At 62.0% G+C, this 57,671-nt stretch carries 51 protein-coding genes and 2 pseudogenes (1 of these 53 running past the window's edge); 21 read left to right on the forward strand and 32 right to left on the reverse strand.

The genetic code is table 11. The features are described from left to right. The 8 genes from HMPREF3114_RS21550 to HMPREF3114_RS18225 all read right to left on the reverse strand — a co-directional run. On the reverse strand, positions 1-216 hold a 216-nt coding region (locus HMPREF3114_RS21550), incomplete at its 3' end, for a hypothetical protein (RefSeq protein ID WP_256337656.1). Between the two features lie 190 nt (positions 217-406). After that, positions 407-1,132: a CBASS effector endonuclease NucC gene (gene nucC / locus HMPREF3114_RS18195; protein ID WP_070490265.1), complete on the reverse strand. Its 726-nt coding sequence runs from the start codon at positions 1,130-1,132 to the stop codon at positions 407-409. A 36-nt stretch (positions 1,133-1,168) separates the two neighbouring features. Next, on the reverse strand, positions 1,169-2,071 hold the full coding sequence (locus HMPREF3114_RS18200) for a CBASS oligonucleotide cyclase (protein WP_070490267.1): 903 nt from the start codon (positions 2,069-2,071) through the stop codon (positions 1,169-1,171). After that, a complete protein-coding gene (cap7, locus tag HMPREF3114_RS18205) occupies positions 2,071-2,571 on the reverse strand; it encodes a type III CBASS phage resistance system CD-NTase-associated protein Cap7 (RefSeq protein WP_021205714.1) in 501 nt (166 codons plus the stop codon). Before cap7 ends, HMPREF3114_RS18200 begins: the two co-directional genes overlap by 1 nt. After that, positions 2,568-3,038 (reverse strand): hypothetical protein, encoded by a 471-nt coding sequence (locus tag HMPREF3114_RS18210; RefSeq protein WP_070490269.1) that lies wholly within the window; start codon positions 3,036-3,038, stop codon positions 2,568-2,570. Before HMPREF3114_RS18210 ends, cap7 begins: the two co-directional genes overlap by 4 nt. Further along, the gene (locus tag HMPREF3114_RS18215; protein ID WP_070490271.1) at positions 3,035-3,949 is read right to left on the reverse strand and encodes a CBASS system CD-NTase-associated protein Cap6; all 915 of its coding nucleotides are present in this window, start codon (positions 3,947-3,949) and stop codon (positions 3,035-3,037) included. Before HMPREF3114_RS18215 ends, HMPREF3114_RS18210 begins: the two co-directional genes overlap by 4 nt. Before the next feature lie 17 nt (positions 3,950-3,966). Continuing rightward, the gene (locus HMPREF3114_RS18220) at positions 3,967-4,542 is read right to left on the reverse strand and encodes a PIN domain-containing protein (RefSeq protein ID WP_070490273.1); all 576 of its coding nucleotides are present in this window, start codon (positions 4,540-4,542) and stop codon (positions 3,967-3,969) included. Continuing rightward, entirely contained in the window at positions 4,539-5,006 is a 468-nt protein-coding gene (locus HMPREF3114_RS18225) for a helix-turn-helix domain-containing protein (protein WP_043156233.1), read from the reverse strand. Before HMPREF3114_RS18225 ends, HMPREF3114_RS18220 begins: the two co-directional genes overlap by 4 nt. A gap of 213 nt (positions 5,007-5,219) precedes the next feature. Here HMPREF3114_RS18225 and HMPREF3114_RS18230 point away from each other — a divergent pair, with 213 nt between their 5' ends. From HMPREF3114_RS18230 to HMPREF3114_RS18305, 16 genes are all read left to right on the forward strand, one after another. Beyond that, entirely contained in the window at positions 5,220-5,600 is a 381-nt protein-coding gene (locus HMPREF3114_RS18230) for an integrative conjugative element protein, RAQPRD family (RefSeq protein ID WP_070490275.1), read from the forward strand. After that, entirely contained in the window at positions 5,597-5,830 is a 234-nt protein-coding gene (locus HMPREF3114_RS18235) for a TIGR03758 family integrating conjugative element protein (protein WP_003821106.1), read from the forward strand. The genes HMPREF3114_RS18230 and HMPREF3114_RS18235 overlap by 4 nt, the downstream gene beginning before the upstream one ends. A 16-nt stretch (positions 5,831-5,846) precedes the next feature. Then, the gene (locus tag HMPREF3114_RS18240; RefSeq protein WP_070490282.1) at positions 5,847-6,206 is read left to right on the forward strand and encodes a TIGR03745 family integrating conjugative element membrane protein; all 360 of its coding nucleotides are present in this window, start codon (positions 5,847-5,849) and stop codon (positions 6,204-6,206) included. Between the two features lie 12 nt (positions 6,207-6,218). Then, on the forward strand, positions 6,219-6,629 hold the full coding sequence (locus HMPREF3114_RS18245; RefSeq protein ID WP_070490284.1) for a TIGR03750 family conjugal transfer protein: 411 nt from the start codon (positions 6,219-6,221) through the stop codon (positions 6,627-6,629). Further along, on the forward strand, positions 6,626-7,318 hold the full coding sequence (locus HMPREF3114_RS18250; protein WP_070490287.1) for a PFL_4703 family integrating conjugative element protein: 693 nt from the start codon (positions 6,626-6,628) through the stop codon (positions 7,316-7,318). The genes HMPREF3114_RS18245 and HMPREF3114_RS18250 overlap by 4 nt, the downstream gene beginning before the upstream one ends. Further along, positions 7,315-8,232 (forward strand): TIGR03749 family integrating conjugative element protein, encoded by a 918-nt coding sequence (locus HMPREF3114_RS18255; protein WP_070490289.1) that lies wholly within the window; start codon positions 7,315-7,317, stop codon positions 8,230-8,232. Before HMPREF3114_RS18250 ends, HMPREF3114_RS18255 begins: the two co-directional genes overlap by 4 nt. Continuing rightward, positions 8,222-9,640, forward strand: a complete 1,419-nt coding sequence (locus tag HMPREF3114_RS18260) for a TIGR03752 family integrating conjugative element protein (RefSeq protein ID WP_070490290.1) — start codon at positions 8,222-8,224, stop codon at positions 9,638-9,640. The genes HMPREF3114_RS18255 and HMPREF3114_RS18260 overlap by 11 nt, the downstream gene beginning before the upstream one ends. Further along, positions 9,621-10,061, forward strand: a complete 441-nt coding sequence (locus HMPREF3114_RS18265; protein ID WP_070490291.1) for a TIGR03751 family conjugal transfer lipoprotein — start codon at positions 9,621-9,623, stop codon at positions 10,059-10,061. The genes HMPREF3114_RS18260 and HMPREF3114_RS18265 overlap by 20 nt, the downstream gene beginning before the upstream one ends. Next, complete coding sequence (locus HMPREF3114_RS18270; protein ID WP_070490293.1) at positions 10,061-12,940, forward strand: conjugative transfer ATPase; 2,880 nt, start codon at positions 10,061-10,063, stop codon at positions 12,938-12,940. The genes HMPREF3114_RS18265 and HMPREF3114_RS18270 overlap by 1 nt, the downstream gene beginning before the upstream one ends. A gap of 13 nt (positions 12,941-12,953) precedes the next feature. Further along, positions 12,954-13,739 (forward strand): DsbA family protein, encoded by a 786-nt coding sequence (locus tag HMPREF3114_RS18275; RefSeq protein ID WP_070490295.1) that lies wholly within the window; start codon positions 12,954-12,956, stop codon positions 13,737-13,739. A 180-nt stretch (positions 13,740-13,919) separates the two neighbouring features. Then, entirely contained in the window at positions 13,920-14,414 is a 495-nt protein-coding gene (radC, locus tag HMPREF3114_RS18280) for a RadC family protein (protein WP_070490297.1), read from the forward strand. Positions 14,415-14,575: 161 nt separating this feature from the next. Further along, complete coding sequence (locus HMPREF3114_RS18285) at positions 14,576-15,022, forward strand: TIGR03757 family integrating conjugative element protein (protein ID WP_070490299.1); 447 nt, start codon at positions 14,576-14,578, stop codon at positions 15,020-15,022. Next, on the forward strand, positions 15,019-15,966 hold the full coding sequence (locus HMPREF3114_RS18290; RefSeq protein WP_070490301.1) for a TIGR03756 family integrating conjugative element protein: 948 nt from the start codon (positions 15,019-15,021) through the stop codon (positions 15,964-15,966). Before HMPREF3114_RS18285 ends, HMPREF3114_RS18290 begins: the two co-directional genes overlap by 4 nt. Positions 15,967-16,029: 63 nt before the next feature. Beyond that, positions 16,030-17,373 carry an integrating conjugative element protein gene (locus HMPREF3114_RS18295; RefSeq protein WP_083297608.1) on the forward strand — a complete coding sequence of 448 codons (1,344 nt, stop codon included), beginning with the start codon at positions 16,030-16,032 and terminating at the stop codon, positions 17,371-17,373. Then, complete coding sequence (locus HMPREF3114_RS18300) at positions 17,370-17,741, forward strand: hypothetical protein (protein ID WP_070490304.1); 372 nt, start codon at positions 17,370-17,372, stop codon at positions 17,739-17,741. The genes HMPREF3114_RS18295 and HMPREF3114_RS18300 overlap by 4 nt, the downstream gene beginning before the upstream one ends. Before the next feature lie 15 nt (positions 17,742-17,756). Next, on the forward strand, positions 17,757-19,277 hold the full coding sequence (locus HMPREF3114_RS18305; protein WP_070490306.1) for a conjugal transfer protein TraG N-terminal domain-containing protein: 1,521 nt from the start codon (positions 17,757-17,759) through the stop codon (positions 19,275-19,277). Positions 19,278-19,288: 11 nt separating this feature from the next. Here the strand turns inward: HMPREF3114_RS18305 and HMPREF3114_RS18310 are convergent, their stop codons facing one another. Genes HMPREF3114_RS18310 through HMPREF3114_RS18320 form a run of 3 tightly spaced genes read right to left on the reverse strand, consistent with a single transcriptional unit; the run spans position 19,289 to position 21,005 of the window. Continuing rightward, positions 19,289-19,654, reverse strand: a complete 366-nt coding sequence (locus tag HMPREF3114_RS18310) for a DUF3742 family protein (RefSeq protein ID WP_070490308.1) — start codon at positions 19,652-19,654, stop codon at positions 19,289-19,291. Between the two features lie 46 nt (positions 19,655-19,700). Next, positions 19,701-20,366 (reverse strand): RES family NAD+ phosphorylase, encoded by a 666-nt coding sequence (locus tag HMPREF3114_RS18315; RefSeq protein ID WP_141750846.1) that lies wholly within the window; start codon positions 20,364-20,366, stop codon positions 19,701-19,703. A gap of 12 nt (positions 20,367-20,378) precedes the next feature. Further along, entirely contained in the window at positions 20,379-21,005 is a 627-nt protein-coding gene (locus tag HMPREF3114_RS18320; protein ID WP_070490311.1) for an integrase, read from the reverse strand. A 316-nt stretch (positions 21,006-21,321) separates the two neighbouring features. Between HMPREF3114_RS18320 and mobH the strand changes: the two genes are divergently transcribed. Then, positions 21,322-23,130 (forward strand): MobH family relaxase, encoded by a 1,809-nt coding sequence (gene mobH, locus HMPREF3114_RS18325; RefSeq protein WP_070490315.1) that lies wholly within the window; start codon positions 21,322-21,324, stop codon positions 23,128-23,130. A gap of 381 nt (positions 23,131-23,511) precedes the next feature. Here mobH and HMPREF3114_RS18330 read toward each other — a convergent pair whose 3' ends face one another. The 7 genes and pseudogenes from HMPREF3114_RS18330 to HMPREF3114_RS18355 form a co-directional block, all read right to left on the reverse strand. Beyond that, positions 23,512-25,239: an acetyl/propionyl/methylcrotonyl-CoA carboxylase subunit alpha gene (locus tag HMPREF3114_RS18330; RefSeq protein WP_070490317.1), complete on the reverse strand. Its 1,728-nt coding sequence runs from the start codon at positions 25,237-25,239 to the stop codon at positions 23,512-23,514. A gap of 3 nt (positions 25,240-25,242) precedes the next feature. Continuing rightward, complete coding sequence (locus HMPREF3114_RS18335; protein ID WP_315970771.1) at positions 25,243-26,304, reverse strand: 5-oxoprolinase subunit C family protein; 1,062 nt, start codon at positions 26,302-26,304, stop codon at positions 25,243-25,245. Then, positions 26,281-26,856 (reverse strand): annotated as a pseudogene (locus HMPREF3114_RS21555) (allophanate hydrolase subunit 1); the annotation flags it as partial. The gene HMPREF3114_RS18335 and the pseudogene HMPREF3114_RS21555, both read right to left, overlap by 24 nt. Continuing rightward, positions 26,853-27,626 carry a LamB/YcsF family protein gene (locus HMPREF3114_RS18340; RefSeq protein WP_070490319.1) on the reverse strand — a complete coding sequence of 258 codons (774 nt, stop codon included), beginning with the start codon at positions 27,624-27,626 and terminating at the stop codon, positions 26,853-26,855. The pseudogene HMPREF3114_RS21555 and the gene HMPREF3114_RS18340, both read right to left, overlap by 4 nt. A 13-nt stretch (positions 27,627-27,639) precedes the next feature. Next, positions 27,640-28,599: a DUF979 domain-containing protein gene (locus HMPREF3114_RS18345; RefSeq protein WP_218086327.1), complete on the reverse strand. Its 960-nt coding sequence runs from the start codon at positions 28,597-28,599 to the stop codon at positions 27,640-27,642. Further along, positions 28,596-29,339, reverse strand: a complete 744-nt coding sequence (locus tag HMPREF3114_RS18350; protein ID WP_070490321.1) for a DUF969 domain-containing protein — start codon at positions 29,337-29,339, stop codon at positions 28,596-28,598. The genes HMPREF3114_RS18345 and HMPREF3114_RS18350 overlap by 4 nt, the downstream gene beginning before the upstream one ends. A 660-nt stretch (positions 29,340-29,999) precedes the next feature. Continuing rightward, positions 30,000-33,275, reverse strand: coding sequence for an autotransporter family protein (locus HMPREF3114_RS18355; RefSeq protein ID WP_176746390.1), 3,276 nt, complete (start codon positions 33,273-33,275; stop codon positions 30,000-30,002). 964 nt (positions 33,276-34,239) lie between these two features. Here HMPREF3114_RS18355 and HMPREF3114_RS18360 point away from each other — a divergent pair. Together HMPREF3114_RS18360 and HMPREF3114_RS18365 are read left to right on the forward strand one after the other, a co-directional pair. Then, positions 34,240-34,536, forward strand: coding sequence for an LLM class flavin-dependent oxidoreductase (locus HMPREF3114_RS18360; protein ID WP_256337660.1), 297 nt, complete (start codon positions 34,240-34,242; stop codon positions 34,534-34,536). A gap of 97 nt (positions 34,537-34,633) precedes the next feature. After that, positions 34,634-35,974 carry an MFS transporter gene (locus HMPREF3114_RS18365; RefSeq protein ID WP_083297610.1) on the forward strand — a complete coding sequence of 447 codons (1,341 nt, stop codon included), beginning with the start codon at positions 34,634-34,636 and terminating at the stop codon, positions 35,972-35,974. A 72-nt stretch (positions 35,975-36,046) separates the two neighbouring features. Here the strand turns inward: HMPREF3114_RS18365 and HMPREF3114_RS18370 are convergent, their stop codons facing one another. Next, positions 36,047-36,232: a hypothetical protein gene (locus HMPREF3114_RS18370; RefSeq protein WP_070490325.1), complete on the reverse strand. Its 186-nt coding sequence runs from the start codon at positions 36,230-36,232 to the stop codon at positions 36,047-36,049. 1,873 nt (positions 36,233-38,105) lie between these two features. On the opposite strand from HMPREF3114_RS18370, the gene HMPREF3114_RS18380 reads away from it, so the two are divergent. Continuing rightward, positions 38,106-39,377, forward strand: coding sequence for a glutamate carboxypeptidase (locus HMPREF3114_RS18380; RefSeq protein WP_070490329.1), 1,272 nt, complete (start codon positions 38,106-38,108; stop codon positions 39,375-39,377). A 358-nt stretch (positions 39,378-39,735) separates the two neighbouring features. Here the strand turns inward: HMPREF3114_RS18380 and HMPREF3114_RS21115 are convergent, their stop codons facing one another. After that, on the reverse strand, positions 39,736-40,389 hold the full coding sequence (locus HMPREF3114_RS21115; protein ID WP_141750847.1) for a response regulator transcription factor: 654 nt from the start codon (positions 40,387-40,389) through the stop codon (positions 39,736-39,738). Between the two features lie 397 nt (positions 40,390-40,786). Here HMPREF3114_RS21115 and HMPREF3114_RS21120 point away from each other — a divergent pair, with 397 nt between their 5' ends. Continuing rightward, on the forward strand, positions 40,787-41,575 hold the full coding sequence (locus tag HMPREF3114_RS21120; protein WP_141750848.1) for a response regulator transcription factor: 789 nt from the start codon (positions 40,787-40,789) through the stop codon (positions 41,573-41,575). A gap of 560 nt (positions 41,576-42,135) precedes the next feature. On the opposite strand, the gene HMPREF3114_RS21305 is transcribed toward HMPREF3114_RS21120, so the two are convergent. From HMPREF3114_RS21305 to HMPREF3114_RS18435, 12 genes and pseudogenes are all read right to left on the reverse strand, one after another. After that, entirely contained in the window at positions 42,136-42,324 is a 189-nt protein-coding gene (locus HMPREF3114_RS21305) for a transposase domain-containing protein (protein WP_218086328.1), read from the reverse strand. 28 nt (positions 42,325-42,352) lie between these two features. Beyond that, a pseudogene (locus tag HMPREF3114_RS21310) lies at positions 42,353-43,216 on the reverse strand (IS66 family transposase); the annotation flags it as partial. A 12-nt stretch (positions 43,217-43,228) separates the two neighbouring features. Beyond that, entirely contained in the window at positions 43,229-43,588 is a 360-nt protein-coding gene (locus tag HMPREF3114_RS21315; RefSeq protein WP_218086330.1) for an IS66 family transposase, read from the reverse strand. A 64-nt stretch (positions 43,589-43,652) separates the two neighbouring features. Then, positions 43,653-44,495: an IS66 family insertion sequence element accessory protein TnpB gene (tnpB, locus tag HMPREF3114_RS21320; RefSeq protein WP_256337662.1), complete on the reverse strand. Its 843-nt coding sequence runs from the start codon at positions 44,493-44,495 to the stop codon at positions 43,653-43,655. Positions 44,496-44,797: 302 nt separating this feature from the next. Beyond that, positions 44,798-45,220: a hypothetical protein gene (locus HMPREF3114_RS18405; RefSeq protein ID WP_141750849.1), complete on the reverse strand. Its 423-nt coding sequence runs from the start codon at positions 45,218-45,220 to the stop codon at positions 44,798-44,800. A 400-nt stretch (positions 45,221-45,620) separates the two neighbouring features. Beyond that, positions 45,621-46,364, reverse strand: a complete 744-nt coding sequence (locus HMPREF3114_RS18410) for a bestrophin-like domain (protein ID WP_070490337.1) — start codon at positions 46,362-46,364, stop codon at positions 45,621-45,623. Between the two features lie 229 nt (positions 46,365-46,593). Further along, on the reverse strand, positions 46,594-47,238 hold the full coding sequence (locus HMPREF3114_RS18415; RefSeq protein WP_070490339.1) for a response regulator: 645 nt from the start codon (positions 47,236-47,238) through the stop codon (positions 46,594-46,596). Next, positions 47,235-50,468, reverse strand: coding sequence for a hybrid sensor histidine kinase/response regulator (locus HMPREF3114_RS18420; protein ID WP_070490341.1), 3,234 nt, complete (start codon positions 50,466-50,468; stop codon positions 47,235-47,237). The genes HMPREF3114_RS18415 and HMPREF3114_RS18420 overlap by 4 nt, the downstream gene beginning before the upstream one ends. A gap of 312 nt (positions 50,469-50,780) precedes the next feature. After that, positions 50,781-51,995: an EAL domain-containing response regulator gene (locus tag HMPREF3114_RS18425; protein ID WP_070490343.1), complete on the reverse strand. Its 1,215-nt coding sequence runs from the start codon at positions 51,993-51,995 to the stop codon at positions 50,781-50,783. Then, positions 51,992-54,763, reverse strand: coding sequence for a response regulator (locus tag HMPREF3114_RS18430; RefSeq protein WP_070490345.1), 2,772 nt, complete (start codon positions 54,761-54,763; stop codon positions 51,992-51,994). The genes HMPREF3114_RS18425 and HMPREF3114_RS18430 overlap by 4 nt, the downstream gene beginning before the upstream one ends. 349 nt (positions 54,764-55,112) lie before the next feature. Next, positions 55,113-56,189: a fimbrial protein gene (locus HMPREF3114_RS20750; protein ID WP_176746392.1), complete on the reverse strand. Its 1,077-nt coding sequence runs from the start codon at positions 56,187-56,189 to the stop codon at positions 55,113-55,115. A 178-nt stretch (positions 56,190-56,367) separates the two neighbouring features. After that, positions 56,368-57,671: the end of a fimbria/pilus outer membrane usher protein gene (locus tag HMPREF3114_RS18435; protein ID WP_083297616.1), read on the reverse strand. Its footprint extends 1,534 nt past the window's final position; 1,304 of the gene's 2,838 nt are visible here — the last part of the coding sequence; its start codon lies beyond the right edge, outside the window; the stop codon is at positions 56,368-56,370.

Raw genomic sequence — 57,671 nt, forward strand, 5'->3', positions numbered from 1 at the left:
CCCCGCCTCTGCATCGAATGCGGCGGGCGTCTGCGCCAGATGCTCGACGGCCAGCGGTGCGAGGCGCGTGGATCGACCGCGTCGTGCAGCGCCTACCTCGGCAAGGGGGCGCAGGTGGTCGAGTACCAAGCGCGCGAGTCGGCGCACGTCGTCATGCACCTGTCGCTGGGCCAGGTGCGCCAGGAAACGGTGGTACTCCGAATGAATGCTTGCCATGCAGTCCCCTCTACACAGACAGACGCTCTGAGTCGCGTCTTGGTGTTGTTATCTGCCGTCTAAAACTCAGTCGCCTGATGATTGCGGCCTATATCTTCATGGCGTGCTGTCGTACAGCGCGCACGGTGGTCGATGATTAAGCAATCACCCTTCATAAATTACAGTCCGCCAACACCCACTGACCGCGCCGTCACTTCGTCAGCCACTGACCATAGGCTTCCACGTCGATCATGGGAACGGTTCCACTGAACTGGAGCTGGGCGATCAGCTTGAACAGAAACGCCGTGGCGGGCTTGTTTTCGTTGATGTAGCTGTAGTTTCCCGTGGCAGGTTCGTGAAAGAAGTGTCCATGGGCGGCGACGCAACCGACGTCAAGACGCCCCTCGGCCAACTCGGCTTTCAGTGCCTTATCCATCGAGGGTCCCAGGGCGGGACTCCATTCGCTCTCGAAGGTGAGCAGGCCGCCGAGTATCGGAATGAGCGGTTTGGCCGGATAAGTCCCACCGGCATGAGGGATAGGCAGGCTCGTGCGGTGCAACCTGCGCACGCTAGCCACCTTCTCCTGCGCATAAGCGACCAACGCGGCATCAGCGGTTTGCTTGGCCTCGAACACGGCATACACGCTTTCGGCAGGGATGATCGTCTCGTTCTCATAGGTGAAGATGAACGGCGAATACTGCCGATCAAAGACGACGACGTCGATCTGCTGGCTGAAGTTTCCCAAGCTGTCCACCACGTGCGCCTTGGCCGCTTGGTATCGTTTGGGAAGATACGTGTCCAGCATGCTGATCCAGACGTTTTCACTGGCATCGCCTTTCGTGCCCGGATGCGCGAAGCTCTTGCGCACCACGGACAGGCGCTGCTGGATATCTTCATGCAACGACGACAGCAGTTGGGAAAGCGACCATTGAGACATGCTATACCTCGATTGGATGGTGGGAGAACCGGGAACTCAGGACAATGGAAACTTCGGTCCAAAAAGCGTGCGCCAGGCACGAAGCGCTTCAAGGTTACGTCCCCGCCGGCTATGGTCGATGGCAACTGCTGCGTCACGACTTGCTTGGGCCAGCAATTCCTGCGCTCGCTGCTTGCGTGCGGCGTCCATGTCGTTGCTGATCGCCGGACCCAGACCTGCAGGATCGGGCCACTCGTCGTGGACGCGGTCTGCGAGCGTGGCGAAGAACGACTGGATCTCGCGATCGAACGAGCCTCCCCAGCCACCGTAGAGGCATTCCAGTGCCATGACCTCAATGAGGAAAGATGGCTTTACCGGCTTGTCAGTACCGTGCTTGGGATTGTTGTTCCAGTACTTCACCATGCGCACGAGACCCTTCCACTCGTTCCCGTAGGCCTGATGCGCCGCCGTTGCTTTCTCCTTGTGGATTTCAGGATCCGTCTTGATCCATTTTCCGGAAGCCGAGTCGGGGATCTCATATTCGCTTCCCGTGTCGAATGCCGGCACGGCATCCACACTGACCACGCGGTAGTCAGTATTGTCTTCAGCGTCGATGTGCACGCCGAAGTCAACGTTGATCGAACGTGCCTGCTTGCGGACGGCAGCAGCACCGTACTTTTCGACCAACGCCGCATGAAAGTCATCCAGCACGACAGACGCGGCCTTGCCGTGATAGTGCTTCTCCGAATCCGTCAGCACGAAGAAGATGTCGATGTCTTTCAGAGGCTTGGTCTTTGTGTACCGCGCATAGGAGCCAGTCAAGAAGCTGCGGGCAATCCCGAACTTGGTCTGCAGGTAGTCCCGCACTTCATTCTGGCGCTGCGAGGCGTTCTTCTGTTCGCGCTCGTTAAGTTCAAGGCGCGATTTGAACTTCCGGAAAGCTTCATCGATCGATAGCATCAGCGCTGCCTCCAATATCCGGCCTGCCCCGCCAGGCCACTGTGTTCGACGGTCGAGCCGAGGCTCTGCTTGACCATCCCATCGGTTGACCGATAGCTACCCTTGCTCCAGCCGTCCACATCTGGACGTTCTGGCTTCGTGTCGAGCAAGAGCTTGTACTTGGCCTGCGAAGGCAGCAGTCCAGCCTTTTTGATCGCGTATTTCAATTGTTCGGTATCCGTCCAGAAGCTGCCGTCTCCATCCGACCAGCCGTACACGATGTCAATGTCCCATCGAGTGACTAGCTTGTCTGTCGCTGGGTCGTATACCTCCAGGATGACTTTTCGCAGATCGCCAGTTCCGAGCCAGGTCTTGATCGCGCGCGTGTTGCTCTCCCATCGATCGGCGAAGAACTCGGGATCCAGACCACTGAGCCGGATGATGTCCTTGAGGCTCTTGAGGATGTTGTCCGTCACATACGTGACCGAATGCGTGTACGAGTAGGTGGCGACGGTACTCATGACTTGAGGAACCCTCCAAGGTCGAGCGAAAGCGCCTGTGCACTGGCGGACCGTTCGTCGGTGGCGATGCCCTGGGTCATGTCCCTCGCAGTGATGCGTGTGCTGTGCTTTTTCAAAGACGCCTGAACCCAGGTGAGTTCGTCCTTGGGGCACGGCAGAGACACCGCCCAGTCGCCCTTCAGCGGCTCGAAACCCAGCGCGTCTTCGCTGGCATCGCTACCATCGATGGCATCCTCGTCGAAAAGGCAGTAGATGCGGGTTCGTGGCCCGTCACAGGTCGCCACGATGGGCGCACCCTTGGGGGCCTGATCGGTGATCAGGCTGGCCGCTACTCCTGCTACCGCTTTGAGTTCCTTGCGAGCGGCACTCTCTTTACCCTGTGTGAGCAGCTCAACAATAGCGTCCCAGGTCTGCAACGCATCGCGATGCGGGCTGCTTCGGAACGTTCGACTGACGACAGTGGTCATCGTTGCTTTCCTCCTTGAAGACGCGCTTGCTTGGCTTGGCCGATCGCACTGCGCAGATGATCGATCGACAACTTGTTGGGATCGATTGCCACTTGGGGATCTGCGGCAAGCGCGTTTGCTACCACCTTTCGGATGGCGCGGCCGTCCAGCCCCACGCATTCGCCGGCGCAAGCGTCGAACTGGGCCCCCGAGGCAATTTTGCCGATGTGCGAAAAGGTTTTGGCCAGCCCCTTCAAACACTCAATGAGTATCTGCTTGCATGCCTGTTTGCCCGGCAACGGCACCTCCATCACCATGTCGCAACGAGACATGAAGGCGCTGTCGACCGCTTGCGGGAAATTACTAGTGGCCACGAACAACAGATGCGGGTGTTGTTCGGCAAGGATGTCCAACTGAACCAACACCGCGTCTGTCGCACGATGAACGTCGACGGGATTGGCCTCCAGGCTGAGCTTCGATCGGTCCGCTGCAAGAGTCTCAACTTCGTCGAGCAGCACGATGGTAGGTCCCACCGCGGCAGCTTCGGCGATAGATTGCGAGAAGAGTTCGGCCACTGCGCGCTGTGTCTTGCCCATCGCAGAACTGGTCAGCGTATGAGGATCGACTTCAAGCAAACGAAAATTCCCCGAAGGGAACGATTCCGCCACACGGTGCGCCAGGCCGCGCGCCAATGATGTCTTACCCGTTCCCGGTGGTCCCACCAGCAGAATCACACCATGCAGCGGCAACACCGTGCGCTCCACCCTGGGTCGTACCGTGAAGTTGACGATCGCCTGAGAGAGCAGTTGCCTCTTGCGCGCCTCGTCCATCACGATGGAATCCCACAGCGCACCCAGCGGGGCGTCCGGCAGCTTCCAGCTTCGGTGGATGCCTTTCGGCAGGGATACATCCGTCGGGGGATTCTTGGTCATCCGTGTGTCTCAACAGGTCAGAGGATAGTGCGGTAGCCGACAAGCACCTTGGTGGTCTGGACCAGGCCTTGGCGCAGCAAGATATCGAGATAACGATCGACGTCGATCGTCGGGTTCCTCAGTTGGGCGCGCTGGCGCTGTGCGGCCGAGACGACTGCAGCCGCATCCAGATCCAGCAAGTTGTCCACGAACTCATCTGGATGCTGCGATTCGACGCCGTAGGGCGCCAGCAGCTCATTCGGGAAATCTCGCTGGCTGAATGTCACGATCACACTCGCCCCACAGCGAATGGCGGCGGCCAGCACGTGGCGGTCGTCCGGATCTGGCAAGGTCAGACCGGCCGCGAGCGATTCGTACCCTTCTACCAATCCATCGGGAATGGCACGATCCATCAGGTCAGACGTTCGGTCGACTTGGGCCTTGGTGAGATCGGGCCGATTGATAAGCAGGTTGCGTTTCCACTCCTCGTGAATGGTTTGGCTCCAGCGCGCTCGGAACCGACCGGACAGCCCCAGCCACATCAGGAAGTCCCGCAGCGGAGCGGGATAGAGAACGCATGCGTCGTAGACGGCCGTGAAGGGGGAATGCCTCATTCGTACCCCATTCCCAACTCTTGCGACTGCTGTGTGAGTTCAGCCATCGCCTGCTCGCTGGCGCGCTCACGCGCCTCCTTGTACTGCATCAGGTCGGCAAACCTCACCCGGCGGTGCTTGCCGGTCCGATGAAACGCCAACACCCCATCTTCGAGTAGTTTGACGAAATGCGGGCGGGACACGTTGAGCAGGTCCGCGGCCTCCTGTGTTGTCAGCTCGGCATGGACAGGCACCACCTTGACAGCATTGCCGTCGGCCAGTTCGGCCAAGATGTCCACCAACAAACGCAAAGCCGAGGTCGGCAGCTCGACTTGGTGCGCCTGCTTCTGGTCATCGAAAATCTGGATGTGCTGAGTTTCAAACTGCGTCGCGAGGTAGGCAGCCAAGGCGCGTTGCCCCTGCACGGCTGCCTTCACCTCACCCTCGGCGGGCAGAGTCATCTTGGATTGGGCAGTAACGGTCATGGGTATCTCCTGGGCGAAAACGGGTTGCGAGCCGTATCTTAGTCGAAATAAACGAAAAGCGCAATAAACGAAACGGGGCGCTGATCCCGACTATTCGGCCGCCGTCATTCGCCTCCGCTTCAATAGGGGAACGAGCCAGTTCGGATTGTTTGCGGCCTGAAACACCGCTGTTCTCCAAGATCTGGCCATTGCTGATCACACAGGAATGGCGCGATGTTGGCTCCGATCTGGCAGCGCGCCGCGCATCGCGGCGTGCCCATTTTTCTCGTGACGGCCCTGCTGCTGGGTCAGTCCCCGATGGCGTTGGCCGAGTCCCCCGCACAGCGCCAGGAGCTGGTCGCCGCGCTGCGCCAACTCGACGCGCTGGAGCGCACCGTCGCCGACAGCGCCGCGCGTGCCCCCATCCAGCCGGGCGAGCGCTACCACTTCGATTACCCGCGGTTGCTGGCTGACCTGGCGCGCGTGCGCGCCGGCATCCAGGCCCATCTCACACCGTCGCGTGCCCAGCCGCGCGACCCCTCCGAACTGGCCGGCGACTACCGCACCGAGCGGTCCGCTTCGCCTTCGCCGACGACTACGGAAGCCAAGCAATGAACGGCGCCCAGGTCTCGGCATTTCAAGCCAACAGCGGCATCGCGCCTTCGGCGATGGCGACCGTCCTGGTCGGCGCCGTGTTCGCGGTCCTGCTCGTGTGGGGAGTCTGGGCCATCCGAACGGCCTACGTGGGGTGGTCCGAGAGCCGCCTCAACCAGCGCCAGTTCCTCGGCGTCTGCATCCGCTTTGTCGCGATGTACCTCGTCCTGAGCTTCTTTCTTCTCTCCTGAACCGAAAGGCACCACCATGCAAAACCGCATCCTCACTTCCCGTCTTGACCAGCGCGCCGCTGTGGCACTGGGCGCCGCCGCGCTGCCCGCACTATCGTTCGCGCAAGGCTTGCCGCAGTTGGAAAACCCGACCCGCGGCACCGGCAACGGCATCATGGAAACGATCAGGAACTACGGCTACGACATCATCATGCTCGTGGCGCTCCTGGTCGTGGCGTCGATGTTCATCGGCGTCTGCTACCACGCCTACGGCACCTACGCGGAAATCCACACCGGCCGCAAGACCTGGGGCCAGTTCGGCCTCACCGTCGCGATCGGTGCCGTGCTGCTCGTGATCGGCATCTGGCTGCTCACCGAAGCCACCGGCATCCTGTAAGGCGAGGCCGGTATGTCCGAGCAGCAGCACGTCCGTGCGGACGGGACGGTCACGTTTCTTCCGCACCGGCTCAACCGCCATCCCGTTGTCGTGCGGGGCCTGACCGCCGACGAGCTGTGGATCTGCTGCGGCCTGTCCGGCGCCGCCGGCCTGCTGGTCGGCGCGCCGCTGTCCTGGGTGTTCCGCACGATCGCCATCGCGCCGACGTTCGTCGTCCTGGGCGTGGCCCTGGGCGTCTTCATCGGCGGCGGCATCCTGCGCCGCCTCAAGCGCGGGCGCCCCGACACCCGGCTGTACCGGCAACTGCAATGGCGCATCGCCACGCGCCATCCGCTGATGGCGGGCTGGGTGGGCGGCCACGTGCTGATCTCGCGCTCCGGCTTCTGGTCCACCCGAAGGTCTGCCGCAAGGGGGGCACGATGAGCCGCTTCAAGAACGAGATCACCCACCTGCAGGCGCACATCAAGACGCTTCGCCTGGGTGCTGGCGCGCTGGTCATCGTCGCCCTGGTCATGGGCGGCGGCTGGTGGAGCGCGCCGCGCGACCTGACCATCCACGTCCCGCCCGACCTGCGCTCCGGCAGTACCCGAAAGTGGTGGGACGTGCCGCCCGAATCGGTCTATGCGTTCACGTTCTACGTGTTCCAGACCCTGAACCGCTGGCCGACGAACGGCGAAGAGGACTACCCGCGCAACCTCCACACGCTCTCGCCGTACCTCACCCCGTCCTGCCAGGCCTTCCTGCGCGCGGACTACGACTACCGCCGCAGCACGGGCGAGCTGCGCCAGCGCGTGCGCGGCATCTACGAAATCCCCGGCCGCGGCTACGGCGACGACCCCACGGCGCGCGTGCGCGTGGTCTCCGACCGCGACTGGGTGGTGACGCTCGACATCACCGCCGACGAGTACTACGGCGCCGAGCAGGTCAAGCGCGCTCTCGTGCGCTACCCGGTGAAGGTCACGCGGGTGGACGTCGATCCCGCCCGCAACCCGTTCGGTCTGGCGCTGGACTGCTACGACGGTGCGCCCCAGCGCATCAGCGCCCCGGAGGCGACGCGCCCGGCGCCTGGCGGCCTGTCTCCGCAAGCGCCCCAAGGAGGAAACACCCCATGAAGCATCCTGTACTCGTGCTGCTGGGGCTGCTGGCCGGGGCCGCGGCACCCGTCTCCCATGCTGTGGAGATTCTGCGCTGGGAACGCATGCCGCTCGCGGTGCCGCTGAAGGTGGGCCAGGAGCGCATCGTGTTCATCGACCGGAACGTCCGCGTGGGCGTGCCCGCAGGCGTCGGCGAACGCCTACGCGTGCAGAGCGCGGGTGGTGCGGTATACCTGCGCGCCAGCGAGCCGATCGAGCCCACGCGGCTGCAACTGCAGGATGCCGACACGGGTGCGCTGATCCTGCTCGATATCGCGGCCGAACCGGCCAAGGACGGCGAAGCCGAGTTGGAGCCGGTGCGCATTGTCGAGGGCAGCAGCACCCCGGCGCGCTACGGCGATCAGGCAGGCGGTGCCGATGAGGCCCCCGCACGCGCCCAGGGTCAAGCAGGTACGCGGGCAGCGCGGCACGAAACTCCGGTGCCGGTCGTCCTGACGCGCTTCGCCGCGCAGAACCTCTACGCGCCGCTGCGCACCGTGGAGCCGCTGCCGGGCGTCATGCGGGTGAACCTGCGTCGTGACCTCGATCTCAGCACGCTGACGCCGACGCTGCCCGTGCGCGCGGTCGCGCTCGCGTCGTGGCGCCTGGAAGATCAGTGGGTCACTGCCGTGCGCCTGACCAACACCGGCGCGGAATGGATCGCGCTTGACCCGCGTGTGCTGCAAGGCGACTTCCTCACCGCTACCTTCCAGCACGAAGCGCTCGGCCCCCGCGGGACGCCCGAGGACACGACCGTCCTGTACTTGGTGACGCGCGGGCGCGGCCTCGCGCAGTCACTGCTGCCGACGATCCACCGCTTTGGCCCGGCTGCGCATCTGCCACAGCCGGAAGCGGAAGCCGACGATGGCAAGGAGGCCCGCCATGCGCAGTAACGGCTTGCTCAAGTGGCTGATGATTCCGGTCGCCTTGCTGGTGTTGTTCGTTGCCATCCGGCTGTTCTCCGGGGGAAGCACGTCGGCACCGCCCGCCGCGGATGCCGGCTCCAAGCTCACGCCCGAGGAAATGAAGGCGTTGGGCATCGAAGGCGATACCCCGCGCGATACCGTGGCAACGCTCGTCGCCCAGGTGAAGCAGTTGCGCACCGAGCTTCAGACCGCGCTGACCGACAACAAGTCGCAACGCGAGGAAAACCAGCGGCTGCGCCAGCGCGAGAACTCCATCGATCAGCGCATCAATTCGGCCCTCGAATCCGAGCGCTCCAACCTGCGCCGCGACCAAGAACAGGCGGCCAGCGCGCGCCAGCAGACCGAGGGGCTGCTCGCCGACCTGCAGCGGCGCCTGGACAGCATCGGCGGGCGCGGAGGCGGTCACGCTGATCTGCCGGTGGGCCTGGGGCTGCGCGACGGCGACGAGGCCGGCATGGAAGGCGGCATGCGCTGGGTCGAACCGGACGACGCGAAGAAGGCCGAGGGCCGCAATGGCAGTCGTGGCACGGGCAGCGGCATGAGCTTCCCGACGAGCTTCGGCCCCGCGCAAAGCACGCTGGAAACCACCGCGGAAACCGTGGCGACCGCCGGCGCGCGTGCGGCAGGCGTCAAGAGCGCCAAGCCGGTCTATACGGTGCCGACCAACTCGACGCTGATGGGCTCCGTGGCGATGACGGCGCTGATCGGTCGCGTGCCGATCGACGGGACGGTGAATGATCCGTACCCCTTCAAGGTGCTGGTCGGGCCGGACAATCTCACGGCCAACGGGATTGATATTCCCGACGTGGCCGGCGCCGTGTTCAGCGGAACCGCATCGGGTGACTGGACGCTCTCGTGCGTGCGCGGTCAGGTGCGCAGCATCACCTTCGTCTTCAACGACGGCACGATCCGCACCATCCCCGAAGACCGCGAAGGCAACCAGCAGAACAACCAGCAGCGCGACGGCCTGGGCTGGATCAGCGACCCGCACGGCATTCCCTGCGTCAGCGGCGAACGGCGCAGCAACGCCCAGCAGTACCTCGGCTCGCAGGCCCTGATCACGGCGGCCGGTGCCGGCGTGGCCTCGCTCATCGAGAGCGACAGCGGCCGCATGTCCTACGTCGGCTCGGACGGCGCCATCGGCACCGTGGGCATCAGCGGCCAGGAAGCGGTCGGCCAGATTCTCGCGGGCGGCGTCCGGGACATGTCGGCCTGGGTCAACAAGCTCTACGGCCAGGCCTTCGCCGCCGTCTATGTGCAGCCCGGCGCCAAGGTCGCCGTCCACCTCGAAAAACCGCTCGCCATCGATCACGACCCCGAAGGCCGGCGCGTCGATCACCGTGCAGGAGAAAGCCATGCGCTCGAACTCGATTAAAGGCCTCGTGCTGGCAGCGGCCGTCGCCGTGCTCGGCGGCTGCGCCACCAGCAAGGAAGAGCTGCTGACCCATAGCGACCGCACCATGATGGACATCTGGCAGCAGGAAACAGGTGGCGGCGGCGGTGGCACCGGCCAGGTCGCGCGCCGGCAGTTGCTCGACGCACGCCAGAGCCTGCGCCGGCCGCTGACCGACGCCGACGTACAGGCCGCGCCCGCCGAGCAGATGCGCTACACGCGCACCGCACGCAACGAGGTCCATCGCCAGTTCCACCGGCTGCCGAATCCCGACCTGGTGATGTACGTGTACCCGCACCTGGCGGGCACCGACCCCGTTCCCGTGCCGGGCTACACGACGGTCTTCCCGCTGTACCAGCGCGTGCAGTACGCGATGCCCGGTGAACGGCTGGAGGACTACTGATGCGCTGGAAGCTCCCTTGGCCAAAGCTAACTGCACCCGGCGCTGGCGGTGACGAACAGCCAGACGGCTGGCGGCGTCACGTCGAGGCCTTGCGTCAGGCCGGCGTCCCCGAACCCGGCGCGGCGGTCCAGGGCCGCAGGCCGGCGACCGTGGCCGACGAGCAGGCGCTGTACGACGTCGCGCCGTCGTTCGCGGAACTGCTGCCTTGGGTGGAGTTCCTGCCGCAGTCGAAGTCCATGCTGCTGGAGGATGGGCAGTCGGTCGCTGCCTTCTATGAGCTGGTGCCGCTGGGCACCGAGGGCCGGGAACCCGGATGGCTTGCGCATGCCCGCGATGCCTTGGAGAACGCGCTCCAGGACTCGTTCGACGAGTTGGACGAAAACCCGTGGGTGCTCCAGCTCTATGCCCAGGACGAACCCAGCTTCGACCAGTACATGGAGAACCTGCGCGACTACGTGCAGCCGCGCGCCCGCGGCACTGCGTTCACCGAGTTCTACCTCCGCTTCTTCGGCCACCACCTGCGCGCAGTCGCCAAGCCGGGCGGCCTGTTCGAAGACACCGTGGTCACGCGGCTGCGCTGGCGCGGCCAGACGCGGCGGGTGCGCATGGTGATCTATCGCCGTTCCACCGGGCAGGCAAGCCGCCGCAGCCAGACGCCCGAGCAGATGCTGAACATCGTCTGCGACCGCCTGTGCGGCGGGCTGGCGAACGCAGGCATCCAGGCACGGCGCATGGCCGCGGCCGACGTCCACGACTGGCTGCTGCGCTGGTTCAATCCGCGCCCCGCGATGCTCGGGCCTGGCGCCGAGGATCGGGAGCGCTTCTACGCGCTGGCGCGCTACCCCGACGAGACCGAGGACGGCGAGATCGAACTGGCGAGCGGTCAGGATTTCAGCCAGCGGTTGTTCTTCGGCCAGCCACGCTCCGACGTGGAGCGTGGCACCTGGTACTTCGATGGCATGCCGCACCGCGTGCTGATCACCGACCGGCTGCGCATGCCGCCCGGCACCGGACACCTGACCGGCGAGACCCGCAAAGGGGATGCCATCAACACGCTGTTCGACCAGATGCCGGAAGACACCTTGCTTTGTCTCACGATGGTCGCCACGCCGCAGGATGTCCTGGAAGCGGATCTCAACCACCTGGCGAAGAAGGCCGTGGGCGAGACGCTGGCGTCGGAGCAGACGCTCAAGGACGTGCAGGAAGCCCGCTCCCTGATTGGCAGCGCACACAAGCTCTACCGCGGATCGCTGGCGTTCTACCTGCGCGGACGCGACGAAGCTGAACTGGACCGGCGCGGCCTGGACCTGGCGAACGTGATGCTAAACGCCGGCTTGCAGCCGGTGCGCGAGGACGACGAGGTGGCGCCGCTCAACAGCTACTTGCGCTGGCTGCCATGCTGCTACAACCCCGGCCAGGACCGGCGCAAGTGGTACACCCAACTGATGTTCGCGCAGCACATCGCGAACGTGTCGCCGGTGTGGGGCCGCGCCCAGGGTACGGGGCACCCCGGCATCACGATGTTCAACCGTGGTGGCGGCCCGATTACGTTTGACCCCTTGAACAGGTTGGACCGGCAGATGAACGCCCACCTGTTTCTGTTCGGCCCTACGGGCTCGGGGAAGTCCGCGACGCTCAACAACCTCTTGAACCAAATCACGGCGATATACCGCCCGCGGCTGTTCATCGTGGAGGCCGGCAACAGCTTCGGCCTGTTCAGCGATTTCGCCAAACGCCTGGGCCTGAGCGTGAACCGGGTCAAGCTGGCCCCCGGCTCGGGCATCAGCCTCGCGCCGTTCGCCGATGCGCGCCGGCTGATCGAAACGCCGAGCGACGTGCAGACGCTCGATGCCGAAGCGCTGGACGAAGACCTACCGCCGGATGCCTCAGCCATGGAGGCGGGCGAGCAGCGCGACGTGCTCGGCGAATTGGAGATCACGGCGCGGCTGATGATCACGGGCGGCGAGGACAAGGAAGAAGCCCGGATGACGCGGGCCGACCGCTCGTTGATCCGGCAGTGCATCCTCGACGCCGCCGAGCACTGCCACGGCGGAGGTGGTAGCGAGAAGCGCACCGTTCTCACGCGCGACGTGCGCAACGCGCTGCGCACCCGCGGCCAGGACCCGACACTGCCCGAGATGCGGCGCGTGCGGCTGCTGGAGATGGCGGACGCAATGGACATGTTCTGCCAAGGCACGGACGGCGAGATGTTCGACCGGGACGGCACACCGTGGCCCGAGGCGGACATCACCCTGGTGGATCTGGCGACCTACGCACGCGAGGGTTACAACGCGCAGCTCTCCATCGCCTACATCAGCTTGATCAGTACGGTGAACAACATCGCGGAGCGCGACCAATACCTGGGGCGCCCGATCATCAACGTGACCGACGAAGGTCACGTGATCACCAAGAACCCACTGCTCGCTCCCTACGTGGTCAAGATCACAAAAATGTGGCGCAAGCTAGGGGCCTGGTTCTGGCTGGCTACGCAAAATATCGACGACCTGCCGCGCGCGGCCGAGCCCATGCTCAACATGATTGAGTGGTGGGTCTGCCTGTCGATGCCCCCCGATGAGGTGGAGAAGATCGCCAGGTTCCGCGAGCTCTCGCCCGCGCAGAAGGCGCTGATGCTGTCGGCCCGCAAGGAGGCGGGCAAGTTCACCGAGGGCGTCATCCTCTCCAAGAGCATGGAAGTGCTGTTCCGCGCCGTGCCGCCGAGCCTGTACCTCGCTCTTGCGCAGACCGAACCCGAAGAGAAGGCCGAGCGCTACCAACTCATGCAGCAGTACGGCTGCAACGAGCTGGAAGCGGCCTTCAAGGTGGCCGAGAGGATCGACCAGGCGCGCGGCATCGAGTCGCCGGCCCTGGAACTGTCGTAAGCCGGAGAACGCCATGGAGCAGAAACGTCCTTCCATTCCGATGCAAGTCCAGACATTCCGCCGTCGCCGCTGGCGGCCTCGCTGGCCTTGGGCCTTGGCCGCTGCGCTGGTCTCGCTGCTGCTGATTTGGCTGGTATCCCGGTCGCCCGGCGAATCCCCGTCGCAGTCGCCCGCGCCGGTCAACATGACGCAGCCCTCAGGGCCGCCCTGGCAGATGGGCAACCCGGAGGGCCGCTTCACGCTGACGTTCTATGCCGACCTGGAATGCCCGTTCTGCCGGGAGTACTTCCCGCAGCTCAAGCGCTGGGTCGGCAACAACACCGACGTGGCGCTGCAATGGCACCACCAGCCGCTGGCCGCGCACGAGCCAGCCGCGTCGACCGAGGCTCGTCTGGCCGAGTGCGCCGCCGAAGCTGGTGGGCATGCTGCGTTCTGGCAAGCCGTCGAATGGGTCTATGCCCATACGCAAAGCGACGGCCAAGGGTTGCCGGACGGGCTGCAGTACCCCGAATCCACGCCAGCCATCGAACAGTGCATGACAAGCGAACGTCCCGGTGCCGCCATTCGCGCACAGGCGGCGGAAGCCACCAAAAGCGGGGTCACCGCCACGCCGTCGCTGCGGCTGCTCGATCGCCAGACAGGCCAGGCCATCCTGCTGCAGGGGCCGATCGAGGGCGATGCCTTGCTGTCTGCCATGGACATGCTGGCGGCCGAGGACTGGGCCAGCGACGCGGCGGCCACACCCGCCACCACCACATCCGAAATGCCTGCCGACGTTGTCGGCGACATGCCCAGGTAGCCATCGGTCTTGGAGGCTACGGCGCGGCTTGCCGCGCTGACCGCTACCCGTTCGCCTCGCATCCTGGCTGCGAACAATCACCGCTGCGCGGTGGTGGACGCACCTTGATCCGCTGTTTCATCCCCAGGAGGGCTTGCCCTCCCAGGGTGGTGTCCTCCGTTCACATTCTGGAGGTTCGCCATGTCTCTCGTCGTTAACGACTCCTGCGTGGAGCAACGTTTTGCCCCCGCGTCCCAATCCGATGACTGGATCATCCGGCAAGCCATCGCATTGCTGGAGCAGCGAGTTTTTAAGAAGGGGGCGTCCCTGGATCAGCCTGCGGCCGTCAAGGACTACCTGCGCCTGAAACTGACCGCCGAACCCAATGAAATCTTCGCCATTGTGTTCCTCAATAGCAGGCACGAGGTGCTGGCCTACGAGCCGATGTTCAAAGGCACGGTCCATTCGACCACGGTACACGCACGGCCGATCGTGCAGCGTGCCTTGGAGTTGAACGCTGCTGCGGTGATTCTTTCGCACCAGCACCCTTCGGGCTGCACAGAGCCATCGAGCGCGGACCGCGCGATGACCCAAACGCTGAAGGCCGCGTTGGCGCTGATCGACGTGAGGGTACTGGATCACCTCATCGTCGGCCACGGCACGCCGTACTCGTTCGCGGAATCCGGCCTGCTGTAGCGACGGCATCGGCTCCCTGATCCATGCGGAGGCTTCGGCCTCCGCTTTTTTATGGGCGCGAGACAAGCAGGTATGCGGGCAGCGCGCGATGCGCATTGTTTGTTGGTGTCGCATCGGCTTCACGTTTGACTACGGCTCTGATCAACTTCAAGGCATGCGACATGCCAGCATCTCTTTCCAGGTTCTCGGCGGGCTGGCGAACCCTCGGCCTGGCCGTGGCGCTTCCGGCAGCCCTGGCCGTTTTCAGCCCGGCCACCTTCGCCGCCGACGTGGTGGTCGTCACCGACAGCCGCCACCCTGTCAAGACCATGGGCGGCGAGCTGCTGATTGAACTGGACGAAGCCCACAGGATTGAAGCGGAGCTTTCCGCGGGACTGCCCACCGACCCCGAACAGGCGACGGCCATCGTCAAGCGCCGGCTGAATGGCGGCGGTGCCGATCTGCAGCGACGCATCGCTTCCGCATACCAAGGCGTTACCGACGCATGGAGCCTCGGCATCACCAGCCTCCCGGCCGTGGTGGTGGACAGGCGCTATGTGGTCTATGGCGAGCCGGATGTGGCTCGCGCTGTCGCGCGCATCGAGCAGCACCGGAGGACCCAGCCGTGACCCGACCATTCGACATGATGCGCCGCGTGCGCGCTGGCGTGGCTTCGTTGCTGCTGCTCAGCGCCACGGGCAGCTACGCCCTCAATACAGCGACCATCATCGGCTCGGTGGCATCGCCCGATTGCCTCGAATACCGCGTCGTCGGCATCTGCTACTGGCTCTACTGCACATGGACGGGCTGCACCGTGCGCACGTCCACCAAAGTGCGCCACTACATTCCCGACGCGGTGGTGTCGTCGTACTCGAATACCGGCGAAAACCCCTGGGTCGAAGTCCGGGCAATGAGCACGCCCAATCCGTCCGCCCAGGCGGGCGGCGACGGCACGACGAACGAGGACCACGAAAACAACCTCGCCAAATTCAAGAACGCGGACGTCATCGGCCACCCCGGCGCCGAGGTGTTCAACCAGTTCGTCTCGTCGTCGGGCTACTTCTGCGAGGGCGCGGGCACGGCATTCATGCCGTACTTGCTCAGCACCTTGGACACGCTGGCCTGGCGCTACAACGTGCCCGAGATGGCTTACCCGGAAGCGCTGATTCCGGGCCGGCGCGAAGTCGGCGCACGCACCACTATGAACTTCTGGGGCAACGTGTATCCCCGCGGCGGCTTCCTGCACCAGACCGACGACTTCAAGGCAGGCGCCGTGGTAGCACAGCGTGCAGGGGATGTGGTCACTCGCCGGGGGCAAATCCACGTCTATCATCCGTTGCTTGCCGACTCCCGCGACGGTTACTGGCCGGCCGGCGCGCTGATGGAAGGCGATGCCTCGACCGGCAAGTGGCAAGAGCTCACGCCCGCCTTGTCCACGTCCTGCACGGTCTTCCCGCGCAGCGGCTTGCTGACCCAGGCGCAGCAAGGCGACTACGCATGGGCGCTGTGGCGGCCGTATGCCTGCTGCGAACGCCGGGGCCAGGTTTTTCTGGGCAGCGTTGATTTCTTCTGAGGTGGTGCCATGACGTTCCGTCCAGCATTCAATCGGTTCTCCCGCCAGGCACGTCGCACGGAGATGGTTCTGGCGCTGGCCGGCGCGCTCGCGCTGGGCAGCGGCGTCGCCCGGGGGCAAATGGGGTACCAGACCAGCGGCAGCGTCATCGGCGATGACGTCATGTACTCGATCGGCGGCGGCAACGCCGTGTCGATGGGACGTGCGGCTGGCATGCGCTCTATCGGTGTCGGCGTGGGTTGGAACAGCAACTTGATTTGCGGTGACATGAACATCCAGACCACGTTGAAGAATCAACTCAACGGCATCACGAATGGTTTTCAGCAGATCATGAGTACCGTCATTCAGAGCGCCACGAGCGCCGTGGCGTCTCTTCCCGCGCTGATCATCCAGCGGGCCGACCCTGGCCTGTACAACCTGCTCACCAATGGCGTTCTGCAGGCACGGCTGGATTTCGACCGCAGCAAGCTGACGTGTCGTGCCATGGCAGAGAAGATGGCCGAAACCGCGGGCGGCCAGCTCGGCTGGAGCCAGATGGCCGAAGGCCTGGCGCTGCGCGATGCCGTGTCGAGCACGGATGCGGTTTCGGCCATCGAGCAGGCCGAGGCGCGCCGGGGCAATAACGGCGTGCCGTGGGTCGGCGGCGGCAATGCGGGTGGTACCGGTCAGTCCGCGATCAAGATCGTCAGCGACGTGACTCGCGCTGGTTACAACCTGGTCAACGGTCGCGGTGTGGCCGATACCTCGCCGATCGCCCCGTCCAGTTGCAGTAGTCTCTCTTGCCAGACTTGGACCTCGCCGCAAGCTGCCATCGAGTGGGCCACGCGCGTGCTCGGAGAGAGAGAACAGCGCACTTGCGATGCCTGTACCAAGACCGAGACGACGCCTGGCGTCGGGCTCACGCCGCTGATCCAGGAAGAGTACGACGTCAAGCTGCAGGCACTTCAGGATCTCGTCTCCAAGGCGAAGAACACGACGCCCGAAAACCTGCGCCAGGCAGGTAGCGCGTCGCTGCCCATCACGCGCGGCGTGATTGAGGCGCTGCGCGACGAGCCCGACCAGCACCTGCTGTCGCAGCGCCTGGCGTCCGAGGTCGCGCTGGCGTCCGTGCTGGAGAAAGCGCTGCTGCTGCAGCGCACGCTGCTCACGGGTAAGAAGGAGCCCAACGTCGCCGCGAACGAGCTCGCCGTGGAGGCGGTGAACCACGAGAGCGACACGCTCGACCGTGAGATTCGCAACCTCAAGACCGAACTGGAGCTGCGACGCGAGCTGGCGAACAACTCGCCTATGGCGATCATCCAGCGCCACGGCGCGCGCGCGGCCGGCTCGCGCGGCATCTACGAGGGCGATCCTGTGCCGGACCGTCTCGACAAGCTCCAGAAGGGCAATCCGGGGAGTCGGCCATGAGCCCGGCGCGCATGGCCTGGCGGCCCCTGCGTTGGTTGTTCAGCCGGCGCGCGGCGAAGACGCTGCTTTGGCTGGTGCTGATCGTTGCCGCCGCCGTGGGGGCGAACGTCGCGGGCATCTACCTGGTCGGCAGCGTTGCAGGCTGGGAACGGTGGCTGGCGGCCTCCGCAGGGTATTTCTTCATCTGGCGGCTGTGCGTGTACGCGGCAACGGCCTATGGATGGTTCTGGATGCGCCGCCGGGTGCTGGCCCGCGAAGACCAAAGCGGGACAGATGGGCAGGCGCGGCGCCGGCTGATCCGCACCGAGATCGCCGGCGTGGTCGCCATCGTCGCGCTGGAAACCAGCCTGTTGATGCAGGCCGCTTGAGGGGAGATCGGGGCCATGAAGCTCTTCACGACCGACTATCTGGAGTACTACCTCACCCTCGTGTCCTGGATCGTAAACAACGGCATCTGGGCCGTGCTGGTGTCCAGTGGGGTGTTTGCGCTGCCTTTCGTCGCCATCGTCGTGCAGGAGTGGCTGAAGGCGCGTGCGGAAGGCGCCGACGAAGGCAACAAGGGGGTGCTTTCGGCCGCGCGCATCGAGAACCGGGTCTTCGTCGCCATCGTGGTGGTGATGTTCGCCGGCATTCCGTTCATCGACGTGGACCTCAGCACGATCCAGTACGACAGCTCCCGCTCGACGCAGTGCCAGGTCAGCGCTGCGCAGCCCAAGGAAACTGGCTGGTCGCAGTCCTTTAGCACCATTAACAACCAGTCGGCGAAGGTGCCGGTCTGGTGGGCCTTCATGCACGCGCTCGCGCGCGCCGTCACGAGCGCCTCAGTAGCGGCGATCCCGTGCGGTACGGACCTGCGGCAGATGAGGATGGAAATCGACGCGACCCGTATTGACGACCCGGTACTCGCTCAAGAGGTCGCGGACTTTTCTCGGGATTGCTATGGGCCTGCGCGGGCCAAATTGTTCATGCAGCGCCCAGATCTCGATGAGAAGCAGATGCACGATGTGACCTGGATCGGCTCGCGTTTTTTCACGGACACGGGCGGCTACTACGACAGCTACCGCTCCAGCACGGCGCGCGAGGCATGGCCCTATGACGACACCCGCGATGCAGGCCTCGCGCAGGTTGCCAATGGTGGCGGCTATCCGACCTGCAGGCAGTGGTGGTCAGACGGCAGCAACGGACTGCGCGCGCGGCTGCTGGGGCAAGTGGACCCGACCCTGCTGAATCGCCTGGCGGGCTGGGCCGGGTTCCTCAGCCGGGCCGAGGTGGACGATTCGGTGATCCGCGCCATCGCGTCACCGCGGCAGCAGAAACTGAACCAGGGCAGCGTCTATACGGACTACGGCGGCCAGATCGACAAGACCCTGCCGAACATCGTGACGCGCGCCACGGGCGACGTCGGGATGGCAGTCGGCGCGATTGCCGCGTTTCCTGCCATGGATGTCGTGCGCCAATCCCTGCCCATGATCCTCGCCTTACTGAAGATGGCGCTGGTCATCTGCATCCCGCTCGTGCTGGTTGTGGGCACCTACGACCTGAAGACGGTCGTCACCGTCAGCGTCGTGCAGTTCGCGCTGTTCTTCACGGACTTCTGGTTCCAGCTCGCACGCTGGATCGATTCAACGATTCTGGACGCGCTTTATGGCTGGGGCTTTGGCTGGAATCGGCCGCACACCAACTTTGACCCGCTGGTAGGGTTGAACAACGCCTTCGGCGACATGCTCCTGATGTTCGTCATGGGCACGATGTTCCTGGTTCTGCCGGGATTCTGGCTGGCGAGCCTTACCTGGGTTGGGATTCGGGCCGGGCACGTCATCCAGGGGCTTTCCGATGGCAGCAAGAGCGCCGGCCAAGCTGGCGGCAAGGGTGCCGGGGCGCTCACCGGAGGAAAGCTGAAATAACGCGAGGCCGGTCAGTCGTCGGTGTACAACTCGTGCGACGTGTCGTTGTACAGGTTGGGATCGTAGCCCGGCGTCTTGCGCAGCTCGGTGAGGTCGGTGAAAGGCCACTCGTCCTCATCCGAAGTATTGGCAGCAGCAGCCCATCCCGCCGCCGCAACGCCCAGCAGCACGAGTGCGAACCAAAACGCAACGTAGAGCAGCACCCCCAGTACAGCCAGCTTGGCTACCCATACGAGCGCAGTAGCGCCAACTCGCGGCATGCCCTTGGACACCAACCAGTTCGACGCCCGCCGTTCGCCGCGCACATAGGCACGCCATCCGCGGCCAAAGGCGCGGCCGAGGCGTTGTGCAGTGCTGGTTCGGGTCATTGCGCTCATCGTCGTCTCCTGCTGTTCAGGATTGCCTATTCCAGTTTGCTCCAATTCATTCGGTTTGAGGCCTCAATGCGCTTTCCTGTTGCTTCAGGACGCTTCGTCCTCCGGCTCCACCGGGATCGGGTTCCACGCCGATGCGGTAGGTGGCAACGAACCGCGGCCAGTCCACATGATTAGCCAGGTCGATGTCGTCGACAACGCTGATCTTCGTTCCCGCCCGCTCGAACAGGGCGATGCTTTTGGCGGGATAGTTGTTGCGCGAGGGGTAGAACACCCCGTCGAACAATGGCTGGCCATCGTTTCCGAGCATCGCATGCACCCGGGCGGACACCTGCTGCGTGTGCGTGTAGTCGCGGCTGGCCAACTGCTCCAGATTCAGGTCGAAGTAGCCCGCCATGACGTCCGGCGCCGTGAGATCGGCCAGAAGCACGTCGTCCATTACGCCTACTGCGCGCACCATCCGGGCTTGGACTTCTTTCAGCGTGATCGAGCGTTGCGTGTCCGCAAGCCACTGGTGCTTGTGAAACACCGACTCCATCAGCGCCGTGGGCAGGTCACGTCCCAAGTAGAGCACGCCGTAGGCTCCCGGCGGGTCATCGTAGCGATTCGTGCTGCTGCGGCCATAGTACAGCGGGCTGCCCCGATAGATGACGCGGCTCACATGCTGGAGCAGTTCACCGGCATCAATCAGGAACGTGGGCAGCCCGTGGCTCATGGCGATCTCGCTTCAATCCGCCCGCACGCCCAGCACGTTGAACACGGCCTCGGCCACCTTGTCGATCGTGCCATGCGTCACCGCATCCACCGGCGAGCGACCGCCCAGGCCTTCGAGGGGCTCGGACAGCGCGCGGTAGATCGTCCAGTGGTCGATGCCCTCAACCTCCTGGAGCACGGTTTGGGTCAGCTGCTGCTTCACCGGGTCGAGCTGCCAGTCGGGCAGCTTCTGGCCGCGCGGCCCCACGTTCAGCGCCAGCAGCCGACGGGCGAGGATGTCCTTGTAGATTTGCTGGCGCGACTTGTCCGCCAGCTTGGCGAACTCGGCAGTCGGCAGGTTGTCCGGCAGGTTGAAGGTTTCCAGCAGCACGGCGCGGCCTCGCTGGACGTCGGTTTCATTCGGTGCCCAGCGCGTGCCGGTGCGCAACGCGGCCGCCTTGCGCTGCAAGCCCTGCACCACTGTTCCACCATTCTGGTTGGCAGGCCGCGTCACCGCCTCGACGCGCTCATGGATGAACGCCTGCAACTCGGCCGCAAAAGCCGGGGCATCCCGGATTTCGACGGTATCGGCGAAGCGTCGCACATCCTCCACCGTGACGCGCGGCAGCCGGTCGGCAAAGAATTCGATCGCAGTGGGCATGGTCCGCTCCCAGGTAGGTTTGAGACAGGTTCACTTTAGTCGCCTTTGCCTCCTTTGTCAACTTAGTCTCTCCTGGGTTGCAGCCTACCTGGCGGTGTAGCTTCCCGGCAGCATAGGCCGAGGCCAGTGCGGGGTTGCCGTCCAATCCATCAATGCGGGTTCCACATTGGCGCTGGAGCCGCAGCCCAAGCCCCGCTATACCGAAACGGTTAAAGGCCAAAGGATCAAAACGGCAAGGGAATGGGGTGCAAGGGGAAAGGCCCTACCCCGAAAAGGCAAAAAGGCCTCCCGCCCGGCCCGCCATCAGGACACCGACATGCTCTCCCTGTTCCAGCGAAAACGGCCCCCGGTCGCCGCCGATCCATCGCCAGCAGCCGCCACCGACCTCCCAAAAGGGTTGATGCGGCCGGAGTCGGCCGCATCGCTGCTGGCCACCCCGCGCCGGCAGAAGCTGCTGGAACACATCTGGCAGCGCACCTCGCTCTCGCGCAGGCAGTTCGCCACCCTGTACCGCGCTCCACTGGAGCGCTACGCCGAGCTGGTCCAGGCTTTCCCCGCCTCCGAAGCGCACCACCACGCATACCCCGGCGGCATGCTCGATCATGGCCTGGAAATCGTCGCCTACAGCCTGAAGCTGCGGCAGTCCCATTTACTACCCATTGGTACCAGTCCCGAAGACCAGGCGGCGCAGTCCGAAGCCTGGACTGCGGCCGTCGCCTATGCCGCGCTGCTCCATGACATCGGCAAGATCGCGGTCGATCTGCACGTCGAGCTCGCCGACGGCAGCACCTGGCACCCATGGCACGGCCCCCTGCGCCAGCCGTACCGCTTCCGCTACCGCGACGACCGCGAGTACCGGCTCCACAGCGCCGCGACAGGCTTGCTGTACCGGCAACTACTCGACCGCGATCTGCTGGACTGGCTCAGCGGCTATCCGTCCCTATGGGCGCCGCTGCTCTACGTCCTGGCCGGGCAGTACGAGCACGCCGGGGTACTGGGCGAACTGGTCGTGCAGGCTGACCGCGCCTCCGTTGCTCAAGAACTGGGCGGCGATCCGGCGCGCGCCATGGCCGCGCCCAAGCACTCACTACAACGCAAACTGGTCAACGGGCTGCGCTACCTGCTCAAGGAGGAGCTGAAACTGAACCAGCCCGAAGCCTCGGATGGCTGGCTCACGGAGAACTCGCTTTGGTTGGTCAGCAAGACGGTCTCGGACAAGCTGCGTGCCCATCTGCTGTCCCAAGGCATTGATGGCATCCCGACGAGCAACACTGCAGTGTTCAACGTCCTTCAGGATCACGGCCTGTTGCAGCCCACACCTGATGGCAAGGCGATTTGGCGTGCAACCGTGACCAGTTCCACCGCCTGGTCTCACTCCTTCACTCTGTTGCGGTTGGCTCCTGCACTGATTTGGGAGCCTGGCGAGCGACCGGCGCCATTTGATGGAATGGTCGTGATCGACCCGACAGCCGCAGAGAAGGCTACTGACGATCCACTGCCCACTCCCGCAGACGATCGCACTGACGCGCGCCCTCTGTCTCTTCCATCGACCGAGGCCGCGCCCGATGTCATGGCGGACATGCTGGCCATGGTGAGCGACATGGGTCATTTACCAGACGGCTCCATTGAAAGCACGCGCGAGTCAGCGGATGCAACGCCCCGTGTCGCAATCGTCACGCCGCCTTCGACAGGGGACGGGCATCTACCTCGTGTGCCCGCCGCCGGGGCAGCACAACCGTCCGGTGAGCATTTCATCGCATGGCTTCGACAAGGCGTGATATCGCACAAACTCATCGTCAATGACGCGAGGGCGCTCGTGCATACCGTCAGTGGGACGGTCTATCTGGTGAGCCCAGGCATATTTCAGCGCTACGCTCAGGAACATCCGCAACTAGCGACATTGGCTAAACAGGATAACCTTCACGATTGGCAATGGGTACAAAAGCGCTTCGAGCGTCTGCAACTGCATCGTAAGCAGTCAAACGGACTAAATATCTGGACTTGCGCGGTCACCGGGCCGCGTAAGTCAAACCGACTGCACGGCTATCTGCTTCAAGATCCCCACCGTCTATTGGATGTTCCCATGCCGGACAACCCATACTTATCACTCGATGGCGTCTCTTAGCCTCAGCTTTCGCACCCCGCTTGTCGTCGCCGTTTGTCGGTCTTTCCATGAGAAAGTCGATCTGACCGACTGGACCGGTTCACCGGCCTTCTTGGTTACATCGGCTGCGCAACCGTCCGCAAGCCCACATGACATCCCGTCTGCGGCAGCGCGAAGCCCTTAGACAATGAAGACATGAGAAGCGTGTCTCTGCGCTGGTGCGATATGGCCTGCTGCCTTCTTTCGCATTCACCGCGACAGACACTAGGGATCCACGGTCTGGGACGTCTCCTCGCGCGGCAGGGGCTGTCGGACGACGGCAGCTCACGCTGCGCCTTCCGTTCTTCGCTATATTCCCGGCATGGCTTTAGACGATGGTATGCGCGCAGGGGGAGGGACGCCTCACGTGATTCGCGCCAAGACCGCCCCCATATCCTGCAGTTGGCCTTGTTGTGCTATCAGATGAATGGTACCCGCACGATGGGCGTGCACCTGCATCTCCATTTTCATCGCCTCCATCACCGCAATCAGATCCCCCTCCTGGACGTGAGCGCCATCGACCACCTTCCAGGCACTCAGGTTGCCGGCGGCTGGGGCGGTGACTGCCTGCTCATCCACCCGCTCTGCCACTGCCGTCGCAGCAAGTGTGGTGGGCTGCGCCGCGGCTAGACCGACAAGCAGGCTGGCAGGCAAGCCCAACTGCATGCGGCGGCCGTCGACCTCGATTGCGGTGCGCACTAGGCTGGCGTCGGGCTGAGGCTCGGCGCGCGCGGCCGCAGCCAGCTTGCCCGCAAACTCGGTCTCAATCCAGCGCGTGTGTACCTTGAACCCATCCTTCCCGATGAAATCTGCTTCGTCCAGCACCGCGCGGTGAAAGGGCAACACCGACGCCACGCCTTCGATGCGGAACTCAGCTAGCGCGCGCCGGGCTCGTGCCAGCGCCTGCTCGCGTGAGGCACCACTCACGATGAGCTTGGCCATCATCGAATCGAAGCTGCCCGGCACTACCGAACCAGCCTGCACACCGCTGTCCAACCGCACGCCGGGGCCGCTGGGCGCATCGAATCGCGCCATCGGGCCGGGCGTGGGCAGAAAACCTCGACCCGGGTCTTCGGCATTGATGCGGAATTCGAACGCGTGCCCGATCGGCGCTGGCGTAGCGCTCACCGACAGCGTCAGGCCATCGGCTACGCGCAGTTGCTCGATCACCAAATCGATGCCAGTCGTCTGCTCCGTCACTGTATGCTCGACCTGCAGCCGCGTGTTCACTTCGAGAAAGGAGATCGCACCGGACTGACTCAGCAAAAACTCTACCGTGCCGGCGCTCACGTAGTTGGCCGCGGCGCAAATGTCGCGTGCCGCCGTGTGGATACGCTCGCGCTGCGCCTCGGAGATGAAAGGCGCTGGAGCCTCTTCCACCAGCTTCTGGTTACGCCGCTGCAGCGAGCAGTCCCGCGTACCGAGGACGAGCACGTTACCATGGGTATCGGCGATCACCTGAGCCTCGATATGGCGCGGCTTATCGAGGAACTGCTCGACAAAGCATTCACCCCGCCCAAACGCTGTCACCGCCTCTCGCACCGCCGAAGCGTACAACTCCTCGACCTCGTCCATGTGCCATGCGATCTTCATGCCGCGTCCGCCGCCGCCGAAGGCCGCCTTGATGATGATGGGCAGGCCATTTTTCTGGGCAAAGCGTACTACCTCGGCCGCGTCCTTGACCGGATCCTGGGTGCCCGCGACCAGCGGTGCTCCTACCTGCAGGGCGATCTTGCGCGCCGCCACCTTGTCGCCCAATTGGATGATGGTGGCCGGTTTCGGGCCTATCCAGGTGAGGCCAGTGTCGATCACCGCTTGCGCGAAACCCGCGTTCTCTGACAGAAAGCCGTAGCCGGGATGTACCGCATCGGTCCCGCTTTTCCTGGCTACCGCCAATAGCTTGTCGAAATTCAGGTAGGTCTCGGCCGGCGTGTCGCCATCCAGGCCGTAGGCTTCGTCTGCTATGCGCGTATGCATCGCATCGATGTCGGCATTAGCGTAAACGGCGACGGACGACACGCCGTAGTCAGCACATGCACGGGCGATACGCACGGCAATCTCGCCCCGATTAGCGATCAGTACTTTTTTCATGATCTATCCTTGAATTTCCACAAAGGGCACCAGCGGATGGAAGCGTATCCACGCCCCCGGGGGGATTTGGCCCGCCAAGTCAAGATGATCGGACGCTACGCAACCGATCACCGGATATCCGCCAGTAAGCGGGTGGTCGGCCAGAAACAGCACTGGCTGACCGCTGGGCGGTACCTGAATCGCCCCCAGCGCAGTACCTTCACTGGGCAGTTCCTGGCAAACGCTGCGCGCCAGCGCCGTGGCACCCGCCAAACGCAGCCCCACGCGATTGGACTGCGAGGTGACCTGCCAGCACTGGGTCCCCAGCAGAGCCACCGCCTCGGGTGTGAACCAGTCGGTGCGTGGGCCCAGCAGCACGTCGAGCGTGACGGTATCGCCAGCCCGTGGCAACGGCGGCAACGCCATGTCGGCTTCGGCTACCGCCGCTCGGGGTGCGGCACCGATCAGCAGCGGCTGGCCTACTGCGAGCGCGGCTGGGCCGACCTTGGCGAGCGTGTCGGTGCTGGCGCTGCCCAGCACCGGATCCACCAGGAAGCCCCCACGCTCCGCCAAATAACTGCGCAGGCCAGCGGTGGGTTCGCCCAGCATCAACCCATCTCCATCGGCTAGCGCGAATGGCTGATTGCGCGGCACCGGCCAGCGTTGGCCGTGAGCCGTCGTGAGCGTGAGCGGGCCGTCGGCGCCGGTCACTGCCACCACGGTATCGCCGTGGCTGATCAGCTGTAGTCCGCCGGCTAGCGCTTCGAGCACTGGCCGACCGGGGGTATTGCCCACCAAGCGGTTGGCACGGCGCATCGCGCCCTGATCCATGGCACCAGCGGCAGATACGCCCTGGCCGGCCTGCCCGAAACGACCACTGTCCTGAAACAGGGTTTGTAGGCCAGTCGCGTGGACCCGCAACATGGGCGCGTCGGACGCTTTGGCTACCGCAATTTCAACTGGTCTTTTGTGTAAGACCGGTCTTGGCAAAGTGCCAGCAGGGGACTTACGGGAAGCGACATCCACAAAACGCACGCGCATCCCCGGGCGCAGTAGCGCGGGCGAGTCGCGCTGCAGATCCCACATTCGTACATCCGTGGTGCCGATCAGCTGCCACCCCCCCGGACTGGCAGCGGGATAGACCGCGCTAAAACCACCAGCCAGTGCCACCGCGCCGGCCGGTACCCGGATGCGCGGCGAGTTGCGGCGAGGCACGTTGAGACTGTCATGGCCACCGCTCAGATAGGCGAAGCCAGGCGCGAAGCCGGTGAAGGCCACCGTATAGTCCTGACCGGTATGGCGTCGGATGAGCTCTGCGACGTCGATGCCTAATAGCGCGGCCACCTCGGCCAAGTCTTCACCGTCATAGCGCACGGGGATCTCGACGCGCTCGTCGCCGCCACGCTGTCAGGCCTGCAGGGGTAAGCCTTCGATGGCACGGCGCAGCGCGGAGGCGTGGGTCTGTCTGGGATCAAAGCACACCAATATGGTGTGCGCTGCGGGCACGAGATCGTTCACGCCGGCAGGCGGCTCGTCTTGCAGCGCTGCCAGCAAGTCCAGTGTGCAGGCAAGGTCGGGCAGCTCGACTAGCAGCGCATGGTGGTTAACGGGCAGAAAACGCATTGGTGTAGAGCTCATTTGCGTGGCTCCATAAAAGAACGCACCGCGACGCCCTTGGCTTCGAGCAGCCTGCGCACCGTGCGCGCCATATGGACAGCCCCTGGGGTGTCGCCGTGCACGCAGATCGAGTCGGCTTGCATGCGCACAGTGCTGCCGTCCACCGCCTGCACTGTCCCCTCCCTGCTCAGCTGAAGCATACGGCGAGCCACGGCATGGGCATCGTGCAACACCGCCCCCGGCTCGCGGCGAGGAACCAACGTGCCCTGGGGCGTGTAGCCCCGGTCGGCAAACGCCTCCTCGATGACGCGCAGGCCGGCGTCACGCGCCCATTGCACCAGCTTCGAGCGAGCTAGGACCACCAAAGCTAGGTCGCCGTCCACCGCCTTCACCGCCTCGATGACCGATTGGGCTTGGCCGCGGTCGTGTGCGATGGTGTTGTACAGCGCGCCATGCGGCTTGACGTAACGCACTTCGGTGCCGACAGTGCGAGCCAAGCCCTGCAGCGCGCCGATCTGGTAGATCAGGTCGCCCACCAGCTCGGCATGTGGCACGTCCATGGGGCGGCGCCCGAACCCCACCAGGTCACGGTAGGCTACATGCGCACCCACGGCCACGCCATGTGCCTTGGCCGCGCGTAGAGCGGCAAGCATGACGATCGGATCGCCAGCGTGAAATCCACAAGCCACGTTAGCACTGCTAACGATAGACAACATGGTCGAGTCGTCTCCCATGCGCCACGCGCCCAGGCTCTCGCCCAAGTCGCTATTAAGATCGATGGTGGTGCCCATGAACGAGGCCTCCTCAACGGAACATGAGGAAATTCAGCAGGAAGATGTTGCAGACCAAGACGCCCAGCGCCGTGGGCACCTGGGCGCGGATCACCGCATTCTGGTCTGGCAGCTCGAGCAGCGCGGCGGGTACGATATTGAAGTTTGCCGCCATAGGCGTTAGCAACGTACCGCAGTAGCCCGAGAACATGCCGATCGCTGCCATGACCGCAGGGTCGCCGTGGTACATACCCACCAGCACCGGCACGCCGACACCGCCGGTCATCACCGGAAAGGCCGCGAATCCATTGCCCATGATGACAGTGAATAGCGCCATGCCGACCACGTAGACCGTTACGGCAACGAAGCGCAGATCCATGTTGATATACGTAGTGGTGACTTGGGCCACCGCCTTGCCCACACCGGCGTCTGAGAAAACCAACCCCAGCATGCCCAACATCTGCGGCAAAACTAGCGCCCAGCCGAGCGCGTCGATCAGCCGACGCGATTCGCGCAGCCCCTGCACCGGGGTCTCCCGGGTGAGCCAGCAGACCAAGGCGAGGCTGATCACGCATCCCAAGCCGAGGCTCACCAGCGTGGCGTTCTTGGGATCGATCAAAAAAACGCCGGCGAACTTCACGTCGTTAAGCAGCACGCTGCCGATCACCGTTACCAGCGGGATCGTCAGCGCTGGCACGAAGAGCCTGTTTCCCAGACGACGGGCGCTGGCCTGGTAGTCGACCTCGGCTCGCTCCTTATACCTGCCCGAGCCCACTCCCTTGCCCATGACGATCAGCGCCAGCAGCACCACACCGCCGCCCACCAACGCGGGCGGAAGCTTGTCGCCGATAAGGAACATTGCGGCATATACGGCCCAGAACAAACCGGTGCTCCAACGCTTGGGATTATTTGCATCAAAGAAATTGAAGATCGCCGCGCATGCAAACAGAAAGCCTGCCAGGTAGTACAGATGGTTAATGGAAAAGATCATCATTGCACCTTCTGGTTATCGGCCGTGCCGTTGGCGATAGGCTCCGGTCCCAACGCTTGTATCTCGCGATCGATGGCGCGATCCAAGCGCAGCAAGCGAAAGGCGTGGATCAGAAAGGCGCAGATCGCGGTTGGAATACCCCACACCGCAACATGAAGCGGCTCGACGTCAATGCCTGCCTCGTGCAGGAAGGTTGTCATGAGCACGATGGCGCCAAAGGCAACGAAGATATCCTCTCCGAAGAACAGCCCCACATTGTCGGTGGCCGCGCTGAAGGCGCGCAGTCGGTGGCGGATCCCGTCCGGCAGCTTGCCGTAGCGCGTCTCGGTCGCGCCCTCGGTCATCGGCGCCAGTAGCGGCCGCACCATCTGGGGGTGGCCGCCCAAGCTAGTCAGGCCCACGGCCGCTGTCAGCTCACGAGCCGCCAAGTAAACGATGAGCAACCGGCCTGCAGTGGCCGACTTGATCCTAGCGATCCAATGCTGCGCGTGTTGACGTAAGCCGTGGCGCTCCAGCAGGCCAATCACCGCAAGCGGCAAGATGATGATGAGTGGCAGGTTACGCGTCTTCACGAAGCCAACCCCAAGAGTTGCAAGTATCTTCTGCGCCGGAAACCCCGCCACTGCTGCCGTCACCAGCGCAGTGACCACGACCACGACGAATGGATTGAGGCGCAGCGCGAAGCCCCCAATGATGACCGCCACGCCCACAAGGGGCCACAAGCTGACCAGATGAGCATTCATATCGATGTCTCCTGAGAACACTTTCTGTGGTGCGCCAATCGTGGGATGAAAGCCCCGAAGAGGCCGGCGCTTTCAAACAGAACTGCTACGGGTCATGCGCGTGCAAGCGTACCCAGCCGGTTGCCGGCCCTTTCCGAACGCATGCAACGCAAATGATCAATGCGCCACAAAGATGTTGTTTACCTCGCTGATTTACGCCTAACCGTCGTCGCACGATGCGGCGTTGTGATGATGGGGATAGTGCGCGTTTCCGCGCCTAGGACAGCCTTGTTCGATCCAGTCAATGAACGCAGCGACGCGGGCCTCGGCATGTGCCCAGGCGTCATCTATAGAGCTGTCGGACAAAGCGATGATCTTAGAAAGCACGGGCTCGAAGATGTCGCCCTTGAAACGACCAATAGAAGCAATGCCTCGTCACCCAATCACGCCACAAGGGACCACGCGGATGGTGTAGCACCACGCGCCGTAGTGGAAGTAGCTTTCGAGTGGCATGCAAGTTCTCCTGAAGCGCCGCGCCGAGGATGCAGGTCTCGGTCGAAGAGCGGCGCGCTCACCGCGATGACAAACCGCAAATCGAGCGACTCATCAAGGAATCGGGGAAGACGCACCCGATCAGCGTGCGCCGGGCTGATGGTCTCCCTGCCCGGGTGCACGTATGCTTCACCAGTGATACACCACGCTCACTTGTCCCCCGTAAGAGCGCTGGCCGCCACTCCCCGTGGTACCCACGAGCAGCGCCGAAGCTTCCCATTGTCGATTGAAATATCCGCCGACACCCCCCTTCATTTCCAAGGCATCACGCATGCCGGCTGCACTCATAGACACCGCCCCCATCCGCACTGACGGTGCCGTCGATTGGTGCAGCCAATTCACTTCGACAAACGGTCGCAGAGTATGCGACGAGTGGATCAATCCGTCGGCCAGATAGAATCGCGCGCCGAGCCGACTCTGCCACGAGTGCGCCCCTTCGGCGCCCATTGACAGGTTCTGCAGTTGAGCGTGGTTCGCATCATAGTTGGCGTAGACCAGTTGAATATGCGGTTCAAACACCCAGTCGGCCGCAGGCCCACCCGGTCCAAAAGGTTTTAGCGCGTAGCCATATTCAGCGGAAACCGAGAAGACGCCACTGCCATAGCGGGTGCTGCCCAGTTCGCTACTGAGCTGATTGCGAAAACGTCCGTACTGCAGCCAAGTGTCAGCGTAAGAACCCAATCCGGTTTCCTCATCCGCATAATATGTTAAGTAGCCACCCGTGGCGTACCCCTGCACTTGACCACGCGCATTGGCGCGCACCGTCGCGCCACTTTGCTGATTCACCAAGCTTGACGTGGCCGTTGATCGCGCGGTGCCGTAACCGGCCATGAGGCCGGCGTACAAGGTGCCTCGGTCGCCAACCGAGTGGCGCAAAATGTCCGAGCCCATCTGGAGCACGTAGCGATCGGTATCGATATCGACGTTGCCTTGTGCCATATGCATGCCGCTGCCGTGATAGCCCAGCGTTCGTGCCCATACCCGAAGAGGTTCTCCATCCTCGCCTAGTGTGCGCCGCAGGTCGTCGCGATCGTGCCGCGTGTGGGTGAACATGGAGGTGGCAGACCACCTATTCCCAAGGTATGCCCCGCTTTCCGGAGAAACTTGCCGCACACCGGGCTTGTCCGTATCCGGACCGACGGTCGGCAGACTTGGATCGCTGGGCGTAGATGGGGAGGTCGGCGGGGAGTACACCGACGTCAGATACCAATCCTCCGGTGTGCTACCAGTGCCCTTGCGCACGAGACTATAGTCATAGCCATTGATGGCAAGCGTTGCCGAACTAGCGCGGTAGCCGCTAGAGCCGGGGTCCAGACGGAAAGCATCTGCTGCGGTTGTCCCGCCATTGATCGCCTGAACCACTCGAATACCATCTACGGTTTGCCCGCCAGCGCCGCCGGCGTTCATGATGCGCATCGCGGTGGTCGCGGTCGTCGTGCCGCCGTCAATCACAAGACGATCCGTGGCCGACGCATCGCCCCCGAGATAGGTATTGACGACCAGCGTGCCACCGCCATGATAGTCGTTGACCCGAAGCGTCTTGAACCCACTGTCACTGCCTGGCGCCACGAAGGCGACCACTCCGGTGTTATCCAGCGTGCCCAAAGTGGAGTTACCACGCACGTTCCACACGCTGCTCGAGTCCACCGCGAAGCCGGTCACCGAACCACCATTGGCATTGATAGCACCGGTGAGCACAGAACCGGCGGCAAGCGAACCCATGAAGTTACCGCTTCCCACATCGATATCGCCGATCAAATCCGAAGACGACGAGCGGAGTGTCACGTGGGTACTGGCGATGAGAGCGGCCCCTTCGAGAGCACCGGACTGCAACAGCAGGCCGCCTTGCTCCTGCCCCGCCCGGCGTGCGATCACGCTCGAGCCTGTCAGCGAAAACGTATGACTGCCCCCGGTCGCAAGGAGTGCGGGCGCATCCTGTGTTTCAATATGGCTGCCGGTGATTGGCACCACGGCCTGCCCGGTGGCTTGGGTGGAAAAACTCCACACGCCAGCTGCACCGGTCCCTGCGGTCACGATTCGTGATCCATCAAGTGAGAGTAACGCGCCATTGCTCACAACAGCGCCAGCTGCGTCCGCGCCTGAGGTCGCGACTTGCGTATTCGAAGCGGAAAGCGTGGCCCCGCCCCCGGTGGCATACAGGCCGTAAGCGGACCTGCCAAGGGTCGTGAGATTTGCGCCATCGAGCGTGATCGTGGCACCGTCGCGTCGAGCCAGCGCGCCTATGGCTCCGTCTCCAAAGGTGGCAACGCTCAAGCCACTGGCCGTAATGCGTGCTTGCGCGCCATCCTCATGCGATGCATAAAGGCCAAAACTGCTCTTGCCCCGAGTGATGATGTTGCCGCCATCCACAATGGCTACACCGCCCCGATTGTCGATGCCCAAGGCCATATCGCCCTGCGTCGAGATGGCGGAATTTTGCATCGAAAGCGTCGTGTCGGCCGATGGCAGCCATATACCGCTGCCACCATTCCCGGCGGTGGAAATCGACGCATTGACCAACGTCGCACTACTACCCTGCGCGTTGAGATTGATGCCGTATCCGGTTTGCGAACTAAGCGTCGCATTTCGAATAACTGCCGATGCGCTTGATGCTAAACCACCTGGTGCCAGCAGCACGGTGTCGTAATAAGCCGTCAGGGCGCCACCGTCCAAGAATAACGTTCCACCAATCAGCCGAATTGCACTGGCTTGTGCGGAAGAAATAGTCAGTTGCTCCGCCGTAACTGTCGAGGCTCCAATGTCTAGGCCGAAAGCAAACGCACCTGATGTGCGGATATCGGTATTGGAAAGTGTCAACTTGCTGCCGTTGTACGCAGCAACCCCATCGCTACTGTTGCCCGTGGTGAACACGGTGCTATCGCGCAGATCGATGGACGTATCAGTGTCATTGGCAACGACGCCGCGCGCTTCAGCACCGGAAGTTTCAATCTGCGCACCCGCCACCCTTATCGATGCGCCGGCAGCGGCAGTGACTGCGTCGCTCTGACGCCCAGTCGTATTCACCGCGCCACCATTCAGAGACAATACGCTTCCTGCACCGTGCGCCAGCAAGCCATACCCTATATAGGTGTCGTTCGTCGCAATGTTGCTATCAACGAGCGTGGCCATGCCACCTTCGGTGACGACTACACCGCGAGTCATGCCATCGCCGGCATTGCCGGCCTGAATCAAGACGCCCGTCCCATAAAACGTGTTGCCCGGCGAGGATACCGTGACCGCAGACTGCGCACTGCCATCGGGTGCGGTGAACACCACGCGATCGCCAGCATGCAAGAAGACCGACGTTGTCTGATCCGGATCTGTGACGCTAATTTTACCGAACTCGGCCGCTACTGCGACCGGCGTCACCAGCAAAGGAAAGACTCCGACAATCAAACTTGACATCACGGAATTAAGCGCAAACCGCATAAACCATACTCCACAGGCTGGAACGCCCCAAGGTGGCAACTAATCAAACCAATGGGCAAAAAAAGGCCTAGCGCTCAATCGAGGCGCTTTTGAGTATCCGGGCATGTTGCTATTGGACCGAAATCGCATCGCTCTCGGAATCAGGCAAATCTGAAATGCAGTCGATGGGTACAACGTGAAGGAGGAGGGTATGCGGCCGGTCGTCTCAATAGTCTCAATTGACGACGCGCAGGATCGGTGTGAGGCACTGAGAGAGTGGAAGGCACCGGTTGCAGGTGGACCTTCGGGGCGGTCGTTGACGTCGGCGCGGGGCTGCCTCGACGTCCAGGCCCGGCAGACCATCAGCCGGGAGGCGGGGCATCAACGCGTGCAGATCACATCGGTATACCTGGGGCGATAGGAAAGAACAATGCTTGTCGGATGAGGCGGCCCTGTCTGGCGGCACTTCGCCTATTCCGTTCGCCGGGAGTGGACGTCGGCTCGGCGCGAGAACCCTGTGGGCGGGGGGGGGCTACGGTGCCCTCCCATTGGGCGGTTACTAGCACTGGTGGCACGAGGAAGCACGGTCGCACGTACGAGGACGAGCGGTTCAAGGGCGTGGGGTAAGCAGCAGATAGCTCGAGGCGGAAACAGGTGTATCCCGACTGGTTATTTTTTGTCGACGGCCTAAGTTGTATATACAATCCTATACCGCACAGCAAGAGGAAACATATAGCAATAGGAACGGAGGAGGCCATGAAGCTAGGTGAGTTTCTGATGCCTGCCCATCTGCGGTACCGCTCGGCTGTTGCGGGTCATTTTCACGACCTGGATACGCTCCAGTTCTTTGATCGAATCGGTTTCACGGAGGCATGGGTCGGCGAGCACTACATGATGACCGGGGGAACGCTGCCCTTCGCCGGATCTGCTCCTGGCCTAGACCTTCCTGACCACCCAGCGCATTCGTTTGGCACCGGGTGCCTTCATGTTGCCGTTTCACTATCCGGCCGAATTGGCGCACCGTATCTGCTGGCTCGACCATATTTCGGGTGGCGGCCTGATGGCCGGCATTGGTGCGAGCAGCACCACTCTCGATCTGGAGATGTTCGATATCGATCACCGTGCGGGCGTGCATCGCGAAATGATCGCCGAGTCCATCAGCATGATGCTTCGTCTCTGGGAGAGTGAGGCCCCCCGAGGAGATCCGCGGGAAGTACTGGACTGTTCGCGGTCCCGCCGACCAATTGCACCGTTCTAGCAAAGATACCGCGCTGATCCGCGCCTTCATGGCGGCGATTGCTCAGGTCGATGCGCACGCGGATGCGCCAACAATACCTACTGACAAGGAGGTTTCGATGGAAAGTACAGATAGATTCCACGGCTGGTACATGGTCGGGGCCGTACATGTTCTGCTGGCCTTGATCTTCGGCGCCGCCTACTCGTTTGGTGCGTTCTTCACCAGCCTGCAGGCGAACTTCGATGCCGGTCGCTTCTCCACCGCACCCATCTTCTCGCTGACGGCGCTGATTTACTACGTGGTGGGCGTTTTCTCCGGCGCCTGGAGCGACAGAACGTCGGTGCGCATTGTTACCAGCATCGGCATCGTGCTGCTTTCGCTCGGATTCCTTGTCAGCAGTCTGGTGTCGTTCTCGCTCGCATTCTTTTCGGGGGCCTTCTGTGTTCTTGTCGGCCTGGGCGTCGGCCTGGTGTACGTGCCCGCGGTTTCGACCATCCAGCGTTGGTTCATCAACCGCCGCAGTTCTGCCTCTGGCCTCGCCCTGGCCGGCACGGGGCTGGGCACACTGGTCGGGCCGATGGTCGCCGGTCTGTTGATGCAACACCTGTCCTGGCAGAGCACCATGCAGATTTACGCCGCCGCCATCGCTCTGGTGGGCTTGGCCACCGCTGGCTGCCTGCGTGGAAAGCCGGCGGAACTGGGCCAGTTTCCCGATGGCATACGTCCCAGAGAGGCTATTTCCGGTCAGCAGGCCACATCGGGTCACGGCATCACGTTGCGTGAGTCGGTCCGTCAACCACGATTCTGGTGGTTCTTCGTGGCGATCTTCTTCGGGTCGATCGGCCTTTTCCTCGCGCTCGTTCACATCAATCCCTATGCACGGCAGTACGGCCTGGGTGTCACGCAGGCCAATCTGCTGATCGGCCTGATCGGCGTGGGCAATATCGGCGGCCGGCTGGTGCTCGGGCGCATTGGCGACCGTATGGGCGCACAGCGTTTCCTGATCGTGGTCACGCTCAGTCTGGTCGTGCTGTGTGGTCTGTGGAGCATTGCACACAGCTTTGTCGCGCTGGCCGTATTTGCGTTGCTGTTCGGGGCAGCCAACGGGGGCTGCATCGCCTTGTATCCGGCGGTTGCCAGCAACTGGTTCGGCACGGCCAATCTGGGCGCCATCCTGGGGGCGTTGTACATCGCCGTAGGCATTGCAGCGATAGCTGGAGGTAGCGTTGCCGGACTCCTGTACGACCTGTACCAGAGCTACACGTTGCCCATCGCCTTGGCAGGAGTTTCTGCCCTGTTGTCCGCTGCGGCTGTCATCCTCGCCGCCCGGTTCGCAAGCCATCGTTCGAAATTTTCCTCCGATCTGAGAAGAACCACGGGCACCAAGATCAAGAGCCAGTTCGAAGCCGGCGGCTGCAGCCGCGTCTTGCGCAGCCTGAAGAGTTGTGCCGGCAAGTAAGGTCATGGTTGATGAGGAGCAATCTATCTCCTCGATACCGACCATGCGATCGAGTGACAATGCCCGGCCCGGTCAACCAGTAGGACCAGCCGCGTTGCGGACCGTGCCGCCATCGGTCACGTTCAGCCAGCCGGCAGCGAGGTAACCGACCGCTACGTCGCTGACACCAGTCCATGCCGATGCGTCACCGGACACGTTGAGTGCGCCCTCGGCTTTCGCGCCGATCCGCAAGGCCAGCGTGCTTGCATTGTTGAGCACGACCTGCCCGGTTGGTTGATGGTCAGCGTACCTGCCCCTGGGGACCAATCTTCATCCACGCTCCACCCATCTTCCATAGGCTGCCGAGACCGCTGACCAGCGCGTAGCCGTTGCCACCACCCTAGGAGGGGCGAACAAGGTAGGCGTATGCGTTGTTCTGAACCATACCGCCATCAGTGACGTTCAATACCCCCTTGCTTGAGGACCCCACCATCAGGCCGCCATTGTCACAGGGCGGCGTAATCGAGCCGGTACCGGTGACGGTCAATGTACCTTCGCCCAGACTCATGTCGGAGCTGGTGTGGCCGACCATTAGCGTTGCGGTGCTCCTGCCGGTATTCGAGAGCTGCCCACCATAACGCACGCCCCTTGTTTACCTCAGGCACATCCTATTCCACGGGGTGCGCTGATGGAGGCCGACGCGAAGCGAGGGGGCTGCTACAGATTCCATTCATGTGCAGGGCCAACTCTAGCCATTGCGCCACATGAGGTCCTTCACAGACGAAGAACAACGAGTCACCGTCTGTGGCGGCCGAGAGGGAATCGAACAATTGGACGATCACAGCGGGTTGAGTAGACAGCACAACACGCTTAATCGAATGGCCTGCCCCCGCGATCGAATGCGCCGTCAGGCAGTTGCGGAGCTGTCTGCGCAGCCCCTGGGGCACCTCCGCCTCTGGCGTGTTCCTGCGCAGACACCAGCCTATTAACACGCGCCGGCTCTTGAACTGTACGGCGGCAACCCCGTGGTGCGCACCCCGCATCAAAGCTGTGCAATGGATCGGGTTATGTAGACTCCGATGTGAGATGAGTACGCTGCGCCTACAGGAGAGAATCGTCCTGACGTCGTGCCGGCTGATCACGCGATGAAGACGTGCTGTTCTACGCATGGGATGAATACCGTGGTTACTCTCGAAGTCAGATCCCGTCCAAAGGCGGATCGCGGCGCTTTCGGGGCGGATGCTAGATCGGCCCGTGGCAGGCCGCCATCAGACGCGTCCTATATCCGGCAAAAGGCGCCCGCGGTCATGCCGAGGGGACTTGGGCACTGGCGCGCTCCCCAGCGAAGGTGCAGTATCCAGAAGACAAATGTCGTCCTCAATAGTCGCTGCACCTAGCATAGGGCAACGCGTGACACAGCGCGCGCAGATCATTGAAGATCACCCATTCCAGCTTGAGATCCTGGCCGCTTTGTTTTCCTGTCAGCTGGGCATCAAGGTGGAGGCGTGCCTGTCCGCAGCCGATGCTGCTGCGCGCTGCCTAGCCAGTCATCCGACCTGGTGCTCAGCAACATTAAAATCCCGGCCATGAATGCGATCCAGTTCATCCAGTTCCTGTCGGGTCTGGCCGATCCTCCCCGGCTTGCGCTGATGAGCGTCGCCGAAGGACGGATCCTTGCCTCTGCTAAGCTGACCGCGCAGTCGCCGGGAGTGAACGTGGTGGCTGTGCTGCGCAAACCTGTCCAAGCAAGCGAGGTGGCCGCGTTGCTGGCAGACCTGATAAGTTTCCCCCAGCCCCGGCGCCCACGGGTGTTCCAACTCGACGCCGAACCTGAGGGGCACGAGTGGCGCCGGGCACTCGCGGACGAGCACATCAGAGCGTGGTCCCAGCCCAGGGGTTTTCCTTCGGGCGGGAGCACGGTTGCGACCGAGGCTTTGACCCGCTGGGTGACAGAACACGCAGGGTTGCTGCTGAGCAGCAGAGGCAGTGCCTCGCCCGGGAGTGGCCAGGCACTGCACTGCTGGCCGCTGCCAGCCTTTTCTAGAATCCGATTTCAATCTGGAGGTTCTGCGCCACATACACCTGCCCTTCGTTGACAGCAGCATTCCCAGAACCCCTTCCTGAACTCTATCCGGAGCCCGAGGAGAATCCCATGCGGAACCGTCTTTGTCTCGCCCCACTGTTGCTACTCTGCTGCAGTCCACTGCTTGCCGCCGAGCGACACGCGAATCCTGACAAGGCATTGCGCGCCGCCGCACAGAAAGAAGTGTCCGCGGTAATCGCCACGCTTGATGATCTGGTCAATATCGAATCGGGTTCCAACGACACGCAGGGTCTGATGCAGATGTCGACCTACCTCGCGTCCCGGCTGGAACGTTTGGGTGCAACGGTGGATCGTCCGCCGGCTACAGGTGAGGGAGTACCCATGGTGCGCGGCGTGCTGAAGGGAACAGGTGCACTTCGGATCATGCTAATCGCCCACATGGACACGGTCTATGATCGTGGCATCCTGGGCAGTGAGCCCTTCCGTCGTGAAGGCAACCTGATCTACGGTCCCGGGATCGCCGATGACAAGGGCGGCATCGCGGTCATCCTTCATTCCCTGGCGCTACTGCAGGCGCGCGGGTGGAAGGACTACGCGCAGGTGACTGTACTCCTCAACCCGGATGAGGAGATCGGCTCCCCCGGTTCCGGTGAGACCATCGCCGCCTTGGCCGCAGAGCAGGACGTTGTTCTATCCTTTGAGCCCTCGCCCGCCAAAGCCGTGATCAAGAGCGAAGGTGTGCTGCTTAGTGCCGCAGGTACCTCTCAGGTGATGATGACCGTCAATGGGCGCGCTTCACATGCCGGAGCTGCGCCGGAACAAGGGCGCAATGCGCTGCTGGAGCTTTCCAACCGCCTGCTTCAGACTCGGACTGTGGCCGAGGAGGTGCATGGTGCGCATCTGAACTGGACTATGGCCAAAGCAGGCGCTGCCCGCAACCAGATTCCCGCTGAAGCGTCAGCGACAGGCGACGTACGTGTCACCGAGGTTGGCGCTAACGAACGCCTGTTAGCCGCATTGAAGGAAAAGACAGCTACTCCTGGCCTGATTCCCGATACCATCACCACGGTGAGCCTTGATCCGCTACGCCCGATGTACGTAGCCGGTGAGCGTGGCGCGGCACTTGCCGATCGCGCCCGGAAGATATATGCGGAACTCGACGGGCGCGAACTGCTGTTCCACCCCACCACCAATGGTGGCACCGATGCCGGCTTTGCCGGAAAATCTGGAAAGGCCGCAGTGCTGGAAGGATTGGGGTTGGCGGGCTGGGGCTATCACGCGAAGAACGAGTTCATAGAGGTGGATTCCATCGAGCCGCGCGTCTACCTGGTTGCACGCATGATGATGGACCTCGGCGCCGATGCCTCCGCAAAGCGATAGCACTCCGCTATGGCTGTGGATCGCGCCGCAGTAGATTCGTCTGTAAGTCAGTCGAGCCTACTGCGGCGCAACTCCCACTCTGCGAGTTGGGAGAACAACGCGGCCTGCTGCTTGAATAGTTCGCGCGTGTTTTTGCGGCTGATCAGGTAGGTCCGGCCGTCCACTGTCCGGATCTCAAACCAGCAGGCGTTTCCCTCGTCCACGATTGGCCCGATGGACTCAACGTCGTCTGAGCGAAAAATCCATCCATCACATACGATCATCGGGCTACTCCAACTAGGCCGCGTCTAAGTTCCCGCATCTAGCACTGCAATGCGGGAAAAGCACGACCTTAGAGTGGTGGCCACCGGCTCTGCCATCAGATGAACCCTAAAAGATGCGCCGAGAATGCGCTGCAGCCAACTTGTCGCTTAACTGGACAGAGTGGACTTTCGCCAGAAAGACACCAATTCCTGGTCAGTCTGCGCCCCAGTTTCCCCATGTCATTCATATTCAGCGCACTAACGCCCTCGCTACTGCGACTCGGCCGCTTTGCGATGTAGCCGACACTCAGCCCAAGAGCGAACAAGCGGATGACCTCCACCTCACGGGGCGACAACGTTACCGCTGACGATGTACCCCCAGCATCAGGAATCGCACTATAGACCGGCAGATCCTGCAAGCGATCCCCCCGCTTGACCGCTATCGCTCGCAGGGCCTCGTCAAGCCCGCGCAAGTCGCCACTTTTTTCGCACCACGCCGCAAGGTGTCCGGCACGATACAGTTCGGCAACGATGGCGGGACCGGACTCGATGATCAGGATCAGGCGCCTATCACGTAGAAAATGCCGGGCTAGATTGGAAATCAGTTTCAAGCCGTCGCCTCTGGTTATCGTCGCCGCGCACGCTGTAGTCGGAAATCGCCATATCCGGCTCATGCTGCTGACCGCGAACTCGGGGTTCCGATCAATGGCATCGCATATTCCGACGAGCACGATGGGATGACGATCGGCGATGACGATTGCGGTTTTCATAGGGATCGGAGGTGTGAGGTGGTGTTCGGATGACGTTCGACCGTGTTCGAAGGCCACTGGCTGCATGACGGCGCAGACCGATACGTAGACGTTTGGGCCGTCATCGCCGGAGAGGCAAGTGCCGTGGAGGCCTGCCCGCTACTCCTCAAAACGGGCCCGACTCCCTTTGTGCGACCCGATCACCGCGCGGAGATTGCGCTGGACTACAGCAGCCGTGAGCGATGTCTAGGGCCTACGAACTTTCGGTCGCGTCTGATGGTGCCGCCAAGCCGCAAACCCGTAGTATTCCATGCGCCGTCCAGTCCCGCCTCCGCTCACGGCAGGCGCGACCCGATATACCGTGCACGGACGGTCGGCTTGCAAACGATGGCCCGCCTAACAAGTCCCAGCCCCCTTCATGACTGCCAGCGCTCCTACCGTCTCTTCCTCCAGTCCCTGGATCGCCCGAGAGGGGGCAGGCGATGTCCTGTTTGTGCAGACCAAGGCGGGGGGCACGCTGGCGATGTCGCTCGATCGCGCTGGCATCCGAATCGATTTCGCCTACTCGAGGTTCGGCGCTTGCACCATGGCCAGGCGGCAACGATACACGGCAATCGTTCTATTGGGACGCCCCGGCGGCAATATGATCCAGTCGCTGCGCAGGGCAGCAGGAAATGGAGTCGGAGCGCCGCTGATTGCCGTGCTGTTGCCTTTCCGTAGCACGGTGATGGTGCGCCTGGAGCAGCACTCCCGCGGTGCGGACATCTGCCTAGATGACTGGACGGACATCGAGGTGGTGACCCGGATCCAAGCATGGGAGCGTCGCAGAAACGGGACAGTTCCGCGCGACTGGTTAACCGATGCGGGCGGTCCTCGCCTGCATGTCGGGCCCAATGCCGTCATTTACTTTGGCAATATCTGCCTAAAGCTGTCCCCGGTGCAGAGCGCCATCCTCTCAGCGATCATCGCTGCCGGGGAGGATGGCATTCCAACTGCACACCTGCGCGAAAGTCTCAATTCGCGCTCACTGACACATGGAGCAGTCAGGGTGCACATTTGCTCCATTCGCAAGACGTTGCTCAGCTACCAACATGCACCTCGATTGGTATCGAGCGCGGGCCGCTATCGAATCGAGCCGCATGCCACCTGTTCGTCAAGGCCCAATCGCAGGGGCGGCTCCGCCCGCAGCATACGTGGCCCGCTCTAGGCCAGCCAGAATCGGCCGCACGTCTCCATCGTCATCCTCATATCGAATGAAAGCCGCGGCAGGCAAGCAGGCCGCAGCCAGGACACGTTGCAGCTGTGCGCACTGGTGGCGAAGGCCGGGCGCCAAGACAACCAACGGAGGCCCCACACGACCCGCGACGCAGGCGTTGGCAAACCGTATAGCCAAATCCGGCTGGAAGAACGCCACCACCAGGTCGTAAGAAATGACCCCAAGCAGTGACACCCCTAGCTCCAGTGGCGCGGCCAGATCAATGCGCATGCGGCGATGCCGCCGGAACAGCCGTGCAATCCGCGTACGACCGCCTTCCGTTCCGCCCAGCACCAGCACCCTGATCACGCGTCTCTACCCCTCTGCGCAGACTTCATACAGTTGAAGCCAACGCTTGCCGTCGCACCATCAGGCTGATCTGAAACCAGATCGAACGAAGGCACTGCGAGCCGACCGGCTGCGTGGTTGTTGCCGCGACCGTGAGCGTCCAGTCGTTCGAATGCGGTCATTTATCGACGCCCCTCAGTTTGCAGAGGGCTGATGATGCGCAGTCAGCGGCTGCTGGCGGGCATATTCCAGGGCAGCAGTGCGGCGTAGTCGTCGGCGGTGGTGGCCAGCGGCAGCAGGGTGAACAGCCAGACGAGGTAGCGATAAGGCTCGATGCCGTTGGCCCGGGCAGTCTCGATCAGCGAGTACAGGTTGGCGCTGGCATGGGCGCCGGCCACGGTGTCGGCGAACAAGCAGCCCTTGCGGCCGACGACCCAGGGTCTAATCGCGTTTTCGCATAAATTGTTGCTCAGCGGCCAGTTGCCGTTTTCGACGAAGCGGATCAACTTGGCCCACATGCCCCTGCATGTACAGCAACGCCCGGCCCAGCAGGCTCGATGGCACGACAGTAGGCAGGTATGCGAGCAGCAGGGCCTGCAGGCGAGCCAGGATCTGGGCGCTGTAGCGCACTCGCCGCCGCTGGCGGCGCGCAGGCGCCCACGCTTGGCTACGCGCCTCGGCCGCGAACAGCTTGCCGATCAGCGTCACGAACCGGGTGGCCGGCAACTCGGAGCCGCGGGCCGCCTTGGGCACCGCTTGCTCGGCCTTGATGAAGCCGCGGCGCACGTGCGCCCAGCAGCCCAGGTGTACCAACTGGTGGCCGCGTGCGATGCCGTTGTACAGCTCGTAGCCGTCGGTCATCAGGGCGGCGCCAGGCCTGATCCCCGAATAGAGTTTTTGCCCATGTTCAGATCCCCGCCCGGGTGAGTACGCGAACAGCCGTACCGGCGGCCCCGAGCCGTTGACCCGGGCCCATAAATAGCTTTTGGTCTGGGGGCTGCGCCCCGGTTCCTTGAGGACCTGGAAGGTAGTCTCATCTCCATAGATCAGATCGCATTCGAGCAGCACATCTCGCATCAGGTTGATGACCGGCTGCACCGCCAGGCCGGCACGCACTACGCTGGCGGCGATCGTGTTCGAGCTGATGTCCCCGCCGAAGCGGCGCAACAACGCCGCCTGGCGGAACAAGGGCATGCCGTATTGGTATTTGCCGCTGATGATCCAGGCCAGCGCCGCTTCGGTCAGCAGCCCGCGAGGGATAATGCGCGCCGGCGCCGGCGTCACCTTGACGCCCAAGTCGCAGCAGGGACATGCGTACTAGACCCGCTGATGCTGGATCACGCGCACCTGCTCAGGGATCACGTCGAGCTGCTCACTGGTCTCCACGCCGATCTCGACCAACGCATGGCCATCGTGCGCGCAGATCTGCTCAGATGCAGGCAGTTCATGGCGCACCACCTCGCGCGGCAGCCCCGGATCGAGCGGCTTGCGGCCCCGGTTCTGACGGGTATGGCCCGCGACAGCCACACCAGGCCGATTCTCGGTCGCGAGCGCCGCACCGACCGCGGTGGCCAGCGCCTCGGCTTTGTTGAACAGGCCCAACTGCCCCGCGGTGCGTGCCTCGCTGGAGGCGCCGAACAATTCGTGCTCGTAGGCCCTCAGACGTTCTTCGGCCAAGTCGCGCTGCGCTCACGCCAGCGTCAGTTCCCCGGGCACGCCGTCAAGCTCACCGCGCAGGCCATCACGCTCGGCGAACTGCGCCTGGTACTGTTCGATGCGCAACTTGATGGTCTGGGGCGACTGCGGCATCGTGGTTAGACCGCTGCCGCCTCAAGACGTTCAACCAGCCAGCGCGTAATAGCGCGGCCGGTGCTTGCGGACAACCGCCAGGTCGATGCCATCGAGCAGCCAGTGCAATTGCTCCACGCTCAAGACCACCGTCTCCTGATCGTTCGGCCAAGCGAAGCGGGTCCGCCTCCAGGCGTTTCAAGAACAGCCAGAACCCGTTGCCCTGCCAGCCCAGGATCTTGATCTGGTCGCGCCGCCGGTTGCCGAACACGAACAGCGCCGAACTCATCGGGCTGACCCGCATCGCCTGCTCCACCAGGATCGACAGCTCGTTGATCCCCAGCCGGAAGTCCACCGGATCCCGATGCAGATACACCTTCAACCCTTCGTCGAACCGCAACACGGCAGCTCCCCCTAACATGTGGACCACTGCCGCCAGTTCCCGCATGCCCGCCTGGCCAAGATCAAACTCTACGCCATTGGGCAGACGGACATGCGGCGCAGCCGCCATCGCCGCAACGGGTCTCGGTTCTTCACCAGTGAACTCGGCCACTGACATTGGCGGCTCGGCGATACCCGGCACAAATGCCGTCGACGATGAGCGCGCCAACTCCCGAGCCGGTCCGTTGACCGCAACTATTTCGGCCGCATCAACCGTCAGCGCCTCTTGGCCACCCGAAACTTCGCGTTGCATCAGGTACTTCGTGATCCACTTGCGCAGCAGGTTCGCATTGATACCATGCCCCTGTGCAAGTCGCGCCACCGAAATACCCGGCCGCAACGCTCGCTCGACCAGCGCCCGCCTGGCGCTCTCTTAGTACCGGCGACGACCATCGCGCCCTTGCCTCACTACTCTTAACTCTGAGCCCTTCTCTGTCATAGGTGTCCACCGATTTGGTGGACACCTTTTTCTCACATTACTGCTCTTGAAGAGAGGGCGTGATTTATTGAGCGCTTACAGTAGATCACCTCTCGGGGCAAAGGTCGGCGACGTTGGGGCGCGATTGGGTGTTGGCACGAATGGCTAAGCTCATTCGAGTGAGCGCGGAGCGCGGCCTGCTTCACCGGTTAGGGCCACGTGATGGAATGCAAGTATTGCTAGGGAGTGACTTGCAAGCTGATTTCTCTCTGTGCGTGCTGGCCTGCGCACATGGTGCCCATGGTTGCAGCTGAGACCTGTATCTTGTAGTTTCCGATTTGGTGGGGCGTGCCGATCAGTTCGGCATAGTTTTCTCGAGGGACATGGCTGAGTTCCATGCCTGCGGGAAGGTCCGTCGCCCAGATATTCGACACTGGGCCGCTGCCTGCCACAACGTCTATGGTTGCTCTGTAGGGCATGTTTATACGCGCGGCGGAAAGCTCGCCCGGCTGGATTTCCAATTGATGCCGGAACGCGCAACCCATGAGACCCGAGGTGGAGGCAATCACTTCGCACCCTCCCAATGTGGTCATCCAAAGAAAAACGGCGAGCCTTCTGGCGTGTACAGCCATGCCTGCTGATTCGCGTGGGTGTTTCTTCATTCTCGGGCTATCTCATGAATAGGAAAGGCGCTGTGTGTCCGTGTTTTCCGCAGCCAAAAATGGGGCGTGGCCCCCTCTGTCAGGGCTGTGACGTGCATGCTGTGGAACGACGGGTTGCGCGTTGTTGCATAAATCAGTCGCCCGGGTGGTCGGCGTACGAGCCAGGGTACAGTATCGCTCTATACCGACAGACGATGCGCCAGGATGCAAGATTTCGGCCAAGGAGCGTTGGTGGTAGCCGCTCCAAGTGCTTTGGCGCCGATCTATGGTCTGTCCCCTCGTCGCTCACTCAGGTCATATGAGTTCCGTGGCGGGCCGCGCGCCGAGGGAGTTGATTCTTGGGCTTTCGCAAGCGCAGCCCTGACGATAGCCATGAGCAGCTCACGCCATCGTTTTCGCATCATTCCAAACTGATGGTCTTGAGGTTGTTGGCGCTAACCCTAATGATGCCTTCACCGGGAGCGTCTATCTCGGCAATCGTTAGAAAGGCAAGCGCGATGATCGCCGGCATGATCAATAGCATCCCATCGTGCTTCGATGTATGCCCTGCGCTATAGCCGATAAGCCCGCCGCAGCACCCGGCAATGAACAAAAGCAGTGCCCATGCCGCCAATGGAACCTGTCGGCGCCAGTACGAGATTGTTCGCTGTTGCGAACTGGAAAGGTCGGTGAACGCGTTGACCACAAGCGCGTTGATGGGCGTAGGGTTCCGGCGCGCCTCGGAGGCGGCAACTTCCCACAGCCGACGCTGCGTGTTCAGAGCTTCTTCACGAAGTCTACCCCGTTGTTCACTGCCCGCAGACTCGTAAAGTTCAACACGAAGCGTCAAGTAGTCTTCGAGCAGGGCAATTGCGATCTTCTGGTTCTCCGGCGATAGGAGTGAGGACTTTTGCATAGCTGCTCGAATGGCTATTGCTTCGTTCTCCTCAGAGGACTGACGAGAATTGAAACCTCCTATCGCCATGGATAGCGTAAAACCTATCAGCAAGCCCAGCAGAGAGAGAGCCGCGCCGGTTATTAACTTGTGGAAGTCTTCCTCCCTATTAACATTTCCAGCGCGCAGGCGAAAGTGCCGACCAGCGAAAGTAAACGAAGCGATAAGGCCGAATGTGGCCACCAGAATAATTACTGAATAGAAATTCAACGTTCCGAGCCCTCTATGGGAGAAGTCCCAAGGTCAACGCCAACATATCTTCATAACCCACGGCAGTAGCAATAGGGCAAATCCTAAAAAAACGTCTCCACCAGAACTGCGACACGTTGGCCGCCGACAAGATAGATGCCAGAGTGTCGTTGCTTGCCTGTCTAGGTGCGGGAGTATCCGTCGACCCGCGCTGTGGCTTGCCGCATCAGGTGGCGTCGGCGCATCCAGATCAACCAAACAACGCGACTCTCAAACAGTATTCGATCAATGCCTGATCGGTGTCGACACCTAGCTTTCGCATTGCACTGACCTTCTGGGTACTCACTGTCTTGCCGCTGCGGTTCAGTTGTAGCGCGATGTCCCTGACAGACAATCCCCTGACAAAAAGGCGGATAACCTCGAATTCCCGCGGCGACAAACTAGCTGCCGCTTCAACACCACTTGCGGCGTCTCGGCAGAGCGCATCGGTCTGCAACTCCGGCGCATGGTGAAGACGACCGCTAAGGATAGTTCGGAGCGCCTGTACCAGACTGGCCAGCCCGTGACTCTTCACCACCACGCCCGCCGCTCCTGCCGCATACATGGCGCTTAGCAAAGAGGGGTTGGACATCATGGTGAGCACCAACAGATGGCATTCCGGAAAACGGCGATGCAGGTAGGAAATCAACTTGATGCCGTCACTGAATTCTTCGTTGCCTGGCATACTGTAGTCGGTGATGAGCGCGTCGGGTTGAACACGTGCCATGAGTTCAATAAGTGCTGCAGGGTCCCTAGCTTCACCCACAATCTGCAGATCGCGTTCTTTGGCGAGTGCGTCCCGGATGCCGGCTAACACAATTGGATGATCGTCAGCAATCAGTAAACGCGTGCTCATTGGAAACCGTCCATTAGGTGGGGAGGGTTGGCTTCGAACTCTCCAAGTGGCTCGAGTAGCGCGCTTAGACGACTTATGAAATCGAGCACGTTAGGGCGCTCTTCGATGACACTGGCGCCGGACTTCAACCGTCCTTCAATCGAGAGCCCCGCGTCGGCGAGTGTCGTTGCTCCGACGACGACTAAGGCACCACGAATACGATGCAGTACCTGGGAGACCGTCGTCGCTTGCGCGGCATCGAGCGCATCCCTAAGAGTTCCCAAGTCCTCTCGCATGGATTGCACAAACAGCTCGCGCATGTGTGGCGCAATGTGCAGCACCTCCTCAGGGGACGATGGACGGCTTGCCGGTGCTGAGGGTTCTTCGGGGGACATCTGCGCCCCCCTAACGGCCGGCTCGAGGACCTCCTGGAGTGCACGCAGCGTGATGGGCTTGACCAACAGCGCCTCCATGCCCAGCGCAACGCAGCGATCATGTTCGGCAGGGTCCGCGTTGGCGGTCGCACCAATGATCGGAACACGAACACCACGTTCTCGCAGCGCGCGCGTTAAGGCGTGTCCATCCAATCTCGGCATATTGAGGTCGGTGATGATTGCGTCAAAGGGGCGTTGGCCCCAGTAGTCGAGTGCTTCACGACCATCGCTGGCGACCACGGCCTGGCAACCCAGTTGTTCCAGTTGCTCGCGTAAAATGGCTTGATTGACAGGGTTGTCTTCCGCAACCAGAACCTGAAGCCCTAAATGCTGTACGGGCTGCGCACTACCGCGCGCTGCCGCAGGAAGCGGCTGGCCATTGGCTGAAGCAATCGCTGCCACGATGGCATCTAAACGGTGCAGGGTAACGTGCCAAGCCCCGCCCACGTACTCGGGTAGGCCTGCGTCGCTGCTCGCGATAACGTGAGGACCCGGCCACGTCGAATGGGAATCCTCTAGCTCAAGATCGAGCATGACGGTATCTGGCTCGGCCTCGGGTGCGGTACTGCCCTTCCAGGGCATAGCGGCCGCACCACGTTCGCACAATCTCGCGGTGATCGACTGCACCAATTCACGCACCGGTCCGCGCACGAGAACCGCCACCTCGCACGCTAACCGGGCAGGCGCAGGGCGCAGCGATTCGGATGACGCAGACGGCAGGGGGAGTTCGAAGGTAAAGCTGCTGCCCAGGCCGCTTTCGCTCACTAGGCGAATGTCTCCTCCCATGATGGCGACCAGGTGGGCGCAAATGGAGAGGCCCAAACCGGCACCGCGTTGGCCATCGTTGCTGGGGCTTGCCTGATAGAACGCACCAAACAGATGCACTTGATGCTCATCGGCAATGCCGATACCGGTATCGGTCACCTGCCATTGCAGCCATTGCCGCTCATCCCGCATGAAGCGCGTCATACGCACCACGACGCGTCCAATGTCGGTAAATTTCACCGCATTGCTGAGTAAATTGTTCAGGACCTGGCGGATTCTAGCCGCGTCACCTTCAAGCGCTTTGGGAGCATCGGCGTCGATACAGGCATAACACTGGAGACCTTTTTGACGCGCTGCGCCTGCCCAAGCGGCGACGGTATCTTCTGTGAGCAATACCGGGTCAAAGGTCCCTGCCTCCAACCGCAATTGTCCCGCCTCCGCCTTGCTCAAATCCAGGATGTCACTGATGATCTGCATGAGCACGACCGAGGAGTGCTGGATCGTCTGCAGGTACTCATGTTGACGCGGGTTCAGGGGAGTCAGGCCGAGCAGCTCAAGTGTGCCCAGTACACCATAAAGGGGCGTGCGGATTTCATGGCTCATCGTGGCGAGGAACATGCTTTTCGCGCGGTTGGCCGAATCGGCGGCAGAAGTGGCCTTTTGCAACAGGCGTTCCGCCTCACGTTGCGTGCTCAGATCGATGAATAAGCACAAGACTGCCGACTCACCGCGGTACTTAACGTCGGCCGCGCTGACCAGAAGATCTCGCTGTTCGGGCGTCCTATAGCTGCGTTCGCTGCCCGACGATCCGTGCGCCTCCGCACACACGGCTTGCCGCCATGCACCTACCCAGCCCCCGCCCTTGTAATCCCCGCCAAGCCAGTCTCGCAAGCGCTCGTTGTCGAGCATGACCGCGCCATCACTGCGCCGTAGCAGGCATAGCCCAATCGGAGCATGCTCAAGAACGGCACGACTGAAGGCTTCACTTTCCAGGAGTTTCGTCTGGTTAAGACGCATCGGCTCAACGACCGAGCGACGATACGTTCCCAGTAGAATCACGCCGCCAGCAGCGAGTAGGAGGGCCACGATCGCGCTCGCAAGCAGCGGGGCGCGCGCCTGGCCGACCAGTTGACCCCAAGCAATATGATAGACGCCAATCCATTGGCGATCGTTGTGCACTCTGTAGACGAGACCACGGCGGTCGACCCCAAGCGCCGACGCACCCGGACGGGGCGTGTCTTCGGCTAGACCAAACAATCGTGTGCCCTCGGCGTCAAATAGGGAGAGACTGGAAAAGGTCGAGCGGCCGAGCGCCTCTCGAAAATCGTCAACGCGCCCGGTGTCCAGCAAACAGCTTGCCGATGGGAACGCCTCGTCGCTTTCCATAGCCCATAAGCGCTTGTCCTGAGGTGCATACGAAATGGCGAGCAACCGGGACTGGCCGTCAAGCCATGGGATAGGAACCCAAAGGATCTGCCCTTCCTTTAGTTGAGGTCGGTTGACGACGGTTCGATGAATACGCGTGACAGCAGCCTCCAACTGGGAAGGACTTCCCTGGAGGCGATCCGCAGAATTGCCCGTAACGGGAACTAGTATTCCGGACCTACCGGCCCCATCCACCAGCATGCATTGGGGAGCGACGTACGATGATTCGGCCCAGAAGCTTCCATAGAACCGAAGAAACCGCTCGGCGAGCTCCCGTGGCGACGTTTGAGAGGAACTGCCAGGCGCCTGCACCAGAGCCCAGGAGGCAAAGAACGGTGCCATGGACCATGGCGGATTTGATGCCGTCGCGGATAAGCTACTGTCGTTTGGGGATGGAGAGGTGTCATGCAACCGCCAGCGTTGCAGGAAGCGCTCCTGTTCCTTTAACGCACCGTCCAGACGTCGAAAGTGGAACTCGAGCTTGTCCTCGGTCTCCCGCAGCACCTGCAACCCAGCAGAAATCAGCAAACCGGCCTGCAGGGTTGCCAGTACAACGACTATCACGAGCAACGCATGGGCGAGGACAGACCGACTGGCAAGTCGGCGAAATGGCAAGGCTTCCGGCATATGCGCCTCAGGAAAGGCGCAGCTGCACCGGCCTGGTGCCGGAATGCGCGCCCTTCTGACTATAAAAACTACGGTATACGTTGTCAATACGCCGGGGCGTAGATGGACGACCGAGCCGCCGGCTCCGGAAGGCCACTCTGAAATACAAAACAATTGAGCGGTGAAACCACTGTGAATAGGCCACAGCCCATGCAACAAGAGCGCCTACCCCATTTGCCGTCGCTCGCACCCAGCTGCCGCGTGCGCACCGGATAACGAGGCAATCTGCGGTTGGCCAATGATAGCTAAAGCCATTGGCCTGGCCGAGCCAAATTACGACAACTTAGACGGCCCGCCGGAGGCAGACCGCTCCTCGGAGAGGAGCCGCGCGAAGCCGTCTAAAGGCAAGGCCTGCGAAATAAAAAAGCCTTGCACTACATCACAGCCTAAACGACGCAACGCGGCCAAGTCCGCTTCCGCCTCCACGCCTTCGGCCACGATCGTCAAGCCCAGACGATTGGCCAAGGTGATTACTGTGGATAGCGTCAACTGGAGCGCAGCGCTTGCGGCGCATCCGTGTACCAAGGCTCGATCGATCTTGACCTCCGTGAATGGCGTGTTGACCAAGTTGTGAACCGAACTCAACCCTTGCCCAAAATCATCCTGCGCCAGTCCAAAGCCCTTCATGCGCAGCCGACAGGCGCCGGCGTAGTAGTCACTTACATGATGCGTGGTCGAGCTTTCCATCAACTCGAAGCATAAGTCACTGGGAGTACCGCCCCATTGCTGGGTCAAGGCGAGCAAGCGATCGGGAAGGTCCGCATGTTCAAGCAGGTGAGGCGGCAGGTTGATCGACACGGGGATGTGAAAGCCGAGCTTGCGCCAGCGCTTCTGCGCTTGAACGCTGGCCTTGAGCACCTGTACCAGCAGCGCCTCGTCAAGACCGTGCGCATGCACGGCTGATAAGAACGTTCCAGGCAATAGAATGCCACGCTGCGGGTGCTCCCAGCGCACAAGGGCCTCCGCAGCCACGACGGCCCCAGAGGTCAACGACTTTTTGGGTTGAAACCAGGCCGTGATACGCCCCTCCGCAAGAGCGCGCTGGAGTTCTTCCCGCGTTGCTTCAATCGGCACGACGCGCGTCGGTTCCGTACCCTTTTGCACGTCACCACTGAGTGCCAACGCGTCGAGCAGGGCGTCCACATCAGAGGCCGCAACAGGCTTCGGCAGTAAGCCCAGCACCGTCAGACCCAGTGATTCCGCCATCAAGCGGGCCGCACTCATCATCCGTCGGGACGTAGCACTTACGAGCGCCAAGCGCGGTGGATTCGACCGCGCAGCCAACTCCTGGATCAACTGGATGCCATCGTGATCCGGCATCAATAAGTCCGTCACGACTAGATCGTAGGACTGGCAATTGCACATCGCGATGGCTGACTGCGCACTGTCGCATGCATCCACACGCAAGCCAGCATGTGCACTGAAAAGATTTGCGATAAATCCGCGCTGAAACGCCTGATCTTCAACGATGAGAATGGCGAAACTCATTTCTTGCCCCCTTGACTCACGCTCACAAGGACGTCCCGAAGCGCATTCATTTCAATAGGCTTCGCGAGGTAAGCCTGCATTCCGCTTTCCAGGCAACGTTGCCTCTCTTCGAAAGTGGCATTGGCGGTAGCACCTATGACAGGTACCGCATGGCCACCGGATCGCAGTTCGCGTACCAGTTGATGGCCATCCATTTCCGGCATATTGATGTCCGTGATGACCACATCAAACGACTCATCCAGGCACAAGCGCATCGCCGCAGCGCCGTCGTTTGCGACGCTCACGCGACACCCAAGCACCTCTAGTTGCTCCTTGAGGATGAGACGATTGATGGGATTGTCTTCGACGGCTAGAACGTGAAGCGACAATGGCTCGACTGCCGCAGTCAACCCAGAGCCCTCATGGCGCAGCGAACCGCGCTGCGCCTGTGCGATAGCCGCACCCACAGCGCGCAGGCTTGAGAGCATCACCACCGCGGCGTTGCTACACGATGAGCGCATCGCATCGCTATGCGCAGACATCAACAACACTTGCGGACCTTGCCACGGCAATGGCTGGTCGGGATCGATATCGACCAGCACCGCACCATCGCGCGACTCCCCCACAATGAAGTCGCTCCCAATAATCTTGGAGACTCCCCCCCAGCGTTGCACCCATCCGACTACGCTATCGACCAGTTCACGCTGCCGCCCGCGCACATATACAGCCGGCTCCGCCAGGAGCCTAACGGACGTATCTTCGGCTTCGACGAGCGGCAGGGGCAATGTGAGGGTGAAGCTGCTACCCAGCCCGGGCTCACTAACCAGGCGTAGCTCGCCGCTCATCAGGTGCGCCAGACGCTCGCTGATCGACAATCCAAGACCCGTACCACGATGCGTGCCCGTACCCTTAACCTGCGCAAACGGCTCAAAAAGTGTGGCCTGATCCTTGGCCGCGATCCCGATTCCGGTATCGGTCACCTGCCACGCCAGACGGCTCGAATCGCCTTCGCGCTCGATTAGTCGCACACGCAACGTGACACTTCCGTAATGCGTGAATTTGATGGCATTGCTCAAGAGGTTGCTTAATACCTGACGGATTCTCTCAGCATCACCCGAGACCCGAGCTGGTAGGGCGGGATCCACGCACAGCACGAGCTTGAGGCCTTTGCCGGCGGCAGTATCCGAAAAAACCCGCACCACACTCTCGGCCAGATCCAGCGGACTAAACGGCGCTACCTCCAGATTCATCTGTCCTGATTCGATCTTGGAAACATCGAGCACATCACTGATGAGTTGTCGCAGCGTGATGGAGGAATCATTCATCGTGCGCAAGTATTCCGCCTGCTGCGGATCCAGAGAAGTTCGCCCGAGCAACTCCAACGTGCCAAGCAGGCCGTAAAGTGGTGTGCGGATCTCGTGGGTGATCATCGCGAGGAACGCGCTCTTGGCCTGGTTGGCGCTATCGGCGGCCTTGCGGGCCGTGGCCAGAGCGCGCTGCGCTTGACGATGCCGGGTGATATCGTTGAATACGCATAACAGCACATCGTCGTCTTGGTAGCGTGTCGAGGCATAGAGAACCTGCAAATGCTTGTCGCCGGACGTTGCGAACTCCTTGCTGGCCGCTCTTCCCGCAACTTGTGCACGCCACTCGGCTTGCCAGTCCTGACCATGCAGATCGTCACCGAGCCATTCACGCACCAAGGTGTTGGAGAGAATGATCTGCTGATCGCTTCGCCGAACAACGGCAATCCCGACGGGCGCGAGGTCGATGACAGCATTCGTAAAAGCTGCACTCTCGCGCAATTGTCGGTGCTGCGCGATGGCCGGCTCGATGAGCTGCCGCGTGACACGGCGCCGCAATAACACCAATCCCGCAGCCGCCAGGACAATAAGTGCTCCAGTACACACCAGATCGACCCACAGGTCGCGCGCCACCTGGCCCATTGGCACGACGTAGATCAGGCGCCATCCGTCTTCACCGACCGCCACATCCAGAACGAGTTGACGTGGTAGCCCACCCAACCAGGCAATACCAAACATGTCCTGACCACGGCCATTCAAATCCTTCCAGAGGAGGCCGTCCTCGCTAGCGGCTTTACTTGTCAAAAACACCTTACCGCTGGCGTTCAGCAACGCATAGTCGCCGATCCCGGCGCCATGGATCACTCGCTTTGCGTCCTCGACGTTCAATTGCAGTACGAGCCACTGGTGGGAGTCGTGCGGACTCACGACCTGCGCAAGATAAAGCTCCTGCCCGGTGATGCCACGTGACCAATAGACACGGCCGTCTGCGGATTTGTCGCTCCATTCGGTGTTCCTTGGCGCGCGGACTAGGTCGCCGCTCAACTGCGGCCCCGCGAGCCATCGCATTTCACCGGCAGGCAAGTCGCCGCCAAGAAGCAGGTCAGCACCGAGCGTCGTGAGCGTGTGTTCCGCGCGTTGAGATAGCAACAGTACGCGCTTCTGACGGTCCGTTCCCATTCCCAGCGACAGGGGCCGAGCCTCGTTGGTTGCCAACAAAGACTGAGTCGGGACTGTTGTAATGACGGAGTCGTTGAGATAACGCAAAAGCGCTTCTCTTTGATTGAAATACGATTGGACGTTGTACGCTGCCGCGTTCATTTCCCTGCGATGCAGGGACACTTTTTCCGTCATGCGCGCCAGAAGAAAAAAGCCGGCGGTGCCGATCAGACAAAGGAAAATGCACACCGTAAGCCAGCGCAACAGCACCGTAGGGGTGCTTGCGGAAGCGCTCGAGGCCGAATCGTGGTGTGCGGAGGTTGTCATGACCTTATCGTAGGTACAACCACGACAGCGGGAAATCAGGCAAACCTGAAAGTCAAGCTTGCTCGCGGAACAACGATGAGGCGACTGAGATTGCCACGAGCCACTGTGCTAGCCCGCACCTGCGTTTGTAGTCGGATGTATGGCAGCAGCGACGGTTACCCATTTGGCTGCGCCGCTGGCACCTCACCGAAATTCGCGTGAGCGTCATACTACGCCTCGCCCTGCCCGAAGGGCAGTAGCCGTCCTGCTTGCCCCGGGCGTCGGGCGCAACCCAACACCCTAGGCAGATATAGTGAAAAGGGAAGATATGTGCGTCGTGCCCTTTCTTATCTCACACCCCGCGCGAGGGCTAGGGATAGCTCATCGTAAACGTCGCCACGCCAATGGCCGCACCCGGAGTGATGGTCTGACCTGTCCGCACGTATCGCACTTTCAATGGAATACGAAAGGTCGATTGTCCTTGCTGGATCGTACCGGCGGCCCAGCTATTGCCTCCGACACCTGATTCAGGACCGAACGTTAGCACCGTGCCGTTAAATAGCACCTGGAACCCCACCCCCTTGGCCGCAGACGAGGGCGTCAGCGAAAGCACATCGGATACAGCGCCCGGTGCGCTAGAGTCAGTGAGGGTCACGCGAGCGTTGGTAGAGGTGCCCGACATGCCACCCGAACAGCTCAACACGATGTCAAATGCACTTTCGCCCGCGGTCTTTCCGATCGCGGGGAAAGCTGCAGTTGAGACTGTAGGCATGGTTACACCAATTGTGGGCGTCTGCACCGTGCAGGTCGGCGCCTGCGGCTGGACAACCACCGGCTTATCCCAAACAAAATCCAGCAATATCTGCCCACCGGCCGAGCCAACGGTATATTTCCCGAAGCTTCCTTGAAGAACTCCACCTGCAGATATCGGCCCGGTCTTCACCAATTCAAGGGCAATTTCAAATTGGGTTTCGAAATAGCTATACCCGATCGAGCCCTCGTATGGCAAATATGTCGAACTGAGAGGCCAATAGCTCTGAGCGAAGGAGGATATCCTCAGCCCGACGCCTGGGACCGAAGTAGAATATATGTTATTCGACGGGACCCCATAACCGGACATAAAAAGTCTATCCGGAGGATTACCCGAACACGAAAATGTGGCTTGACCCTTGGTATTATCAATAACGATCGTCCCAGTTGCTTTGTAGATAGTTTGGCCGACCGCATATGCTGCTTGATCAAATGGCGGTGGATTGAATCCGCTCACCCCTCCCACATAGTAAGCCTTACCATCACTTACGTTTGTCATCTTGCAGACAGATCTGGCACTAACGTTGTGAGCGGCCATCGCTAGAATCAGGACTACGCCCAAGCGCAAAGCAGCACGCGGGGATAGCATCGCTACGAGGTGGGGCAGGACACATCTGCCCATCCAGTTCATCTTCATGTTTATTCTCCTCAAACGCCAAGCTGATGCTGTCCAGCCTCGGATGCGATGGCGGCAGCGCATGAATCAACCCCTGCGAGCAACCATTTAGCGATCCTTTGAACCGTTCCTAGTCCAGCAGAACTGAGCTTATGCCCAACGGCTTGACCCAGAAACGCTCTAAGGCTGCGAAGTTCCATCACTGACAAATAGCAGTAATAGCGGTCAGTGCCTGAAGCGAATCTCCGACGGTTCGATCGGGAACAGAATATTCGATGCGACATTGTTGCGAAGGATCGGTACCCCACTGGACTTGAAGGTCGCCTTGCGACAGCGCTGTACGCACGAAAATCTGCCCCCCTTGACCGACCATTCCGACGAGGTTCCCCTGCGCGTCAGACACATCAGAACCGAGAGGGATGGACTCGCCATTCGCTCGCTGACTACGAATCAGCAACGCCCGACCCTTGCTGGTCTGGAATGTCATCGGAACCACTGCCCCAGCCCGTGGCGCAGTTTGTAGGCGCGTCGTTTGCAACTCGACATCCACAGACGTGCCCGACGGATCCAGGATGACGTCGTTCATCCGGTATGGCGTTAGCCCCGCCGCGATGGCGTAGCCGCGACCGTCGATCTTGGTCTGGCCTCCGCTGGTCACACGCGCGCCCTGCGCATCGGGCGCGTGAATGATCGCCACTGGACTGTTCAAGTCCATCTGAGGTGCCAATGTCACCCCACCGCCATGCACTACAACCCCGCCCGATGCCCCCAAAGCCCCCTGGCGATAATGATCGCTGACGGAGTAGCTTCCATTGAGGTGCCCGTACGGCGCCGCCCAGCCAAGGCCTCCGCTTACGGTCGTAGCGTCACCGCTACGATCCTGATAATTCACGGCCGCGTTGTAGTTGTACTGATTGAATTCCCCGAACGTGCCGCTGATTGCGGCGCCGCTCGTATTACCCGAATTATCGTCGTGTTGGGCCATCAGCGTCAGGGTCGGTGCCTGTTGAGCAGTCCGGCCGAGCGGCACCGACAGGTTAATGCCAATCTGGTTATCGAAGCGTCCACCACCCGCGGCCCCGCTATAAGCGTAGGTACGCCCGGCGGTGATGCCAATGGTCATACCACGCCAGCTATTGGAGTATCCGAACTGGTACGTTGCACTACTATTGGACTGTCCCCAGTACGTGTTTCGTAGTCCGTTGAAGTAGACCGAGCCATACCTGTCTCCCAGACTCTGACTCAAGGTCACTTGCAGTCGCAGCTTGTTGCGCCCGAGATAGAGACTGCTCGGATCGAACGAATATCCCGCACCCTGGGCTGCGGCGAGTTGACCCTTGGTGAGCGTGGCGTCCGACAGCGACTGGTAACCACCATCGGAATAGCGATAGGTTGCCAACATGAAGGTGGTTTGACTGGTAGGTATGGTCTTGGAGTAGGACACGCGCACGCTGTCCCCCGACAAATGTGTTTGGCCCAGACGCGTGCTCGATCGGGAAAGGT

Source organism: Stenotrophomonas sp. HMSC10F07 (assembly GCF_001807895.1).
GTDB lineage: Bacteria > Pseudomonadota > Gammaproteobacteria > Xanthomonadales > Xanthomonadaceae > Stenotrophomonas > Stenotrophomonas sepilia.

Bases quoted from the DNA above. Each gene is read 5' to 3' on its own strand.
- nucC (WP_070490265.1), bottom strand. From the start codon at position 1,132: ATGTCTCAATGGTCGCTTTCCCAACTGCTGTCGTCGTTGCATGAAGAT.
- HMPREF3114_RS18200 (WP_070490267.1), bottom strand. From the start codon at position 2,071: ATGCTATCGATCGATGAAGCTTTCCGGAAGTTCAAATCGCGCCTTGAA.
- cap7 (WP_021205714.1), bottom strand. From the start codon at position 2,571: ATGAGTACCGTCGCCACCTACTCGTACACGCATTCGGTCACGTATGTG.
- HMPREF3114_RS18210 (WP_070490269.1), bottom strand. From the start codon at position 3,038: ATGACCACTGTCGTCAGTCGAACGTTCCGAAGCAGCCCGCATCGCGAT.
- HMPREF3114_RS18215 (WP_070490271.1), bottom strand. From the start codon at position 3,949: ATGACCAAGAATCCCCCGACGGATGTATCCCTGCCGAAAGGCATCCAC.
- HMPREF3114_RS18220 (WP_070490273.1), bottom strand. From the start codon at position 4,542: ATGAGGCATTCCCCCTTCACGGCCGTCTACGACGCATGCGTTCTCTAT.
- HMPREF3114_RS18225 (WP_043156233.1), bottom strand. From the start codon at position 5,006: ATGACCGTTACTGCCCAATCCAAGATGACTCTGCCCGCCGAGGGTGAG.
- HMPREF3114_RS18230 (WP_070490275.1), top strand. From the start codon at position 5,220: ATGTTGGCTCCGATCTGGCAGCGCGCCGCGCATCGCGGCGTGCCCATT.
- HMPREF3114_RS18235 (WP_003821106.1), top strand. From the start codon at position 5,597: ATGAACGGCGCCCAGGTCTCGGCATTTCAAGCCAACAGCGGCATCGCG.
- HMPREF3114_RS18240 (WP_070490282.1), top strand. From the start codon at position 5,847: ATGCAAAACCGCATCCTCACTTCCCGTCTTGACCAGCGCGCCGCTGTG.
- HMPREF3114_RS18245 (WP_070490284.1), top strand. From the start codon at position 6,219: ATGTCCGAGCAGCAGCACGTCCGTGCGGACGGGACGGTCACGTTTCTT.
- HMPREF3114_RS18250 (WP_070490287.1), top strand. From the start codon at position 6,626: ATGAGCCGCTTCAAGAACGAGATCACCCACCTGCAGGCGCACATCAAG.
- HMPREF3114_RS18255 (WP_070490289.1), top strand. From the start codon at position 7,315: ATGAAGCATCCTGTACTCGTGCTGCTGGGGCTGCTGGCCGGGGCCGCG.
- HMPREF3114_RS18260 (WP_070490290.1), top strand. From the start codon at position 8,222: ATGCGCAGTAACGGCTTGCTCAAGTGGCTGATGATTCCGGTCGCCTTG.
- HMPREF3114_RS18265 (WP_070490291.1), top strand. From the start codon at position 9,621: ATGCGCTCGAACTCGATTAAAGGCCTCGTGCTGGCAGCGGCCGTCGCC.
- HMPREF3114_RS18270 (WP_070490293.1), top strand. From the start codon at position 10,061: ATGCGCTGGAAGCTCCCTTGGCCAAAGCTAACTGCACCCGGCGCTGGC.
- HMPREF3114_RS18275 (WP_070490295.1), top strand. From the start codon at position 12,954: ATGGAGCAGAAACGTCCTTCCATTCCGATGCAAGTCCAGACATTCCGC.
- radC (WP_070490297.1), top strand. From the start codon at position 13,920: ATGTCTCTCGTCGTTAACGACTCCTGCGTGGAGCAACGTTTTGCCCCC.
- HMPREF3114_RS18285 (WP_070490299.1), top strand. From the start codon at position 14,576: ATGCCAGCATCTCTTTCCAGGTTCTCGGCGGGCTGGCGAACCCTCGGC.
- HMPREF3114_RS18295 (WP_083297608.1), top strand. From the start codon at position 16,030: ATGGTTCTGGCGCTGGCCGGCGCGCTCGCGCTGGGCAGCGGCGTCGCC.
- HMPREF3114_RS18300 (WP_070490304.1), top strand. From the start codon at position 17,370: ATGAGCCCGGCGCGCATGGCCTGGCGGCCCCTGCGTTGGTTGTTCAGC.
- HMPREF3114_RS18305 (WP_070490306.1), top strand. From the start codon at position 17,757: ATGAAGCTCTTCACGACCGACTATCTGGAGTACTACCTCACCCTCGTG.
- HMPREF3114_RS18310 (WP_070490308.1), bottom strand. From the start codon at position 19,654: ATGAGCGCAATGACCCGAACCAGCACTGCACAACGCCTCGGCCGCGCC.
- HMPREF3114_RS18315 (WP_141750846.1), bottom strand. From the start codon at position 20,366: ATGAGCCACGGGCTGCCCACGTTCCTGATTGATGCCGGTGAACTGCTC.
- HMPREF3114_RS18320 (WP_070490311.1), bottom strand. From the start codon at position 21,005: ATGCCCACTGCGATCGAATTCTTTGCCGACCGGCTGCCGCGCGTCACG.
- mobH (WP_070490315.1), top strand. From the start codon at position 21,322: ATGCTCTCCCTGTTCCAGCGAAAACGGCCCCCGGTCGCCGCCGATCCA.
- HMPREF3114_RS18330 (WP_070490317.1), bottom strand. From the start codon at position 25,239: ATGAAAAAAGTACTGATCGCTAATCGGGGCGAGATTGCCGTGCGTATC.
- HMPREF3114_RS18335 (WP_315970771.1), bottom strand. From the start codon at position 26,304: ATGTGGGATCTGCAGCGCGACTCGCCCGCGCTACTGCGCCCGGGGATG.
- HMPREF3114_RS18340 (WP_070490319.1), bottom strand. From the start codon at position 27,626: ATGGGCACCACCATCGATCTTAATAGCGACTTGGGCGAGAGCCTGGGC.
- HMPREF3114_RS18345 (WP_218086327.1), bottom strand. From the start codon at position 28,599: ATGATGATCTTTTCCATTAACCATCTGTACTACCTGGCAGGCTTTCTG.
- HMPREF3114_RS18350 (WP_070490321.1), bottom strand. From the start codon at position 29,339: ATGAATGCTCATCTGGTCAGCTTGTGGCCCCTTGTGGGCGTGGCGGTC.
- HMPREF3114_RS18355 (WP_176746390.1), bottom strand. From the start codon at position 33,275: ATGTCAAGTTTGATTGTCGGAGTCTTTCCTTTGCTGGTGACGCCGGTC.
- HMPREF3114_RS18365 (WP_083297610.1), top strand. From the start codon at position 34,634: ATGGAAAGTACAGATAGATTCCACGGCTGGTACATGGTCGGGGCCGTA.
- HMPREF3114_RS18380 (WP_070490329.1), top strand. From the start codon at position 38,106: ATGCGGAACCGTCTTTGTCTCGCCCCACTGTTGCTACTCTGCTGCAGT.
- HMPREF3114_RS21115 (WP_141750847.1), bottom strand. From the start codon at position 40,389: ATGAAAACCGCAATCGTCATCGCCGATCGTCATCCCATCGTGCTCGTC.
- HMPREF3114_RS21120 (WP_141750848.1), top strand. From the start codon at position 40,787: ATGACTGCCAGCGCTCCTACCGTCTCTTCCTCCAGTCCCTGGATCGCC.
- HMPREF3114_RS18405 (WP_141750849.1), bottom strand. From the start codon at position 45,220: ATGAAGAAACACCCACGCGAATCAGCAGGCATGGCTGTACACGCCAGA.
- HMPREF3114_RS18415 (WP_070490339.1), bottom strand. From the start codon at position 47,238: ATGAGCACGCGTTTACTGATTGCTGACGATCATCCAATTGTGTTAGCC.
- HMPREF3114_RS18420 (WP_070490341.1), bottom strand. From the start codon at position 50,468: ATGCCGGAAGCCTTGCCATTTCGCCGACTTGCCAGTCGGTCTGTCCTC.
- HMPREF3114_RS18425 (WP_070490343.1), bottom strand. From the start codon at position 51,995: ATGAGTTTCGCCATTCTCATCGTTGAAGATCAGGCGTTTCAGCGCGGA.
- HMPREF3114_RS18430 (WP_070490345.1), bottom strand. From the start codon at position 54,763: ATGACAACCTCCGCACACCACGATTCGGCCTCGAGCGCTTCCGCAAGC.
- HMPREF3114_RS20750 (WP_176746392.1), bottom strand. From the start codon at position 56,189: ATGAAGATGAACTGGATGGGCAGATGTGTCCTGCCCCACCTCGTAGCG.